The sequence below is a fragment of the Pseudomonas sp. B3(2017) genome (genome assembly GCF_002113595.1).
GTDB classification, from domain to species: domain Bacteria; phylum Pseudomonadota; class Gammaproteobacteria; order Pseudomonadales; family Pseudomonadaceae; genus Aquipseudomonas; species Aquipseudomonas ekonensis.
Genome location: NZ_NEIU01000017.1, coordinates 1 through 57,671, shown reverse-complemented (window position 1 = coordinate 57,671; position 57,671 = coordinate 1). Strand labels below are relative to the sequence as shown.

36 protein-coding genes (1 of these 36 running past the window's edge) are annotated in these 57,671 nt (G+C 66.8%); 17 read left to right on the top strand and 19 right to left on the bottom strand.

The annotated features are described in order from the left end of the window. A protein-coding gene (locus CAG33_RS22030) for an exonuclease SbcCD subunit D C-terminal domain-containing protein (RefSeq protein WP_085640530.1) crosses the window boundary here: on the bottom strand, positions 1-444 show its start. The gene continues 801 nt to the left of window position 1, outside the view; only the first 444 of its 1,245 coding nucleotides appear in the window; the start codon lies at positions 442-444; its stop codon lies beyond the left edge, outside the window. A gap of 430 nt (positions 445-874) precedes the next feature. On the opposite strand from CAG33_RS22030, the gene CAG33_RS22025 reads away from it, so the two are divergent. Together CAG33_RS22025 and CAG33_RS22020 are read left to right on the top strand one after the other, a co-directional pair. Then, positions 875-12,031 carry a filamentous hemagglutinin N-terminal domain-containing protein gene (locus CAG33_RS22025; protein WP_085640528.1) on the top strand — a complete coding sequence of 3,719 codons (11,157 nt, stop codon included), beginning with the start codon at positions 875-877 and terminating at the stop codon, positions 12,029-12,031. Then, positions 12,028-12,519: a hypothetical protein gene (locus CAG33_RS22020; RefSeq protein WP_170930056.1), complete on the top strand. Its 492-nt coding sequence runs from the start codon at positions 12,028-12,030 to the stop codon at positions 12,517-12,519. The genes CAG33_RS22025 and CAG33_RS22020 overlap by 4 nt, the downstream gene beginning before the upstream one ends. A gap of 25 nt (positions 12,520-12,544) precedes the next feature. Here CAG33_RS22020 and CAG33_RS22015 read toward each other — a convergent pair whose 3' ends face one another. The 10 genes from CAG33_RS22015 to CAG33_RS21970 all read right to left on the bottom strand — a co-directional run bounded on the left by CAG33_RS22015 (position 12,545) and on the right by CAG33_RS21970 (position 22,723). Further along, entirely contained in the window at positions 12,545-14,182 is a 1,638-nt protein-coding gene (locus CAG33_RS22015; RefSeq protein ID WP_085640526.1) for a BatD family protein, read from the bottom strand. Beyond that, entirely contained in the window at positions 14,179-15,918 is a 1,740-nt protein-coding gene (locus tag CAG33_RS22010; protein WP_085640524.1) for a VWA domain-containing protein, read from the bottom strand. The genes CAG33_RS22015 and CAG33_RS22010 overlap by 4 nt, the downstream gene beginning before the upstream one ends. Continuing rightward, positions 15,915-16,994, bottom strand: coding sequence for a VWA domain-containing protein (locus CAG33_RS22005; RefSeq protein ID WP_085640522.1), 1,080 nt, complete (start codon positions 16,992-16,994; stop codon positions 15,915-15,917). The genes CAG33_RS22010 and CAG33_RS22005 overlap by 4 nt, the downstream gene beginning before the upstream one ends. Further along, positions 16,987-17,484, bottom strand: coding sequence for a DUF4381 domain-containing protein (locus tag CAG33_RS22000; RefSeq protein ID WP_085586887.1), 498 nt, complete (start codon positions 17,482-17,484; stop codon positions 16,987-16,989). Before CAG33_RS22000 ends, CAG33_RS22005 begins: the two co-directional genes overlap by 8 nt. Continuing rightward, the gene (locus tag CAG33_RS21995) at positions 17,481-18,425 is read right to left on the bottom strand and encodes a DUF58 domain-containing protein (protein ID WP_085586888.1); all 945 of its coding nucleotides are present in this window, start codon (positions 18,423-18,425) and stop codon (positions 17,481-17,483) included. The genes CAG33_RS22000 and CAG33_RS21995 overlap by 4 nt, the downstream gene beginning before the upstream one ends. 5 nt (positions 18,426-18,430) lie before the next feature. Further along, a complete protein-coding gene (locus CAG33_RS21990) occupies positions 18,431-19,390 on the bottom strand; it encodes a MoxR family ATPase (RefSeq protein WP_085586889.1) in 960 nt (319 codons plus the stop codon). 353 nt (positions 19,391-19,743) lie between these two features. Next, entirely contained in the window at positions 19,744-20,097 is a 354-nt protein-coding gene (locus CAG33_RS21985; RefSeq protein WP_085586890.1) for a hypothetical protein, read from the bottom strand. Between the two features lie 206 nt (positions 20,098-20,303). Then, positions 20,304-20,855 (bottom strand): hypothetical protein, encoded by a 552-nt coding sequence (locus tag CAG33_RS21980; protein ID WP_085640520.1) that lies wholly within the window; start codon positions 20,853-20,855, stop codon positions 20,304-20,306. A gap of 49 nt (positions 20,856-20,904) precedes the next feature. After that, a complete protein-coding gene (locus tag CAG33_RS21975) occupies positions 20,905-21,462 on the bottom strand; it encodes a hypothetical protein (protein WP_085633373.1) in 558 nt (185 codons plus the stop codon). Between the two features lie 88 nt (positions 21,463-21,550). Next, positions 21,551-22,723 carry a colicin-like pore-forming protein gene (locus CAG33_RS21970; RefSeq protein ID WP_139833032.1) on the bottom strand — a complete coding sequence of 391 codons (1,173 nt, stop codon included), beginning with the start codon at positions 22,721-22,723 and terminating at the stop codon, positions 21,551-21,553. Positions 22,724-23,443: 720 nt separating this feature from the next. Between CAG33_RS21970 and CAG33_RS21965 the strand changes: the two genes are divergently transcribed. Next, positions 23,444-28,336: an NAD-glutamate dehydrogenase gene (locus tag CAG33_RS21965; RefSeq protein ID WP_085586893.1), complete on the top strand. Its 4,893-nt coding sequence runs from the start codon at positions 23,444-23,446 to the stop codon at positions 28,334-28,336. 104 nt (positions 28,337-28,440) lie between these two features. Here CAG33_RS21965 and CAG33_RS21960 read toward each other — a convergent pair whose 3' ends face one another. From CAG33_RS21960 to CAG33_RS21945, 4 genes are all read right to left on the bottom strand, one after another. Continuing rightward, positions 28,441-29,154: an ATPase gene (locus tag CAG33_RS21960; RefSeq protein ID WP_085633377.1), complete on the bottom strand. Its 714-nt coding sequence runs from the start codon at positions 29,152-29,154 to the stop codon at positions 28,441-28,443. A gap of 230 nt (positions 29,155-29,384) precedes the next feature. Then, positions 29,385-29,792, bottom strand: coding sequence for a cupin domain-containing protein (locus tag CAG33_RS21955; protein WP_085586895.1), 408 nt, complete (start codon positions 29,790-29,792; stop codon positions 29,385-29,387). A 192-nt stretch (positions 29,793-29,984) separates the two neighbouring features. Continuing rightward, on the bottom strand, positions 29,985-30,278 hold the full coding sequence (locus CAG33_RS21950; protein ID WP_085586896.1) for a putative quinol monooxygenase: 294 nt from the start codon (positions 30,276-30,278) through the stop codon (positions 29,985-29,987). Positions 30,279-30,400: 122 nt separating this feature from the next. Next, complete coding sequence (locus CAG33_RS21945) at positions 30,401-31,834, bottom strand: PLP-dependent aminotransferase family protein (protein ID WP_085586897.1); 1,434 nt, start codon at positions 31,832-31,834, stop codon at positions 30,401-30,403. A 318-nt stretch (positions 31,835-32,152) separates the two neighbouring features. On the opposite strand from CAG33_RS21945, the gene CAG33_RS21940 reads away from it, so the two are divergent. Further along, positions 32,153-32,593, top strand: a complete 441-nt coding sequence (locus tag CAG33_RS21940) for a carboxymuconolactone decarboxylase family protein (protein ID WP_085586898.1) — start codon at positions 32,153-32,155, stop codon at positions 32,591-32,593. A gap of 66 nt (positions 32,594-32,659) precedes the next feature. On the opposite strand, the gene CAG33_RS21935 is transcribed toward CAG33_RS21940, so the two are convergent. Next, entirely contained in the window at positions 32,660-32,980 is a 321-nt protein-coding gene (locus tag CAG33_RS21935; RefSeq protein WP_085586899.1) for a hypothetical protein, read from the bottom strand. Positions 32,981-33,129: 149 nt separating this feature from the next. Between CAG33_RS21935 and CAG33_RS21930 the strand changes: the two genes are divergently transcribed. Genes CAG33_RS21930 through CAG33_RS21920 form a run of 3 tightly spaced genes read left to right on the top strand, consistent with a single transcriptional unit; the run spans position 33,130 to position 35,385 of the window. Further along, a complete protein-coding gene (locus CAG33_RS21930) occupies positions 33,130-33,852 on the top strand; it encodes a secretin and TonB N-terminal domain-containing protein (protein ID WP_085586900.1) in 723 nt (240 codons plus the stop codon). Further along, entirely contained in the window at positions 33,849-34,394 is a 546-nt protein-coding gene (locus CAG33_RS21925) for an RNA polymerase sigma factor (RefSeq protein ID WP_085586901.1), read from the top strand. Before CAG33_RS21930 ends, CAG33_RS21925 begins: the two co-directional genes overlap by 4 nt. A 52-nt stretch (positions 34,395-34,446) precedes the next feature. Then, entirely contained in the window at positions 34,447-35,385 is a 939-nt protein-coding gene (locus CAG33_RS21920) for a DUF4880 domain-containing protein (protein WP_085640516.1), read from the top strand. Between the two features lie 313 nt (positions 35,386-35,698). On the opposite strand, the gene CAG33_RS21915 is transcribed toward CAG33_RS21920, so the two are convergent. Both CAG33_RS21915 and gspH read right to left on the bottom strand, forming a co-directional pair. Next, on the bottom strand, positions 35,699-36,307 hold the full coding sequence (locus CAG33_RS21915) for a prepilin-type N-terminal cleavage/methylation domain-containing protein (RefSeq protein WP_085582234.1): 609 nt from the start codon (positions 36,305-36,307) through the stop codon (positions 35,699-35,701). Next, positions 36,304-36,756, bottom strand: a complete 453-nt coding sequence (gspH, locus tag CAG33_RS21910) for a type II secretion system minor pseudopilin GspH (protein ID WP_085582236.1) — start codon at positions 36,754-36,756, stop codon at positions 36,304-36,306. Before gspH ends, CAG33_RS21915 begins: the two co-directional genes overlap by 4 nt. A 131-nt stretch (positions 36,757-36,887) precedes the next feature. On the opposite strand from gspH, the gene CAG33_RS21905 reads away from it, so the two are divergent. Further along, positions 36,888-37,319 (top strand): type II secretion system protein N, encoded by a 432-nt coding sequence (locus tag CAG33_RS21905; RefSeq protein ID WP_085582238.1) that lies wholly within the window; start codon positions 36,888-36,890, stop codon positions 37,317-37,319. 44 nt (positions 37,320-37,363) lie between these two features. Here the strand turns inward: CAG33_RS21905 and gspI are convergent, their stop codons facing one another. Further along, entirely contained in the window at positions 37,364-37,741 is a 378-nt protein-coding gene (gspI, locus tag CAG33_RS21900) for a type II secretion system minor pseudopilin GspI (RefSeq protein WP_085582240.1), read from the bottom strand. A 146-nt stretch (positions 37,742-37,887) separates the two neighbouring features. On the opposite strand from gspI, the gene gspG reads away from it, so the two are divergent. From gspG to CAG33_RS21855, 9 genes are all read left to right on the top strand, one after another. Beyond that, positions 37,888-38,346, top strand: coding sequence for a type II secretion system major pseudopilin GspG (gene gspG, locus CAG33_RS21895; RefSeq protein ID WP_085582242.1), 459 nt, complete (start codon positions 37,888-37,890; stop codon positions 38,344-38,346). Positions 38,347-38,354: 8 nt separating this feature from the next. Further along, entirely contained in the window at positions 38,355-39,308 is a 954-nt protein-coding gene (gene gspK / locus CAG33_RS21890) for a type II secretion system minor pseudopilin GspK (RefSeq protein WP_085640514.1), read from the top strand. Further along, entirely contained in the window at positions 39,305-40,462 is a 1,158-nt protein-coding gene (gene gspL, locus CAG33_RS21885) for a type II secretion system protein GspL (RefSeq protein WP_085640512.1), read from the top strand. Before gspK ends, gspL begins: the two co-directional genes overlap by 4 nt. Then, on the top strand, positions 40,455-41,003 hold the full coding sequence (gene gspM, locus CAG33_RS21880; protein WP_085633391.1) for a type II secretion system protein GspM: 549 nt from the start codon (positions 40,455-40,457) through the stop codon (positions 41,001-41,003). Before gspL ends, gspM begins: the two co-directional genes overlap by 8 nt. Continuing rightward, positions 41,000-43,378 carry a type II secretion system secretin GspD gene (gene gspD, locus CAG33_RS21875; protein ID WP_085640510.1) on the top strand — a complete coding sequence of 793 codons (2,379 nt, stop codon included), beginning with the start codon at positions 41,000-41,002 and terminating at the stop codon, positions 43,376-43,378. The genes gspM and gspD overlap by 4 nt, the downstream gene beginning before the upstream one ends. After that, entirely contained in the window at positions 43,375-44,781 is a 1,407-nt protein-coding gene (gene gspE, locus CAG33_RS21870; protein ID WP_085640508.1) for a type II secretion system ATPase GspE, read from the top strand. Before gspD ends, gspE begins: the two co-directional genes overlap by 4 nt. Further along, positions 44,781-45,992 carry a type II secretion system inner membrane protein GspF gene (gspF, locus tag CAG33_RS21865; protein WP_085640505.1) on the top strand — a complete coding sequence of 404 codons (1,212 nt, stop codon included), beginning with the start codon at positions 44,781-44,783 and terminating at the stop codon, positions 45,990-45,992. Before gspE ends, gspF begins: the two co-directional genes overlap by 1 nt. 505 nt (positions 45,993-46,497) lie before the next feature. After that, entirely contained in the window at positions 46,498-47,601 is a 1,104-nt protein-coding gene (locus tag CAG33_RS21860; protein WP_085582256.1) for a substrate-binding domain-containing protein, read from the top strand. Between the two features lie 204 nt (positions 47,602-47,805). After that, positions 47,806-57,671 (top strand): filamentous hemagglutinin N-terminal domain-containing protein (locus CAG33_RS21855; RefSeq protein WP_085640503.1); only part of this gene is annotated, 9,866 nt, incomplete at its 3' end.

Here is a 57,671-nt window from a genome sequence, read left to right as displayed (position 1 = left end):
CTCGGCGGGCCGCAGGAACGGCAGCGCCAGGCACCACGCGGCGACCTCGCCCGAGGCGTCCGGCACCGGCAGCAACAGGCGTTCGGTGTCGAGCTGCCCGTCATCGAGCCACAGCACCCGGCCTAGCGCATGGGTGCGCAACCGTCGCATCAGCGGCGCGGGCAGTTCGATCCGCGAGCCGGAATCGTGGTTGCCGGCGATCATCACGATGGTCAGCGCGGGCTGTTGTTCGTGGGCGCTGACGATGAAGTCGTAGAGGCGCTCCTGGGCTTTGACCGGCGGGTTGACCGTGTCGAAGATGTCGCCGGCGATCAGCAGCGCATCCGGCTGCGCCAGCTGCAGTTGCTTGAGCAGCCATTCGAGGAAGCAGGCGTGCTCGAAATCGCGCTCCTGGCCGTGCAGGTTCTGCCCAAGGTGCCAGTCGGAGGTGTGAAACAGACGCAAGGCGGACTCCGCATCAGGATTGAGGTGATGGCCGCTGCAAAGTCGGGAGGCCAAAGAGGGGAGAGTCTACTGGCAAATGCGTCGATTGTGGTCGAACTCGCGTGCGTCCTCGCTTCGGGGGATTTACAAGCATCGGGAGGACAATCTATTAATTGACGCCAGAATAGTGGCATTTTAGTATTTCGATATTGTTTTGATATCACTTTTTGCTTCGAGGGATCGGACATGCACTCACGCCTCTTTGCGGCGAGGCCGGGCGCAGGCTTGCCCTGTCTGCCCATGCCTGCCGTTGTCCTTGATGGAGCCGTTGCGCACTTCGATGCGCACTTCTTCTGACCTGTCTTCCTGGCGCCGTCTGCGCTGACCGGGCGCAAGGCGCCGCACTGCTGCATCTGCATTCTTCTAAAAACAATTATCCGAGATCATCGACATGGATGTTCGCCACCCGACCCTCCCGGCCGGCCAACCCGCTGCTGCCGTCAATCCGCGCGAGCGCTTCCTGGGCATGCCCAAGCGCGGGCTGGCGTTCCTGCTGGCGAACGTCATGTTCTGGCAGCCGTTGTGGGCGCAGGCGGACGGGATCGTGGTGGCCAACCCCGGCACCGGGCTGGACCGGGCCGGCAACGGCGTGCCGATCGTCAACATCGCCACGCCCAACGGCACGGGGCTGTCGCACAACCAGTTCAACGACTACAACGTCGGCGCCCAGGGGGTGATCCTCAACAACGCGGCCACCCAGACCGCCGCCACCCAACTGGGCGGCCACATCATCGGCAACCCGAACCTGAAGAACAGCGGCTCGGCCCAGACCATCCTCAACGAAGTGGTCGGCGGCAGCCCGAGCCAACTGCGCGGCTACACCGAGGTGGCGGGGCAGTCGGCGCGGGTGATCGTGGCCAACCCCTACGGCATCACCTGCAGCGGCTGCGGCTTCATCAACGCACCGCGGGTCACGCTGACCACCGGCAAGCCGGTGCTGGACAACGGGCGCCTCGACCGCTTCCAGGTCGACCAGGGCAGCGTCGCCATCGAAGGCGAGGGCCTGAACGCGGGCAACGTCGACCGCTTCGAGATCATCACCCGCAGCGCGAAGATCAACGCCCGGCTCCAGGCGCAGAACCTGGCCATCGTCGCCGGACGCAACGACGTCAACGCCGACAGCCTCAACGCCACGGCCCGCGCCGACGACGGCAGCGCCAAGCCGCAGCTGGCCATCGACAGCTCGGCGTTGGGCGGGATGTACGCCGGGGCGATCAAGCTGGTGGGCACCGAGGCCGGGGTGGGTGTGAAGCTCGACGGCAAACTGATCGCCGGCGGCGGCGACATCCAGCTCGACGCCAACGGTCAGCTGAGCCTGGCCGAGACTTCGGCCACCGGCGCCGTCAACGTCAAGGCCGCCGGCCTCGATGCGCGCGGCGCGGTCTACGCCGGCACCGCGCTGAACGTGCAGACCCAGGGCGACCTGACCAACCGCCAGACCCTCGCCGCCCGCGACAGCGTCGCCCTGACGGCGGGCGGTCAACTGAGCAACGCCGGCATCGTCGAGGCCGGGGTCAATGCCGACAACAGCCGCAACGCCAACGGCGATGTGAGCCTGAGCGCGCAGAGCCTCAGCAACAGCAAGAGCGTGGTCGCCAGCCGCAACCTGACCGTCACGGTGGCGCAGAACCTGAACAACCAGGGCGGCACGCTCAGCGGGCAGCGCACGGCGGTCACGGCCGGAACGCTCGACAACCGCGACGGCGCGCGGGTGCTGGGCGGCCAGTCCCTGAGCCTGAATGCCGGCCAGGTGCTGAACGGCAAGGGCGTCATCAACAGCGGCGGCAACTTCAGCGGCAACGTCGGGCAGTTCAGCAACTCCGGCGGCGAGTTCTCCAGCCAAACCGACAGCGTCCTGGTCGTCACCGCGCTCGACAACGTCGCCGGCATCATGACCGCCGGACGTTTGCTGGATCTCAGCGCATTGGGTGCGATCAACAACAGCGCCGGCAAGATCGGCGCAAAGCAAAATGTGATCGTGCGCGCGCAGCAACTCGACAACAGCCAGCAAGGCCAGTTGACCAGTGAAGGCACGCTGACCACCCGGATCGGCGGCCAGCTCGACAACCGCAAAGGCTTGATCCAGGCCAACGGCGCGATGGATGTGCAGGCCACCCGCCTGGACAACCGCGCCGGCAAGGTCTCCGGCCTCGACACCCTCACCGTCGACAGTGCCGAAGCCGACAACCGCGGCGGAACGATCCGCGCGGACAAGGCACTGACGCTGCGCACCGGCACCCTGGACAACCGCAGCCTGGGCCGCCTCGAAAGCAAGTCGGCACTGACCTTCGACGGGACACGGCTGGACAACAGCGACAAGGGCCTGATCACCGCGACGGGGCCGCTGAGCCTCAAGGCCAAGGAGGTGATCAACAACGGCGCCGGGCGCATCTCCGGCAAGGGCGACATCGAGGCGAACATCGACGCCCTGAGCCAGCAGGGCGGTGAACTGGTCGCCGAAGGCAACCTGACGCTGACCGGCAAGCAACTGGGCAACCGCGAGGACAGCCTGGTCGCTTCGCTCAAGGCCCTGACCGTCAACGTCGATCAGATCGACAACCGGGGCGGTTCGCTGTCCGGCGGGCAGGGCCTGCTGATCAGCGGTGCGCGCCTGGACAACAGCGACAACGGCAAGGTGCTGTCCGACACGACCCTGGGCCTGAAGGTCGCGCAGATCGTCAACGCCACCAACGGCCTGATCTTCGGCAAGGGCGCCGTGACACTGAGCGGCATCGGCCTGAGCAACGTGGGCGGACGGATCGTCACCCAGAAGGACCTGAAGCTGGCCTTCGACGAGGTCATCGACAACCAGAACGGCCTGATCAGCAGCGACGGCCGCTCGACCCTCGATGCCGGGCGCCTCGACAACCGCTTGGGCAAACTGTCGGGCCTTGAGGCGATCGCGCTGACCAGCGTCGGCGCCGCGCTGAACCAGGGCGGCCTGATCGTTTCGCAAAAAGGCCTGACCTTCGCCAGCGGCAGCCTCGACAACAGCGACGCCGGCCTGATCAGCGCCAAGGGTGACTCGACCCTGAGCACCGGCGAGTTCAAGAACCGCCGGGGCGGCAGCCTGGCCACCGACGGCACGCTGCTGCTGACGGCCGCGCACCTGGACAACGGCGGCGGCAAGATCGGCAGCCAGCAGCAGATGACGGTATCGCTCACGTCGCTGGAGCAGGACGGCGGCGAACTGTTCAGCAACGGCGACCTGACGCTCGACATGAACCGGGGCCTGCTGGACAACCGGCGCGGCAACCTCCGCACGCCCGGCCAGTTGCTGCTCAAGAACCTCGGCGAGGTGAACAACGGCGCCGGCGAGATCGCCGGCGCCAAGGCCTGGAGCCTGACTGCGCAGAGCCTGAGCAACGACGGCGGCAAACTGCTGAGCAACGAGAAGCTCACCCTGGTCGTCGACCGGGCGCTGAGCAACGTCAAGGGGCTGATCGCCGCCGCCGGCCTCGACAGCCGCAGCGCCAGCCTGGACAACACCGACGGCGAAATCCGCATCCGCGGGGAGGCGGGGCTCACCGTCAGCGACACCTTCGGCAACCAGGCCGGGGTGGTCATCGCCGACGCCGGCCTGACCGTCGATGCCGCCAGCCTGGACAACCGCCGCGAAGGCCTGGTGGGCGCCGCAAAAGCGCTGAAACTCACCGTCGGCCGCCTCGACAACCGCACCGGCGAGCTGTCGGGCAAGGCCGACGTGAGCCTCACCGGCGCCTGGCTCGACAACAGCGACAGCGGCTATATCCTGGCCGGCGGCAACCTGGCGCTGACCGTGGGCGAGGTGTTCAACCGCAACGGCGGCGTGCTGGCCGGCGATGCGGGGCTGACGCTGACCGGGGCGACCCTGGAGAACAGCGGCCGGCTGAGCACGTTGCGCGACCTGTCGATCAACCTGTCGTCGGCCCTGAACAACGATCAGGGCCGTCTCGTCAGCGAAGGGGCGCTGTCGGTCAATGCCCAGAGCCTGAGCAACGACAAGGGCGTGGTCTCCAGCGCCAAGGCCCTGAGCGTCGACACCCACGGGGCCGTGAGCAACAAGGGCGGCCAACTGCTGACCGACGCCGCGCTCACCCTCAACAGCCAGTCGCTGGACAACCAGGACAAGGGCGTCATCAGCAGCAAAGGCAACCTGAGCCTCACCACCGGCGCGCTGAACAACAGCCGCGGGAGCCTCTTCTCCGGCGGCCGGCTTGAGCTCGATGCGGGCCAGGTGACCAACACCGCCGGCAGCCTGGGCGCCGCCACCGAGTTGGCGGGCAAGGTCCACGGCCTGGATCAGCAGGGCGGCAAGCTCTTCAGCCAAGGCAGCTTGAGCCTGGACCTGCAAGGCGGCGCGCTGAACAACGAAGACGGGCTCATCAACGCACCCGGCGTGCTGTCGTTGACCCACCTCGTCGGGATCGACAACCGCAACGGCGAGATCTCCAGCGCACAGGCCTTCGACCTGATCGCCGAATCCCTGGACAACAGCGGCGGCCAGGTGCTGAGCAACCAGAAGCTGACCCTGACGCTCGACAAGGCCCTGACCTCGGTCAAGGGCAAGATCGCTGCAGCGGCGCTGCAGGTTCGTGCCGCGAGCCTGGACAACAGCGACGGCGGGGTGCTGCTCAGCGACAGCGACCTGAGCGTGACCGTCGACGGCCTGCTGGACAACGGCAACGGCACGGTCAAGGCCGCCAAGCAACTGACCCTCAGCAGCACCGGCCTGAACAACCGGGGCGGCACGTTGCTGGGCGGCACCGGCATCGGCATCGACCTGGGCACGACGGCGGCGGATCTCAATAACCAGAACGGCCTGATCAACACCAAGGGCGTGCTGACCATTGCGCACCTGCGCGACTTGGACAACCGCAAGGGCGAGATCTCCAGCGTCAACGGCTTCAGCCTGACCGGCAACCGCCTGGACAACCGTGGCGGCAACCTGATCAGCAACGACCGACTGCACCTGACGGCAGCCGAAACCCTGAACCAGGGCGGCCTGGTGTCCGGCTGGAACGGCGTGACCGTCGACGGCGGCAGCCTCGACAACAGCCAGGAAGGCACGGTCTCCAGCCAGTTCGGCGATCTGACCATCGACCTCAGCGGCGCGTTGGTCAACCACAGCAAGGGCGGTCTGGGCGGCAAGGGCGAGGTGACCATCAAGGCGGCCAGCCTCGACAACACCGCCGGCATCATCACCAGCGGCGCCAAGCAGACGCTGACCGTCACCGGCGGCACGCTGACCAACGCCTCGGGCGGCCTGATCGAAAGCAGCGGCACCCTCGACATCCGCGCCACTGGCCTGAACAACGCCGGCGGCCGCATCACCGCCGGCCAGGCGATGACCTTCACCGGCACGTGGCTGGACAACAGCGGCGGCAGCCTGGTCGGCGACGGCAGCGTTGCCCTCGACCTGCTCGGCGCCCTGACCAACATCAACGGCGCCCTCGGCAGCGCCGGCCCGTTGACGGTGCTGCGCGCCAGCGGCATCGACAACCGGGGCGGCCAGGTGATCAGCCAGGGCTCCTTGAGCCTGCTGACCGGCGGAGACCTGAACAACAGCGGGCGCGGCACGGTCTCGGCCAACGGCGAGTTGGCGGTCACCGCCGACGGCACCGTGCACAACGACACCGACGGGCTGATCTTCAGCCGCGACGCCGGCGTGAACATCAAGGCCAGCGCCTTCGGCAACGGCAAAGGCGCGGTGCAGAGCTACTCCGCATTGACGGTGGACGCGGGCACCGGGGCCATCGACAACCAGGGCGGCAAGCTCATCGCCCGGACCGGTGACCTGAACCTCACCGCCGCCAGCCTCGACAGCCGCGGCGGCGTGCTGTCCAGCCTCAAGGGCCTGCTGCAGACCCGCCTGACCGGCGTGCTGCGCAACGGCCAGGGCGGCAAGCTTGAAGGCGCACGCCTCGACCTGCGGGCCTTGGGCGGCATCTACAGCGACGGCGGACGCATCGCCGCCAACGCCGGCGACATCCTGCTCAACGCCGGCGGCAACGCCATCGACAACAGCGGCGGCGGGATCTACGCCAAAGGCGCGGTGAACATGGTCGCCGGCTCGCTGAACAACAATGCGGGCCAGGTCAGCGGCAACGGCATCGGTCTGGGGCTCGACGGCAACCTGAGCAACCGCGGCGGCCTGATCGAAAGCGCCGCTTTGCTGGCAATCCGCGCCGCCAACGTGGACAACCAGGGCGGCAAGCTGCGGGCGCTGGGCAGCGGCGGCAAGACCGATTTCCAGATCGGCAGCCTGTTCGACAACCGCAACGGCCTGGTGGAGACCGCCAACACGGACTTCATCCTGAACGCGCCGAGCCTGCTCAACGCAGGCGGCACCATGACGCACGTGGGGACGGGGGAATTCGGCCTCTCGACCGCCAACGTCATGAACGCCGGCGGCGCGCTGGTCACCCGTGGCGGCCTGACGCTCAACGCCGACAGCTGGACCAACAGCAGCGTGATCCAGGCCGGCCGCCTGACCGTCAACGTCAACCGCTTCACCCAGACCGCCAGTGGGCAACTGCTGGCCTCGGACAAACTGGTCGGGCGCGGCGCGAGCTGGACCAACGACGGGTTGATCGCCAGCGACGGCGAGCTGGATATCCAGTTGAGCGGCGGGTACGGCGGCAATGGCCGCCTGAGCAGCCTGGGCAATCTGACGTTTGCGGCGGCACAACTCGGCTTGACCAACGCCGCCAGCATCGGCGCAGGCGGGCAGGGCAAAGTCACCGTGGGCGGGTTGCTCAACAACGCCGGCGGACGCTTGACGGCCGGCGGTGACTTGACGATCGATGCCGGCGCCGTGACCAACAGCGGCACGCTGGGCGCGGCTCAGACGCTGACGGTGAGGACGGCCAGCCTGCTCAATGACCGTGGGCTGATCTTCAGCGGCGGCAACATGAACCTGCTGGTCAATGACTTCACCAACCAGACCGGCGATGTCTACAGCATCGGCAATCTCACGATCGGCGGAAAGGACGGGGGGCGCGCCAATGCCGTCAACAACCAGGCCGCGTCGATCAATGTCGATGGCGATTTTTCGCTGTCGGCCAACAGCTTCAACAACAAGACCGAAGGTGTGGTCGGCGAGGAGAAGTTCATCTCGGGTGACATCACCTTCGACGGCTCCGCGACGTTCTATGTCAACGAAAGCTTCGAATCGACCTCGACGATCTCAGGCCCCCAGGCGTCCCTCAATGTGGCGGGCAACCTGACCGGCAACGTCGGAGCGTTCACCAACACGGCCTCGCTGATATCGGCCGGCAAGAACATCAAGCTCGACGTCGACACCTTCGACAACTTCGGCCTGCAGTCGGGCACCTTCACCCGCTCGCGGATCTTCAAGCTCGGCGGGTTGCCCGGCAAGCAGACGAGCTGGATCAGCACCGACCTGCAAGCCTATGCAGACCGCAACTCCAAAAACCAGTACGACTACATCGAAACCTGGCATGAGCCGGACAAGGGCGGAACGCATTGGGACTACACCGCGATCGCCAAGCAGATGCTCGGCAAGACCAACGCGAAGTTCGGCACCGGCCCCGAGGTCGCCGTCCCCGGCCAGATTCTGGCGGGCGACCTGAAAAAGGACACCCGTGTCTTCACTGACGGCGGCGGCAGCGTTTCCTCCGTTGTCCAGGCGGGTCAGGCGGTTGAGATCAACGCCAAAACCACGATCCGCAACGGTAACCTCAATCCCTATACCCACTTCGACGGCACGGCCAAGGAGGGGACGGACACCGGTGTGAAGAGCGCCGTCAAGCCAACGGTCATCTTCTTGAATCCACAACTGCCGCCGGATCTGGCCCAGCAACAGGTCAACCCGTTGGCGCTGCCGGGCTTCACCCTGCCGACCGGGGAAAACGGCCTGTTCCGTTACAGCGGCAAAGGCGGCAGCGAGCCGGCGGTGACGCCCGGCAAGGACTGGACCATCGGCACCGTCGCCGCCGGCACCACCCAGCGCTCGGACGGCATGCCTTCCCGGCCGGCCACCGAGCTGACGTTCGACAAGAGCGGTCCGGTCTCGACGACCAAGCGCGACCTGACCCTGGCCGCCCGTCCGTCGCTGAACCTCAATGGCCAGACGGCGCCGATCAACGTCAACGCGGTCGCCGGCGACGGTCCGGTCGGCGTGCTGGCGCCCGACCGCACTCAGGCCTCGTTCGATGTGCCGCGGGTTCAGGGGCTGCCCGACACCAGCGTGCGCTCCAACCCGCACAAATACCTGATCGAGACCAACCCGGCGCTGACTGACCTCAAGTCGTTCATGAGCACGGACTACCTGCTGGGCAAGCTCGGCTACGACCCCGACACCAGCGCCAAGCGCCTCGGCGACGGCCTGTTCGAGCAGCGCCTGGTGCAGCAGGCCGTGGTCGCCCGCACGGGCCAGCGCTTCATCGACGGCCAGACCTCCGACGAAGCGATGTTCAAGTACCTGATGAACAACGCGGTGGCGAGCAAGAACGAGCTCAACCTGTCCGTCGGCGTGACGCTGACCGCCCAGCAAGTGGCGGCGCTGACCCACGACATCGTCTGGCTCGAAGAGCACGAAGTGAACGGCGAAAAGGTCTTGGTGCCGGTGCTGTACCTGGCCCAGGCCAACAACCGCCTGGCGCCGAACGGGGCGTTGATCCAGGGACACGATGTCGATCTGATCGCAGGCAAAGACCTGGTCAACGCAGGCACGTTGCGCGCCAGCAACAATCTGGCCGCGAGCGCCGGGCTGGACCTGACCAACAGCGGCCTGATCGAAGCGGGGAACCGCCTGGGCCTGCTGGCCGTGCATGACATCGTCAACAAGTCGGGCGGCATCATCGCCGGGCGAGACGTCAACCTTGTGACCTTGACGGGGGACATCGTCAACGAGCGTTCGGTGAGCACCGATGCCTTCGACGGCAAGGGCAAGTCGTTCCAGCGTGACGTCGTCGACAGTGCAGCGCGCATCGAGGCGGCGAATGACCTGACGATCTTCTCGGGCCGGGACATGCTCAGCGTGGGAGGTTCGATGTCCAGCGGGCGGGATGTCCGGATCGAGGCCAGTCGGGACATCGCCATCGCTTCGGCTCAACAGATCAACGTCGACGGCGGTGCCCGGCAGAGCAGCTCCGTCACTCAGTTCGGCTCAAGCCTGAGTGCCGGACGCGATATCTCGATGAGTGCGGGTCGTGACTTTGCCGCAGTCGCCAGTGACATGAACGCCAAACGCAATTTCACGCTCATTGCGGACGGCGATGTGACCATCGCTTCCGGGGCCGATGAAAGCCACTCCTATTACAAGACCAAGAAGGTGACCGCCCAGGAAGACCACGTCAAACAGATCGCCAGCACGATCACTGCCGGCGGCGATGTCGCCATTCGGGCAGGCGATGACCTGACGTTGATCTCCAGCCGGATCAAGGCCGGCGACGAAGCCTATCTGGTGGCCAGGGACGAGCTCGAAGTATTGGCCGCGCAAGACACGGACTACTCGCTGTACGACAAAAAGGACAAGGGCAGTTTCGGCAGGAAGAAACTGCGTCATGACGAAGTCACGCAGGTGACGCATGTCGGCAGTGAAATCACGACCGGAGGCAACATGGCGCTGGTCAGCGGCGGCGACCAGAGATTCCAGGTCGCGAAGCTCGACAGTGGTGGCGGCATCAGCCTGGACAGCGGCGGGAAGATCGTGTTCGAAGGGGTCAAGGACCTTCACGACGAGAGCCATACCAAGACCAACGACAGCGCTTTCTGGGTATCGTCCAAGGGCAAGGGCAACACGGACGAGACGTTCCGTCAGACACAGATGTCCGCCAAGGGCGAAATCGCCATCAAGGCGGTGGAAGGCCTCAAGATCGATGTGAAGCAGATCAATCAGCAGACGGTCAGCGAATCCATCGATGCCATGGTCAAGGCCGATCCGCAGATGGCGTGGCTCAAGCAGGCCGAAGCGCGCGGAGACGTGGACTGGCGGCAAGTGAAGGAAATCCACGAGTCGTTCAAATACTCGAACTCCGGGCTCGGGCCGGCCTCTCAACTGATCATCGCCATTGCGATGGCTGCCATCATCGGGCCGATGATGGCGGGCATGAACGCGATGCTGCAGGGCGTGGCCATCACCGCCGCGACGAAAGCGACGGTCAGCACGATCGATAACCGGGGCAACCTCGGGAAAATCCTGAAAGACATGACCTCCGAAGATGCCATCAAAAGCTATGTTGTCGCCGCAGCCACGGCGGGGGTCACCCAGGGGTTGAAGTTCGACGTGGGCAACATCAGCCTGACCCCGGAGGGATTCAAGGTCATAGCCACCAAGGTGACGGCCGACGCCCTGATCAAAACGGTCGTCTACGGCGGCAGCTTCAAGGACAACCTGGTCAGCTCGGCTACCGGAACGCTGACTGCCATCGGCGCGGCCATGGGGGCGGGCGCCATCGGAGACTTGAAGCTGCCTGAAGGCAGCATCGAGAAAATTCTGCTGCACGCTGGCCTGGGCGGGCTGCTGTCCAAGGCCATGGGAGGGGATTTCCGCACGGGGGCGATCGCCGGCGGTGCCAACGAGTTCCTGGTGGGCCTGCTCGGGGACAAACTGTTGCCGGCCAACTATGTGCCGGGCACGCCTGAATACATTCAGGCACAGGCCAACCTGCTGGCCATTTCCCAGATCGTAGGCGTGCTGGGGGCCACGGCGTCAGGGGGTGACCCGAGCACGGCGGCCTCGGTGGCGGCCAATGGGACGCTCTACAACTATCTGTCCCACCAGGCCTTCTCGGAGGTTGAAGACTGCCTGAACGGCAAGACGTGCTCCACCAAAGAGGAAAAGAACGCTGCCATCGCGAAGGCGGAGAAGCTCAGCGAGTTCCTCGATTCGGAGATGCGCAGCATGTGCGACAAGGCCCCCCAGAGCGACGGCTGCCGCACGGCAGTCAACGCGGCGCTGAAGTACATCGCCATGCAGGACGCCTGGAATGTCATGCACAACGACGTGGCGCGCACATCGCACACGACCTTCGACTACCTCTACAACACGCAAGGGGCCTCAGACCGCCTGGTGACGTACCTGAACACCATCGACAACCGGGCCAACTTCTTCGGGGCCAGCAACCTGTATGAACAGGAACTGGGGATCGGGGCCAACTGGTTCGGGGGCGCTGAGGCGGTATCCAGAGCGCCGTTGACTGGGTTGGGGGCGGACGGGAACGGATCCTTCCTGAGCTTTGGCCTGGGCTGGTTCCTGGCCCCGGTCTACGACTGGCGCAAGGCGGCGGGGGACGCGCTGATCACGGGCGGCTTCGATAATTTCAAAGACCTGTACAACAAATCGGCCACTGATCCGGTTGCCTGGGACATCAAACAGTTGAAAAACGAACAGTCGCTGCTGCAGACCATCCATGAGAAGTTCCTGGGTGACCATTCATGGTTCACGACCGTCGGCAAATACGCCACGGACACGTCGCTCAATCCGCTCATCGGCGACAAGCAAGGTGTCGACGGCGGTGTGGTCATCCTGGATTACCGCTCAAGGGTGAACTATGGCTGCAAGCTGTTGGGCCTGTCGAAAGCCCAGGGCTGCACCCCATGATCAAGGCTCGATACCCACGCGGGAAGGTCTTCCTGGCCTTTTTCCTGTGTCCGATGGTGGTCGGGGGGATCGCCGGAATCATCAAGACGGCCACAGTGTTTGCCCACTTGATCGATACGCCGAAACTGCTGGGGGAAGTCAGGGGGGGCGAACTGCTGCTGATGCCCTTCCTGGCGCCTTTCCTCGCGCAGTTGGTGTTCTTTCTGCCTTTTCTGTTTTTTGCGCTGGCGATCGCTTTGATGAAGGTCAGGAAGACGGCGCTGAACTGTTTGCTGGTCGCTCTGGCAGGCGCCGGAGTCGCCGCCGGATGGATGTTCTGGTTCGTATTGCTCGTTGTGCGGAACAACGACATCAACGGCGGCGAGATTTCGGATTACTGGCTGGAGCTATCGGTGTCGTTCCTGGCGTCGATGGCCAGCTGCTGGCTGGCCGCCCGGACATTTCTGCCGCAGCAGGACTCCGAAGACCGGGCACCTGACGGGCAATGACGCCGCAGGTGGCGACGTCGCGCGGTCATTTGGGGTAGAGCGGCGGCAACCCGCTGTCGCCCACCGGATCCTTCGCCCGCTCAGCCGCCGGAATGGTGCGGATCGCCCGCCACAGGTCTTCGCCTTGCCAGTGCTGGCCGGTTTCGCTGTAGAGCGCGCCGTTGAGGCCGTCCAGGGCATCGGACAGCGGCACGAAGCGGGCGGCCATGTCGGCCAGGGTTTCCGGTTGCTGGCGGGCCCAGGCGTCGAGGGCCTGGCGGGTGGCGTGGGGGTCGTTGGCTTGGCTGGCGCGCTTGATGTCGTCAAGCAGCGTGCGCGGGCTCGGGCCGGTCTGGGCGGCGCGCAGGATCGCCGGTTGCCAGCGGGCCCGCCACCACAGGCCGAAGCCGAGGGCGGTGGTGCACGCCAGGATCAGCGTGCTGAGTTTCCACCACCACAGCGCTTCGCTGTCGGCGCCGCCCGAGGCCTGGGTGCCGGCCGGGGTGTCCACCTGCAGGCTCGGGTTGCTCGCCACTTGCAGGGTGCGCGCCGGCAGGCTGCTGTGTTCCAGGTGATCTTCGAAGGTGTTCCACCAGACCACCTCCACCGTCGGCAGCTCGATGGCGCCGCTGCGGCTGGGCACCAGCGCCTCGCGCTCCTCGCGGCTGCCGGTCAGGCCCCGGTCGCCGCTCTGATTGTTGAGCACCGGTTGGTCCGGATAGCGGCGCAAGCCGTTGGCCTCGGTGGCCGGCAGCGCGGGCAACTGGGAACTGGCCAGGCCTTCGGCCTTGAGGGTCAGGCTGCGGGTCAGGGAATCGCCGACCTGCAGGTGATCCGGCTCCGGGTTCCAGCTCTCGCTCAGGGTCAGGCTGCGGGCCGGCAGCCACGGCGCGTCGGCCGGGTAGGTGATGGGTTTGGGCTTGACCGTCAGCGCCGTCGCGGCGGAGCTGATGCGCATCAGCTTGCCCGGCTTCGGCCCTTGGGTGGAGGTGTCCGCGGACGGTCGCGTATCGACCAGCGTCGCGCTGAACGTCTGCGGGGCGATGCTCAGCAGGCCGCTGTGCTGGGGGTAGATCGCGTAACGCATTTCGATCACGCCGTGGCGCACGCCGTTGATGTCTTTTTCGTAGGTGCGGGTGTCGCCCAGCTGTTCGATGCGCGCGTCGGCGATCTGCAGCGGCGTCAGGCTGCTGTCGTCGTACAGCGACACCGAATGGTAGATGCGCACGGTCAGCACCGCCTGGGCCTGCACGTAGACGCTGCTCTGGTCGAGGCTGGCCTCGATGAACACCGGATCCAGGCTGTCGGCGCTCTCGCGGTCGTCGCTCTCGACCACCTGCACGGTGATCGGCTGGCTCTGCGCGTCGCCCAGCTGCAGCGGCGGAATCACCACGCTGCCGTTGTTTTTCGGCAGCAGGGTGACGATCCAGCGCGTGGTGGCGCGGTTGTCGCCGTTGAGGGTGTTCAACTGGTTGACCTGACGGGTGCCGCGCACTTCGAACTGCGGCTCCAGCGGCGCCAGGTCCGGCTTGCCGAACTGCGTGACATCGTTGGATTCCAGGGTGAGCTCCACCGTCTCGCCGGAGTTCAGGCGCGTGCGGTCCACGCTGGCCGTCAGCCCGGCCGCCTGGGCGGTGGCCGTGCAGATCAGCAGGGGCAGCAAGAGTGCGGTGAAACGGCTCATCGAATGTTTTCCTGATCCTGATGTTGTTGCTGTTCGTACCAGAACTTGCGTCGCAGCAGTTCGCCCGGATCGTCCGGGATCTTGCCCAGCCATTGTTCCAGTGCCTGGCGCTGCTCGCCTTCGAGGTTGTCTTCGGCGGGGCGCAGCAGCGGCGGTGTGGCGTTCTGTTCGCCCTGCGGTTCGCTTTCGCTCAGCTCATCGGTGCCCGGCAGCGGCGGGGCGGTCGGCGGCGGTTCGCTGGCCGCAGGCGGCGGTGCGGTGTCGCTCGGGGATTCGCTGTTGGCCACAGGCGGCGTCGCGGCCGGTGGCGGCGGTTCGTCGCCCGGCAGGTTCTGCGGCGTCGACGGCTTCTGCGGTTCGGCGGGCGGCGGGGCGTTTTTCTGTTTCAGCAGGTTCTCCACCAAGGCCTTGTTGGTCAGTGCCGGGCGCAGGTCCGGTTGGCGCTCCAGGGCTTGATCGTAGGCGTCCAGCGCCGCTTCCAGCTCGCCGCTCCTGGCCAGGGCATTGCCTCGATTGTAGTGGGCGCGGGCGTCGTTGCCTTCGGCGAAGCGCTGGGCGGCGCCGCTGTAGTCGCCGGCCTCGTACAGCGCCACCCCTTGCCATTGCGGATCTTCGAAGTGCTTGGCCGCTTCGGCCGGGCGCTTCTGCTTGAGCAGGTGCAGGCCCTGTTGGTCGGGACGCAGCCACAGGTCTTCGAAATCGAACGCGTAGCCGGGCAGCGGCAGGCACCACAGCAGCGGCAGGCAAAACAGCCAGCCGCGGCGCCCGGCGCAGGCGGCGAGCAGCAACAGCGGCAGCAGCAGCCAATAGCCCTGGTCGGCCCAGGTGTCCAGGCGCAGGGTCTGGCCGTCGTCGCGCAGGCTGCGGGGGCCGTCGAGCAGGCCGAGGGCGCGCAGGTCGGACTCGTCCAGGCGGGCGCCGCGGTACTCGCCGCCCACCGAATTGAGAAACGCATTGAGGCCCGCGCCGTCCAGCTGCGGCACGCGGATCGCGCCTTGGGCGTCCTTGAGGAAACTGCCGTCCTCCTGGGCGATCGGCGCGCCTTCGGCGGTGCCGACCCCGAGCATCAGCAGTTGCGGGGACTGCCCGCCCAGCGCCCGGCGAATGCCCAGGCGTTCCTCTTCCGACAGCGACGAACCGATCAGCAGGATTCGCCCCTGGCCCAAGGCGCCCTGTTTGAGCAGGGTCAGGGCCTTGTTCACCGCCAGGTCGGCGCGATGACCGCTTTGCGGCATCAGCGACGGCTTGAGCGCGTCCAGCAGGTTGCGGCTGGTGGCCAGATCATCGGAGAGCGGCACCAGCGTGTGGGCGCTGCCGGCGTACACGACGATGGCGGTCTGCGCGTCGCTGCGCGCCTGCAACAGGTCGAACAGCTTGCGCCGCGCCTGTTCGAGCCGGGTCGGCGGCGAGTCGGTGGCCAGCATCTCCGGGGTCAGCTCCAGCAGCACCACCAGCGGGTCGGCGGGTTTCTGGGTGGTCTGCTCGACCCGCTCCCAGCTCGGCCCGAGCAGCGCGGCGAGGGCCAGCAGCCAGGCCACGCCCAGGGCGATCCACGGCAGCTTGCTGTCGCGCCCGCCGCCCCCGCGCAGCAGGGTGGCATGGAAGGCCGGCGGCAGGATCACCTGCCAGCGCCCGGCGCGCTTCTGCCGGTGCCAGAGCTGCCAGAGCAGCCAACCCAGCAACGGCAGGAGCAACAGGCACCAGGGGCGGAACCAGTGCGGCCAGAACGTGATCATCGACGCCTCCGCAGACGCAGGCGCTTGAGGCGGGCACGCCAGTCAGGCAATGGGCTCTGCAAATACAATTCCTTGCTGAAGAGGCGTTGCAGCGGGTTGTCCGGCCACAGTTCGCGGACCACCAGCAACAGGCTCAGCAGCAGCGCCAGCGCCAGCGGCCATTGATACAGCGCCTGGGCCGGGCGGGCCTGGGTCGGTTGCTGGGCCACCGGTTCGAGGCGGTCGAGGGTGTCCTTGACCGCTTGCAGCTCCTGGCCGTCGCGGGCACGGAAATAGCGGCCGCCCGTGGCCTCGGCGATGGCTTTGAGCGCCGGCTCGTCGAGGTCCAGGGTCGGGTTCGCGCCGAGCAGGGCGGTGCTGCCGCTCGACTCGGGGTCGGCGCCGATGCCGATCGGGTAGATTCTCACGCCTTCGCCGGCGGCCAGGCGGGCGGCGGTCAACGGGTCGATTTCGCCGCCGTTGTTGGCGCCGTCGGTGACCAGCACCAGCACGCGGCTCTGGGCCGGACGCATGCGCAGGCGCTTGAGGGCCAGGCCGATGGCGTCGCCGATGGCGGTGTTCTTGCCGGCAATGCCGATCCGCGCCTCGTCGAGCCAGACCCGCACCGTGTGGCGGTCGAAGGTCAAAGGCGCCTGCAGGTACGCCTGGCTGCCGAACAGGATCAGGCCGACCCGGTCGCCGTCGCGGCTTTCCAGGAAGTCACCGAGCAAGTGCTGCACCAGCGACAGGCGGCTGACGTCTTCGTCCTGCCATTGCATGTCGGGGAAGTCCATCGAGCCGGACACGTCCACCGCCACCAGCAGGTCGCGGCCGCTGGCAGCGATCGGCAACGGTTCGCCCAGCCATTGCGGGCGGGCGGCGGCGATCAGCAAAAATAGCCACAGCAACAGGAACGGCGCCTGCTGCCGCCAGGCCGGCAGGTTGGCCCGGGCCCGGCGGCGGGCGAGGCCTTCGAGGTCGGCGAGAAAGCTCACCTTCAGCGCCGGCTCGCCGCTGTCGGCCACCGGCAGCACCAGGCGCATCAGCCAGGGCAGCGGCAGCAGTGCGAAGACCCACGGCCAGGCGAACTCAAACATGCTTGCGGATCCAGGTGTCGACCGCTTGGGTCAGGCCGGCGATGGCCTTGTCGTCGAGCTTGCATTCGGGTTTGTAGGCGCCTTCGACCAGCACCATCCAGCGCGTCAGGCCGGCGGCCGGGCAGCGGTTGTCGAGGAACGCCAGCCATTTGCGGCCGTTGAGGGTGTGGCTTTGGCTGTTCGGGTAATGGTTGCGGCACAGGCGCTTGAGCAGGCCGTTGAGCTGCTGCAGCCAGGCACCGGCGGGCGCGCCGTCATAGGGCTTGGCCATTTGCGCCAGTTCGGCGAGGGCGGCCAGGCGCACCGGATCCAGCGGCAGTTCGGCCCGCACGATCGGGCGCTTCTTCACCGGAATGAGCCGGCGCAGGCGCCACAGGGCGAAACCCGCCAGGGGCAGCAGCAGAAGCAGCAGCCACCAGCCCGGCGCCGGCGGCCAGAAGGCGACCGGTGGCGGGGACATCAGCGGCTGCAGTTGTTCGAGGCCGTTCATCGTGCGCTGCCCGGACGCTGCGGGTTGAGGAACTCACGCATCTGCTCGACCATCTCGCTCTGGGTGCTCAGGGGCATCAGCAGTACGCGCAGCTTCTGCGCCAGCAGCTCCCAACGGGCGATCCGCGCTTCGGCCTGGGCGCGGTAGGTCTGGCGCAGGTCGAAGTTGAGGGTGTCCAGCTCCAGTTGTGCACCGCGCTCGGCGAACCGCAGCAGCCCGGCGGCGGGCAGGGCGTGATCCAGCGGGTCGGACAGCGGCAACAGCAACAGGTCGCAGTGGCGCGACAGCAGGCTCAGTTGCTGTTCGGCGCTGTCGGACAGCACCCGCTCGTCGCAGATCACGATCACCAGGCTGCCCGGCCGCAGCACCTCGCGGGCGCGGCGCAACGCCACGCCGAACGCATCGCGGTCCGGTTCGCGCTCGCTGTGCAGCGCCTGGTTGGCGCGCACCAGCCGGTTGAGCAGTTGCAGCAGGCTCTGCTTGCTGCGCCGCGGCTTGATCTCGTAATGCTCGTTGTCGCCGAACACCAGTCCGCCGACCCGGTCGTTGTGGCCCAGCGCCGCCCAGCCGATCAGAGCCGCCGCCTGCGCGGCGAGCACCGACTTGAACATCAGCCCGGAGCCGAAGAACAGCCGTCGGCTCTGCTCGACCATGATGAAGATCGGCCGCTCGCGCTCCTCGTGGAACAGCTTGGTGTGCGGCTCCTGGGTGCGGGCGGTCACGCGCCAGTCGATGGTGCGCACGTCGTCGCCGGCCTGGTAGACCCGCACCTGGTCGAAGTCCACGCCGCGGCCGCGGAACTTCGAATGGTGCAGGCCGATCAGCGGGCTGCGCTGGCTCGGCGTGGAAAACAGCTGCACCTCACGGACGCGGTGACGCATCTCGATCAGCTCGGCGAGGCTGACGCGGATGCCCGGTTCGGACGGCAGGGGGGCGTTCATGGCGGTCAAGCGACGGCAACGACGTCAAGGATGCGCTGCACCACCCGGTCTTGGTCGATGCCGGCGGCTTCCGCCTCGAACGACAGGATGATGCGGTGGCGCAGCACGTCGAACAGCACGGCCTGGATGTCTTCCGGGCTGACGAAATCGCGGCCGGCGAGCCAGGCGTGGGCCCGGGCGCAGCGGTCGAGGGCGATGGAACCGCGGGGGCTGGCGCCGTAGGCGATCCACTCGGCCATTTCCGGGTCGAACTTGGCCGGGTTGCGCGTGGCCATGACCAGTTGCACCAGGTATTCCTCCACGGCGTCGGCCATGTACAGCCCGAGGATTTCCTTGCGCGCCGCGAAGATCGCCTGCTGGCTGACCCGCCGCTCAGGCTTGGTCTCGCCGTTGAGGGCTTCGCCGCGGGCCTGCTGGAGGATGCGCCGTTCGACGGCCGCGTCCGGGAAACCGATCTTGACGTGCAGCAGGAAGCGGTCGAGCTGGGCTTCGGGCAGCGGGTAGGTGCCTTCCTGCTCGATCGGGTTCTGCGTGGCCATCACCAGGAACAGCGGCGACAGTTCATAGGTGCTGCGCCCGACGCTGACCTGGCGTTCGGCCATGGCTTCGAGCAATGCCGACTGCACCTTGGCCGGGGCACGGTTGATTTCGTCCGCCAGCACCAGGTTGTGGAAGATCGGGCCTTGCTGGAACACGAAGCTGCCGGTCTCCGGGCGGTAGATCTCGGTGCCGGTGACGTCCGCCGGCAGCAGGTCGGGGGTGAACTGGATGCGATGGAACTGGGCATCGATGCCTTCGGCCAGCTCTTTGATCGCCTTGGTCTTGGCCAGGCCCGGCGCGCCCTCGACCAGCATGTGGCCGTCGGCGAGCAGGGCGATGAGCAGGCGCTCGATGAGTTTTTCCTGGCCGAGGATCTGCGTTGAAAGAAAGGTGCGCAGCGCCAGCAGCGCTTCACGATGTTCCATCGGTGACTGTTCCTGGAAAGGGTGGCCGCAGACGTTCGGATAACGCCGGGGCTGGGGGCGTTACTTTAATCCATCGCGGGGGGTGGCGACTAACGGCATTTTGCGCAAAGTGCGGGAAATGACCGGGTAACGATCGCATTGGGGGGATGGCTGTCACCGCTCCAGTGCGGGCAACGCGGATCAAGCGGACTTCGGCCGTGCACAAAGTCCTGCGGGAGCCAGCCTGCTGGCGATGGCGCCTGCACGGATGCCATCGCCAGCAGGCTGGCTCCCATAGGGGATGTGCGCGATACAGATCCGGGGGGCAGGCTTGCTCCGGGTGGCGATCCGACGATGGGCCCGCCCTGGCGACTTCAGGCCTGGCGGATGTAAGTGCCGGTGCCGTCCAGAATGTTCTTCAGGGTCTCTTCGACCTCGTCGAGATCCACCATGTCCGGGTTGAAGGTGATCTCCAGCACGTCGTCACCGTTCAGCGCATCGGCATCCGCCGCCGCGATTTCGATCTTCAGCAGGGTTTTGGTCAGGGTGACCTTCACACCTTCCAGGGTCGAAGGGTCGCCATCCAGGGTGATCTCCAGTTCATCCTCGTCCGGGTAGCGGCTCATCAGGAACATTTCGCCCTTGTCGCTGTGGCAGCAGAGCATGGCCATGTTGTCTTCTTCGTCGTCGCACGGATTGACGATGAGCAGGGCGGTGGTCATTTGCATGGGGAGGATTCCTGAGGGGCCGGACGCGATGGGGCGGAGAAAAAGTGTGATTCTGCCAGTCCGAAGAGGAATCTGCTGCTACATCTTCAATTTTTTTGCCTCTTGCTCAGCCAACGTTCGATCTTGAATCGTGGGATGAGTACATAGAAGGAACAAACAAAAAAGGGGTGCCGAAGAGATCATCGCCAAGGCATGAGTAATACCCCTTACATCACCTTTTTTGCCAGCGGTTCAATGATTCGATAATAGAAACAGACCATGAGCAGGAATATGCACACCGGAGTGAATGCTATGTATAGCAGTATCGATGATGAAAATAGCGTGTAGAACAGAAAGTTTTGTCCTGCGATCCTGAGCTTCTCGTTTCGGATCGCCAGGTCGACGGAATTGAAATAAGCCTGGTGTGCGAAAAATAGGCAGAGGAGTAGGAATGCAAAGGCCGTGGCCATTATTTTTATGGCTGAATTGCGCTGCAGGTCTTTCTTTATTGTGTCAATCCTTTTGCAGTTTCTGAACAAAAGGATCGCGCCGGCTATTGGCCCCGTCAGTGCGATGTAATTCGTGGTGATTTTTGAGCTCAGTGGCAGCTTTGAAGACCAGAAGCCGATGTCGTCGACCAGGTAGGCATCGAGGAAATGCTCGAGGGCAGTATGTAGCGGCTCGCCTATGAGCGGGACTGTCAAGTTGACAAGCAGCATCGGCATCGTGATTGCCAAAAGGAAAGCCAATGATATTGTCGGCTTTTCTTTTTTTTGCATGGGGTTCTCATTGAGTGTCAAGTAAAGCAGGTTGATGGTTTTGTCAGGTTTATAAGTTTTTTAATGATTTTCTCAGGTTAAATAAAGGGGTGCGGAAGATGGATTTGAGTATGCAAAATGGAAGAAAGAAAAAATACAGAAATGAGATGAGCGATTGATGGAATGAATAGAGGAAGGTGTAAGAGCCGAATAGGTTTCCGTATTTCCCTTTGTGTGTTCCAAGATCATCTGGTCTGAAATAAAATATCCATGTAAGAAATATGAATAAAAGTATCATTCCCGCTGCTAGGGCGAGGTATTGTGCAGATGTCAAGGGTTTGCTGTCGTTTGGGTCGGCCTTTACGGTGATGGCCATGTATATCGAATATAGGAAGATGAGTGGGCCGGTTGTCGCCACATAGTTTGCAGCTGCCTTCGAACTGAAGGGAAAGAGAGATGACCAGAATCCAACCAGTCCGAAGAGCCGGTCGTCCAGGAACTCATTGAGAGCAATGTCATTATCGGTCTGCGGAAAAGCAGGCAGCGTGAAACCGATGATGAAAATCGGGGCGCAAAATGTACCGATGATCAACACCGGTAGGGGTATTCTCAACTCTATTGTTTTCATGCGTGATCTCCGTGCAGGCCTCAATTTATAAGTTGTGTGGCCGGAATGAATTGACGTTATGACTCATCCGGCCAACAGGTTTGCGTCGTTATACTTGTGGCGCAGCGTTGAACTGTTCGAGGATGAGGGTGTTGATTGTTTCTACGTTTTTCGCATCAAGAACTGACGCTATCAAGGCAATCAGCAAGCCGACCGCAACGATGCCGAGAACGCTGCTTGCAACAGCAGCCGAGAGTAACTTCGCGGCGCCGATGGCCACCAGCATCCCTGCCCCCATGCCGAGAGCGATGCTCTCAAACTCCAGCAACAACGGCTTCCAATCCCCATCCCGAAAACCAATGACCGTCTTCTCGATCACCGAATGTGCCTGCACGATTTTGCCGGTCACGCCAAGCCCTTTGGCCAACCGGTTGACGTTGTCCACGTAGGTCGCTTTGTCCAGCGCATTCAGGGCATCGACAACGGCGCGGGTGTCCTGCGGGCTGAGCCTGGCATGGGGGTTGTTGCGCACCTTTTCGAACGTCTGCATGGCCTCGCCATAGCTGCGGATCTTCTTGCCGGAGATGTCCTTCTGCAGGTCCAGCACCACCTGATGCAGCTTCTCGCCGTATTTTTCCAGGATGTAGGTGTTCGCTTCGGCGACGAAGGCCACGGCGCGCTTGTAGTCGTCGATCTGCCTGGCCTGTTCTTCGGCTGCGATCCGGGCCTGCTCCGCCGCGACCTGCCTCGCGTGTTCCTCTGCCTGGCGCTGGGCTTCCTCCGCGCGGCGTGCGGCCTCTGCCGCCTGTTGCTGCGCCAGGGCTTCGGCCTGGCGGCGGGCGATTTCCGCGTACAGGGACGACTGGCGGTTCTGCAGGCTGGTGATCTGGTCGTTGAGGATCATCGCGTTGTAGGTGGCCTGCAGCTTGCCGAGCTGCTTGGCCGTCTGCGTGGCCTTCAACTGCTGTTGGTATTCGGTGTTCTTGCGAAAGAGCAGTTCGTTGACGATGTTGACGGTCCGCGCCAGCCACTCGTCCGGTGTGTGGTGGCGCAAGGGCGGATGGTTGCCGTCGACGGCGTTCAGTTCGTTTTGCAGGTGGGGCTCAAGGTTGTGCTTGCGCGCCAGATAGTCGTTCTGGATGGCCAGGGTGAACCCGTGCATCGGATTGCCCAGCGGGTAGTTCTTGCGGATGTCGCCACGGATCTTGTCCGGGTTCAAGTTGATGAGTTCCCACGTCCCGTCGGCGTAAGTGATGATTCCGGGTATTTCCAGTTGTGGCATGTGCCTGTTCCTTGTGCGGTGAACGCCCGATCCTTCGGGCAAGCGAAGTGCGTCGCGAAAACGTGCTTCGTGTTTGTTTACAAATGGGTTGCCGGTTTTCCATTGATAACATTGCCCTTTGTTTCCAACAAACCGGCTTGTAGGAAAGTGTTCTGTTAATGACGTAGGGCAATTCTTTGAGATTTGTGCGACCGAATAATCTGCAACTAACAAGTTGTTTCTTATCGGTTTTTCAGGTGCCGGCCGGGCAGGGAAGGGCATGGGAAATCAGGCCGAAACCGGACGAAGCACCCAGAGGGAACGAATCGCGCCGGCGCAGTCATTTTTGGCACGGGCGTGCGGCAAAAAATGACGCCGGACAGGCCGGGCCGCGCATCCCCTGCTAGTGTTGTCCGGTGCGCAGGCCGCCGTTTACGTGCCGATGACCGAATATGTCGCAGCGCTGCAAGCAGGCACATTGTCGCAGCCATTAAGCTGCGCAACGGATGGGCACCCGTAAAGGCATTGCCGACGGCCCGCGCCCGGCGCCCGGCAGTCGTTTTTGCAGATGCCCATCCAATGGAAGGTGAATGTGACCTGAGTGTCTCGTCCAGCTTCACCCACCTGTCACCCTGTTTCCTCTGCCCGAGAATCAGGAACAGGGAGACGGAACGGCCCGATAGGGGGCCATGCAGCATGTGACGCTTTCCATCAATAACAAGCCCAAGCGGAGTACCACAGATGGCGTTCTTCACCGCAGCCAGCAAAGCCGACTTCCAGCACCAACTGCAAGCGGCACTGGCGCAGCACATCAGTGAACAGGCACTGCCACAAGTGGCGCTGTTCTCTGAACAATTCTTCGGCATCATTTCCCTGGACGAGCTGACCCAGCGTCGCCTCTCCGACCTCGCTGGCTGTACGCTTTCCGCATGGCGCCTGCTTGAGCGCTTCGACCACGCGCAACCGCAGGTTCGCGTCTACAACCCCGATTACGAACGTCACGGCTGGCAGTCGACCCACACCGCGGTCGAAGTGCTGCACCACGACCTGCCGTTCCTGGTGGACTCGGTGCGCACCGAGCTGAACCGCCGCGGCTACAGCATCCACACCCTGCAGACCACCGTGCTGAGCGTGCGTCGCGGCGACAAGGGCGAGCTGCTGGAGATCCTTCCCAAGGGCACCACCGGCGAAGGCGTGCAGCACGAGTCGCTGATGTACCTGGAAATCGACCGCTGCGCCAACGCGGCCGAGCTGAATGTGCTGACCAAGGAACTGGAACAGGTCCTGGGCGAGGTCCGCGTCGCGGTCGCCGATTTCGAGCCGATGAAGGCCAAGGTGCAGGAGATCCTCACCAAGCTCGACACCAGCGCATTTGCCGTCGACGGCGACGAGAAGACCGAGATCAAGAGTTTCCTGGAATGGCTGGTGGGCAACCACTTCACCTTCCTCGGCTACGAAGAGTTCGTGGTCACCGACCAGGCCGACGGCGGCCACATCGAGTACGACCCGGCCTCGTTCCTGGGCCTGACCAAGCTGCTGCGCACCGGCATGACCTATGACGACCTGCGCATCGAAGACTACGCCGTCAACTACCTGCGCGAACCCAAGCTGCTGACCTTCGCCAAGGCCGCGCACCCAAGCCGCGTGCACCGTCCGGCCTACCCGGATTACGTGTCGATCCGCGAGATCGACGCCGACGGCAACGTCATCAAGGAATGCCGCTTCATGGGCCTGTACACCTCCTCGGTGTACGGCGAAAGCGTGCGCACCATCCCGTACATACGCCGCAAGGTCGAGGAGATCGAGCGCCGCTCCGGCTTCCAGTCCAAGGCCCACCTGGGCAAGGAACTGGCGCAGGTGCTGGAAGTGCTGCCGCGCGACGACCTGTTCCAGACCCCGGTCGACGAGCTGTTCAGCACCGTGATGTCGATCGTGCAGATCCAGGAGCGCAACAAGATCCGCGTGTTCCTGCGCAAGGATCCGTACGGCCGCTTCTGCTACTGCCTGGCTTACGTGCCGCGTGACATCTATTCCACCGAAGTGCGCCAGAAGATCCAGCACGTGCTGATGGAGCGCCTGAAGGCCACCGACTGCGAGTTCTGGACGTTCTTCTCCGAGTCCGTGCTGGCCCGTGTGCAGCTGATCCTGCGCGTCGACCCGAAAAACCGCATCGACATCGACCCGCTGCAACTGGAGAACGAAGTCATCCAGGCCTGCCGCAGCTGGCAGGACGACTACGCCGCGCTGACGGTCGAGACCTTCGGCGAAGCCAACGGCACCAACGTGCTGGCGGACTTCCCGAAAGGCTTCCCGGCCGGCTACCGCGAGCGTTTCGCGGCGCATTCGGCCGTGGTCGACATGCAGCACCTGCTCAACCTGAGCGAGAAGAAGCCGCTGGCCATGAGCTTCTACCAGCCGCTGGCCTCGGGCCCGCGCGAGCTGCACTGCAAGCTGTATCACGCCGATACCCCGCTGGCGCTGTCCGACGTCCTGCCGATCCTGGAAAACCTCGGTCTGCGCGTGCTGGGCGAGTTCCCATACCGCCTGCGCCACAACAACGGCCGCGAGTTCTGGATCCACGACTTCGCGTTCACCGCGGCCGAAGGCATGGACCTGGACATCCAGCAGCTCAATGACACCCTGCAGGACGCGTTCGTCCACATCGTGCGCGGCGACGCCGAAAACGATGCGTTCAACCGCCTGGTGCTGACCGCCGGCCTGCCGTGGCGCGACGTCGCGCTGCTGCGTGCCTACGCCCGCTACCTGAAGCAGATCCGTCTGGGCTTCGACCTGGGCTACATCGCCAGCACCCTGAACAACCACACCGACATCGCCCGCGAACTGACCCGGTTGTTCAAGACCCGCTTCTACCTGGCGCGCAAACTGGGCAGCGATGATCTGGACGACAAGCAACTGCGTCTGGAGCAAGCGATCCTGACCGCGCTGGACGACGTTCAAGTCCTCAACGAAGACCGCATCCTGCGTCGTTACCTGGACCTGATCAAAGCGACCCTGCGCACCAACTTCTACCAGACCGACGCCAACGGCCAGAACAAGTCGTACTTCAGCTTCAAGTTCAACCCGCACTTGATCCCTGAACTGCCCAAGCCGGTGCCGAAGTTCGAAATCTTCGTCTACTCGCCGCGCGTCGAAGGCGTGCACCTGCGCTTCGGCAACGTCGCGCGTGGCGGCCTGCGCTGGTCCGACCGTGAAGAAGACTTCCGCACCGAAGTCCTGGGCCTTGTGAAAGCCCAGCAAGTGAAGAACTCGGTCATCGTGCCGGTGGGCGCCAAGGGCGGCTTCCTGCCGCGTCGCCTGCCGCTGGGCGGCAGCCGTGACGAGATCGCGGCCGAGGGCATCGCCTGCTACCGCATCTTCATCTCGGGCCTGTTGGACATCACCGACAACCTGAAGGACGGCAAACTGGTGCCGCCGGCCAACGTCGTGCGCCATGACGACGATGACCCGTACCTGGTGGTGGCGGCGGACAAAGGCACCGCGACCTTCTCCGACATCGCCAACGGCATCGCCATCGACTACGGCTTCTGGCTGGGCGACGCGTTCGCCTCCGGCGGTTCGGCCGGTTACGACCACAAGAAGATGGGCATCACCGCCAAGGGCGCGTGGGTCGGCGTGCAGCGCCACTTCCGCGAGCGCGGCATCAATGTCCAGGAAGACAGCGTCACCGTGGTCGGCATCGGCGACATGGCCGGCGACGTGTTCGGCAACGGCCTGTTGATGTCCGACAAGCTGCAGCTGGTTGCCGCGTTCAACCACATGCACATCTTCATCGATCCGAACCCGAACCCTGCCACCAGCTTCGTCGAGCGTCAGCGCATGTTCGACCTGCCGCGTTCGGCCTGGTCCGACTACGACACCAGCATCATGTCCGAAGGCGGCGGCATCTTCTCGCGCAGCGCGAAGAGCATCGCCATCTCGCCGCAGATGAAAGAGCGCTTCGACATCCAGGCCGACAAGCTGACCCCGACCGAACTGCTGAACGCCTTGCTCAAGGCGCCGGTGGATCTGCTGTGGAACGGCGGCATCGGCACCTACGTCAAGGCCAGCACCGAAAGCCACGCCGACGTCGGCGACAAGGCCAACGATGCGCTGCGCGTGAACGGCAACGAACTGCGCTGCAAAGTGGTGGGCGAGGGCGGCAACCTGGGCATGACCCAACTGGGCCGTGTCGAGTTCGGCCTCAACGGCGGCGGCTCCAACACCGACTTCATCGACAACGCCGGTGGTGTGGACTGCTCCGACCACGAAGTGAATATCAAGATCCTGCTGAACGAAGTGGTTCAGGCCGGCGACATGACCGACAAGCAACGCAACCAGTTGCTGGCGAGCATGACCGACGAAGTCGGCGGCCTGGTGCTGGGCAACAACTACAAGCAGACCCAGGCCCTGTCCCTGGCGGCCCGCCGTGCCTACGCGCGGATCGCCGAGTACAAGCGCCTGATGGGCGACCTGGAAGGCCGCGGCAAGCTGGACCGCGCCATCGAGTTCCTGCCGACCGAAGAGCAACTGGCCGAGCGCGTGGCCGAAGGCCATGGCCTGACCCGTCCGGAACTGTCGGTGCTGATCTCCTACAGCAAGATCGACCTCAAGGAGCAGCTGCTCAACTCGCTGGTTCCGGATGACGACTACCTGACCCGCGACATGGAAACGGCGTTCCCGCCGACCCTGGTCAGCAAGTTCTCCGAAGCCATGCGCCGTCACCGCCTGAAGCGCGAGATCGTCAGCACCCAGATCGCCAACGACCTGGTCAACCACATGGGCATCACCTTCGTTCAGCGGCTCAAGGAGTCCACCGGCATGAGCCCGGCGAACGTGGCCGGCGCCTACGTGATCGTGCGTGACATCTTCCACCTCCCGCACTGGTTCCGTCAGATCGAAGCGCTGGACTACCAGGTGCCTGCCGAAGTGCAGCTGGAGCTGATGGACGAGCTGATGCGTCTGGGCCGCCGTGCCACCCGCTGGTTCCTGCGTGCCCGCCGCAACGAGCAGAACGCTGCCCGTGACGTCGCGCATTTCGGTCCGCACCTGAAGGAGTTGGGCCTCAAGCTCGACGAACTGCTCAGCGGCGAGATCCGCGAGACCTGGCAGGCCCGTTACCAGGCCTACGTCGAGGCCGGTGTGCCGGAGCTGCTGGCGCGCATGGTGGCGGGAACCTCGCACCTGTACACCCTGCTGCCGATCATCGAGGCTTCCGACGTGACCGGCCAGAACCCGGCGGACGTGGCCAAGGCCTACTTCGCCGTGGGCAGCGCGCTGGACATCACCTGGTACATGCAGCAGATCAGCGCCTTGCCGGTCGAGAACAACTGGCAGGCCCTGGCCCGCGAAGCGTTCCGCGACGACGTCGACTGGCAGCAGCGTGCGATCACCATCTCCGTCCTGCAACAGGGCGACGGCTCCCAGGAGGTGGAAACCCGCCTGGCGCTGTGGATGGAACAGCACGACGCGATGATCGAGCGCTGGCGCGCCATGCTGGTGGAAATCCGTGCCGCCAGCGGCACCGACTACGCCATGTACGCGGTGGCCAACCGCGAACTGCTGGACGTGGCGCTGAGCGGCCAGACGGTCGCACCGGCCGCCTCGGCCCGCAACGCCGAGCTGGAACCGGCCTGAGCCGTAGCTGAATGAGAAAGCCCCGCTCTCGCAAGAGGCGGGGCTTTTTCATGCCTGCGGTTTGTGTCGCCTGATCGGGCCACATCGCCAGCAGGCCACCGAAATCAATACAACTTTTGAGCCTGCCGGGTATCCAGCATCGACACACTGTCCGCCGCACCGCCCAACAAGTTGCTGAGCGACCGGTCGAACTTCTGCAACGCCCGCACTTGAACGTCCTGCTGTTCATGGATATCCGCCACGATATCGTCGGTGCGCTTGTAGTCGGCCCACAACGGACTCAAGGCCTTGGCATCGGTGCCTTTGGCCGTGCCGATGTAGTTGAACTGCGCATCGTAGAAGTCCGCGCTGGCGTCGGTACGGATGTCGGAGCTGCGCGAGGTGATCAGTTGGCTGCGGGTCTCGATGATCGCCGTCACGTCGGGCTTGGCCGCCCGCAGGCTCTGCATGTCCGGGTAGACGGTCACCGAGCCGAAGCGGCGTTTGAGCGAAGCGGTCATCCAGTCCACGGCCATGTCCGGTTTCGAAGTGGCGACGTAGGCGTCGTGGATCGGCTGCACCAGCAGGCTCTGGCCGAAGCCGGTGCCGGCGTTGGCCTGGTAGTCGCGCAGGTATTGGCGGTTGGTCTGGGTGCCCGGGCTGTAGACGATGCCGAGGGACACGTCGGCGCCGCTGGGCACCCGGGTGGCGCCGCTGCGGCCCACGGGGTGGGTGAACAGCGTGTCGAGCGAGGATGCCGAGGGCGGCGCGGTGGGCACCGAGCAGGCGGAGAGGGCCAGTACCGAGATCGACAACGTTGCGGCAAACGCAAGTTTCATGGTGGTTCTCCCGTGAAACAACTTCGGTTCGAAGAGTTTAAAGTTGCCGCGCTGAACGGCAGTTGAACCAGACTAAACCCGCACCGGAAAGTTGAAACGACCAATCGGCGAAGTTACCGGGTGACCAATAGTCTTGTTCGCTTTAAACGCCCATGATTAATTGCCCCGGGAAATAAAAAGGCTCAAATCGACGATTTGAGCCTTTTTATTTATGGCTGGCGCAACAGCGATCAGTTTTCCAGGGGGATCAGCACTTTCTCGTCCGGGGCCAATACCATGAACACCAGCAACTTCGCCGGCTTGGACTTGCTGGCGTTTTTCGACACCAGGTGTTCGGAGCCGGCCGGTTCGTACCAGTACTGGCCCTTCTTGTAGGTGACCGGTTGTTCGCCCTTGACCTGGGACACGATCTCGCCTTCCAGCACGTAGGCCATCGCGGTGCCCTCGTGCCGGTGGGCGATGGACGACTGACCGGGTTTGTAGTCGACTTCGATCATCAGGGCTTTCTTGCCGGGGGCGTTCTTGAGCATCTGATCCTGCAGGACGGTGACCTTCTCGGAAGGTTCGTCCGTGCCATGGGCAAAGGCCGGGCCGGCGGCGAGCAGGGCGAGGGCGGTAAACACGTGCAGGGCTTTCATGGGCATCACCTGTGGAATGTGGGTGTCGGTGATCACAGTAGTTCGCGCGGCGGTTCGATCAAACGGCCAATGTTCGGGAAGATCGGGAGACCAATCGCCGCCCCTGAAACCTGTCGGGCACGTGCCCCTGTGGCGAGGGCGTTTCGCCGAATCGATCCCGCAGAGAGACAGACCCGTGGCGACCCTGCAGGACTAGACGATGGGAAAGGAATTGAAGTCCACGCTGTTGGCCAGCCGGCTGTCGATCAGGTCGATGAAGCCCTGTGCCTCGGGGCGGTTGAAGTGCGCCTGCATGGCCGCTTCCGATTGCCAGTGGGCACTGACCGTCCAGCGCTGGCTGTCCTCGGGGCAGCGGTCGACCATGTAGGAGTCGCAGCCGGGCGTTTCACGCAGGGTCTCGACGATCTTCTGCAACTGCCTGCCCAGCTCTTCCGAGCGGCCGGCGGCGGCCTGCACCTGGACGGTATTGATCACGGGGTTGGACATGGCTCGCTCTCCTGTACCGGTTCGGACGCATCCGCCCATTGAGGGATAAGGCCTGTGCAGGATAGGCCTGCCTCCCGGGATCACCAATAACCAATCGGCGGTTAATCGGTTAGACCAATCCCTCAGGCCACTTGCTGCAAGAGATCGCGCAGGCGGTCCAGGGCGATGTCGATGTCCAGGGTCTCGATGGCGCCGAAGCCGAAGTACAGGCCGTCGCGGGGCGCTTGCTGATAGTAGAAGCCGTTGATCGCGTACAGCCCGACCTCGACCTTTTTCGCCAGCTCGATGATCAGCGGCAGGTCCAGCGGCACCTTGCAGAACACCGCCATGTGGAACCCGGCGCTGGGCGGCACCGCCTCCAGCCACGGCGACAGGTCGGTGGCCATGCGCGTCAGGATCCGTTCCCGGCGCTGGGCGTAGACGGTGTGGCAGCGGCGGATGTGCTTGAGCAGGCAGCCCTCGGCGATGAACTTGGCCAGGGCCCATTGCGGCAGGGTGGAGGCGTGCAGGTCGGTGAGCTGCTTGGCGCGGATCACCGCCTCAAGAATCGCCGGCGGCAGGATCGCATAGCCGATCCGCAGCTCCGGCAGCAGGGTCTTGGAGAAGGTGCCGACATAGGCGACGAGGCCGCGCCGGTCGAGGTTGTGCAGCGAATCCGTGGGCCGGCCTTCGTAGCGGAATTCGCTGTCGTAGTCGTCCTCGATGACGATGGCGCCCAGCGCGTGGGCGCGTTCCAGCAGCGCCTCGCGGCGGGCCTGGCTCATGGGCATGCCCAGCGGGAACTGGTGCGACGGCGTCACGTAGATCAGCCGGGTGCCGTCGGGAATGTGCTCGACCTGAATGCCCTCGGCATCCACCGGCACCCCGACCACCGTGGCGCCGTGGGTGCCGAACAGCAGACGGGCGGGTGGATAGCCGGGGTCTTCCATCGCCACGACGCTGCCGGGCTGCAGCAGCACCCGGGCGATGAGGTCGAGCGCCTGCTGGGCGCCGTTGCACACCACCACGTCTTCGTCCTGGCAATTCACCCCACGGGAAAACGCAATGTGCCGGGCAATCGCGTTGCGCAGCGCCGGCAAGCCTTCGGGCAGGCTGTAGAAGCCCTTGGAGGTCGCCATCTGCCGCATGGCGTGGGCGACGCAACGGCGCCAGTCGTCCTGGGGAAACTGGCCCTTGCCGGTGGCGCCGCCGATGAAGTCGTAGCGCAGCGAGCCTTCCAGCGTCGGGTGGCGCAGGAACACCGGCAGATTGCGCCATCGCTCGACGACCTCGGCGCCGGCCAGTTCCGCAGCGCTTTGCTTGCGCTGCACGGCGGCGGGACGGGCGTTGACGTAGGTGCCTTTGCCGATCACGCCGGTGAGGAAGTTTTCGTAGGTCAGCTGCGCATAGGTGTCGGAGATGGTCTTGCGCGAAATCCCCAACTGCTCGGCCAGCAGGCGGCTGGGGGGCAACTGGGTGCCGGCGGCCAGCCGCCCGGACTCGATGGCGCCGCGCAGTTGCTGGTACAACTGGCCGGCCAGATCCTTGCGGCCGTTGATCACGACATGAAGTTCCATACCGACGGGGCTCCTGGGGCGAATGAGGCGGATTGTGCGCCCGCCAGATTACTTCCGAATGCACGCGGGGCAGAAGTTGCGTATCGCAAATCCCCGAAATTGGTGCAGAACCCTGTGGGAGCTGGCTTGCCAGCGATGGGGCCTTCGGATCCAGCATCAGTGTCAGCAGGTATACCGCCATCGCTGGCAAGCCAGCTCCCACAGAGTCAGTGTGTGCCCGGGTTCAGTGGTCTGCCAGTTTTCCGTGGAATTGGGGCTGTAACCCTGGCGCACCAGCGCTTACCGTGAAATCACTCTTCTGCTGCCCGAGACCCGCCCATGTCCCCGCGCCTGGATTACTACAGCGCCTCGCCCAAGGCGATGAAAGCGATGATCGCCCTGGAGGCGCTGACCGGCAGCCTGAGCATCGAGCCGCCGCTGCTGCACCTGATCAAGATCCGCGCCTCGCAGCTCAACGGCTGTGCGTTCTGCACCGACCTGCACTCGGTGGAGGCCCGACGGGCCGGGGAGAGCGAGCGGCGCCTGTACGCGGTAGCGGTGTGGCGCGACAGCGGCTTTTTCAGCCTGCGCGAGCGGGCGGCGCTGGCCTGGACCGAAGCGGTGACGCTGCTGTCCGAAGGCAAGGTCACGGATGCTGTCTTCCAGGAAGCGCGGGAGCAGTTCGCGGAAGGCGAGCTGGTGGATCTGACCATGGCCATCAGCACCATCAGCAGTTGGAACCGGCTGGCGGTGAGTTTCCGCCAGGAGCCCAGCGAGTGATCCGAGCGCGCGCAGGGCTGCTGCGCACGCACGCGCGAGCCAGCGCCCTCGCCTCGGGCTCTGGGCTCATTGACCGGCCGGCGGCCGCTGCGGCTTGACCGAGTGGCCGAAGGCGTTGCCCATCCGCGTGGCGGTGGCGGCCGGCGTCGCCAGGCCCACCTGGTTCGGCGGTCGCTTGTCGACGGGCACGTTCATCGCCTCGCGGTTCTTTTGCGCCGCCTTGGCGCCTTCGGGGTTGTTGCCCATCTGCTGGCTCAGGCAATCGTAGTTCGGCGCCTTGTAGCCGCCGACCGTTACGTCGATGCACCCCGTCGGCTGTTCGGCGTGCGCCATGGCGCAGGCGATCAGCACCGCGCCGCCCAGAACGATGTTGCTCAGTGATTTCATGCAGGCCTCCTGGCCGGCCCGACGGGCCGCTCTGGTGCTTGAGTCTACTGCAAGGCCGTCGGCGATCCCGTGATGGTTTTTTTGCACCGTCCGTCACACCAGATTCATAAACAGCCCTCAGGATGACGGTTTTCAGGGGTGCGTCAGCCGTGCAGCGAGGCCATGCCAAGGGCGGTTTTGTGCGTTCAGCGCCTTTGCGCCAGGCCTGTCTGGGCCTGTTGCTGGGCCTCTTGGCGCTGGGGGCGAAGGCCGAACCGTTGCGCATGACGCTGCACATCCCGGCCCAGGATCTGGCGTCGGCCCTGGACCGGTTCAGTCGGGCCACGGGCATGGCGGTGCTGGTCGACAGCCAGTTGAGCCGGGGCCGGCGTTCGTCGGCGGTGGACGGTGAGTTCACCGCGGCCGACGCCTTGCGCCGCATGCTCGGCGGCAGCGGCCTGATGGCCAAGTACGCCCGCGCTGATGCGTTCACCTTGCAGGTGGCGCAGGTCGAAGAGACGCAAGGGCCGGCCCAGCACGCAACGGCGGCGCCCAGCGCGGTCAACCGCAGCTATGCGACGGCGGTGCAGGCGGCCATCGAACGCACGCTGTGCCGTTCGCCGCTCACCCGTCCGGGCAGTTACCGCGCGGTGCTGCAGTTGTGGATCGGCCGCGACGGGGTGGTGCAGCACCATCGGCTGCTGACCTCCACCGGCGATGGCCGGCGGGACGCGGCGCTGGTGGACAGTTTTCAACGCTTGAGCATCGAGCGCCCGACGCCCGGGGCTTTGCGTCAGCCGGTGACACTGCTGCTGTTGCCGGAAACCATGGACAAGAAAAACACAGGGAAACGCATGGACTGCACCAGATGGGAAGGAGTTTCCGGGGGATGAAAGACGCCGGACAAGGTTCGATGCTCCAGCTGTTCCTGACGTCCTACGACGACTTTCGGGTGCGCCTGCGCCGTCGTCTCGGCTCCGAGGACCTGGCCAACGACGTGCTGCACGAGACCTACCTGCGGGTGGATCGCATGGAGCCTCCGCCGGATCTCCTGCGGCCCAACGCCTACCTCTACCGCATGGCGCTGAACATCGCCGCCGACCGCCGCCAGGCCGACGCCCGGCTGCTCACCGGCAGCGAGGTCGAGGAACTGCTGCAGATCAGCGACGAAGCCCTCGACCCGGCGCGGGTGGTGGGTGGGCAGAAGGAGATCCAGTCGCTGCTCAGCGCCCTGTATGAGCTGCCGGCGCGGCGCCGGCGGATCTTCATCGCCGCCCGTCTGGAAGAGGCGCCGCACCTGGAGATTTCCCAGCGCTTCGGCATCTCCACGCGCATGGTCGAGAAGGAAATCAAGGCTGCGCTGGGGCACTGCGCGGCGAAACTGGAAAGAAAAGTGTTTCAGCGGTTCGGTCGCGGGGCCGGAAAACCGTCTTGAAAGTAGAGCGCCGATCCGGGCGTCCCGATCAACCCGTCGAGTAACTGTGCGTTTGAACATCCTCCGTCTGACACCTGCCGCGCCCAAGGCCTGTGAACGTCTGCAGAGCGAAGCCCGCGACTGGCTGATCCTGCTGACCTCGGGCCGGGCCACGGTCGCCGATGCCCGGGCCCTGCGCCAGTGGTGCGCGCAAAGCCCCGAACACGCCCGCGCCTTCGAGGACTGCAAGGCCCTGTGGCACCTGCTGCAACCGGCGGCCGAGGGCCTGCGGGCTCCCCGGCGCTTCGGCCGACGGGCGTTCCTGGGCGGCGCCATTGCGGCGTCGGCGGCGTTCCTGCTGGTGCGCGGCACGGTGCCCGGCGGTTTCTCGGGCCTTGGGGCCGACTACATCACCGAGGTCGGCGAGCAGCGCCGCTTCGAACCGGCCGACGGCCTGAGCCTGGAGCTCAACACTCAGACCCGCATCAACCAGCGCGCCGTGGAAGGCGGCGCGCAAGGCTTCGAACTGCTCAGCGGCGAAGTCGAGGTGCAGACCGCGCGCCGGCCGTTGGCGGTGCAGGCCGGCAGCGGCTGGCTGCGGACCAGTCAGGCACGGTTCAACCTGCGCAACCTCGACCGGCAGGTGTGCGTGACGTGTCTCGACGGTGCGCTGGAGGTGGACCTGCAAGGCCGCAGCGTGCGCCTGGAGCCGGGCCAGCAACTGACCTGGGACGCGCAGCAGGTGGGCAGCGTGCAGAGCGTCGACACCGCCGCGGTGATGAACTGGCGGCACCAGGTGCTGGTGTTCAACGGCGCGACCCTGAGCCAGATGATCGACGAGATCAACCGCTACCGCCCCGGCATGCTGGTGCTGCTCAACCGCGAACTGGGCCAGCGCCGGGTGCAGGCCCGCTTCAGCCTTGACCAACTGGCCGGCGTCGCCTTGCTGATCCGCGACGCCTATGGCGTCAAATGCACCGAACTGCCGGGCGGGGTCGTCGTTTTCAGCTGACGGCAGGGCTGGCGGTTTAGATGCCAGCAGTGCCGGCCTCATCGCTGGCAAGTCGAGTCGTCGCACCGCAGCTCCCACAGGTTTTTGTGGTGTACCTGGATCCTGCAAACACTCGGGCTACCTGTGGGAGCTGGCTTGCCAGCGATGGCGGTGGGTCAGGCACCGGAGATGCCGGCTGTGATGGCCTCATCGCTGGCAAGCCAGCTCCCACAAGTTTTTGTGGTGTGCAGGGATCCTGCGGACAGCCGGGATCCCCTGTGGGAGCCAGCCTGCTGGCGATGGCGGTGGCTCAGGCACCGCAGAGTCAGGGCGATCACAGCAGCGGGCCGATGACCTGGCGGTAGCGTTCGGGGCCTTGCGGGGTCTGGCGGGTCAGGCGCAGTTCCAGGCCCGGCGGATCTTCCTTGCGGTTGCCGCTCAGTGGGCGCCAGCCCTTGTCCGGATCCCAGACCCGCACCTGCGCTTCGCTGACATCCGTGAGCACCGCCACCCCAGAGGTCGGCGCCGGCAGCGGATAGCGGCTGCGGGCCGGGGCGGCGGCGCGGTACAGGGTGTCGCCCTTGAGCCACCAGCGCACCCGTTGCAGGGCGCCGGGCCGGTCGGCGGCGGTGCGGATGATGTCCAGCCGAAAGCCTTGGCTGTCGCTGCCGCGCACGGTGAGGGCGGGCGGGGCGGTGTCGGGTTCGTCGTCTTCGCCGGCACGTTTCGGTTCGCTGAGCTCGATTCCGGCACGCAGCTCAACGTCGCGCTGCAACTGGTTCAACGCCCGCAGCAGGCTGTCGTTCTGCTCACCACTGGCCTGCAAATGGCTGTCTGCGCGCGTGACACTGTCCAGCCCCTTCCAGGCAATCAGACTGACCACCGCCATCAGCAGGATCGCCACCATCACTTCGATCAGGGTGAAACCCTGTTGGCGCTTCATTGCACGCTGATCCGGCCGGCGGCATCGCGCATCACGCTCAGGCGGTTGAGCCCGTCGGACAGGGTCAATTGCAGCGGCGGGTTGATCCATTCGGCGTTGAGCACCACTTTCTGCTTCGGTTCCACCCGCACATCGAGCTTCGGGCTCTGCCAAGGGCGCGGGCGCAGTTGCGCATCCCGCTCGAAATGGTCGAACCCCTGGCCGCTGTCGCTGCGCCGGCTGAAGCGGAAGCCCTTGGCGTCGCTCAGCCAGGCGATCGGCCGGCCGTCGGCGCGGGCCTCGGCTTGGGCCACCTGGAGCAACTGCGCCACGCGCTCGGCGTCCTTGCGCAGCAGTTGCAGCGGGTCGGGGCGGATGCTCAGGCTGATCGCCGCGCTGGCGATGCCGATGATCACCAGCACCACCATCAACTCGATCAGGGTGAAGCCCTGTTGCGTGAACCGGTTCATGCCCTGCGCACTCCTTCGCGTCGACCTGTTCTGAAAAGCCATCGTGCCCGGCCAACATGTAAGGCGTGTGAAATAAAACCGTGAGAATTGCCGGGTAGTCTGACGGTCGGGATTGAAAGGAGATTGAACCCATGAACTTTACCGCACGCGTTTCCCCGCCGCAGATGGCACAGGCCCTGGCGCTGCTGGCGGCGCTGGTGGGCGTGGCGACATGGTCGTCGCTGCTGCTGACACCCGCCGAATCACACACCCCGGCCGCCGCCCCGCAACTGCTCGCCGCCCGCAGCGACAGCCCGGCGCTGCAATGGTTTGCCGACCGCACGGCGCCGGTGCAGATCAAGGTCAGCGGCGTGATGGCCGGCAGCCGCGGTGCGGTGGCGATCCTCAGCCTCAACGACGGACCGCCGCAGAGCTTCCTGCAAGGCGAGCGCATCAGTGCCGGGGTGAAACTGCTGGCGGTGGAAGGCGATGCGGTGGTGATCGAGCAGGGCGGCGAGCCGCAGCGGCTGGCCGTGGACAAACTGCCGCAAGGCCCGGACCTGCCTCGGCTGACCCGTCCCTGAAAAACAACCCTGTGGTGAGGGCGACTCGTCTTCACAAGGCAGGATCAGGGCTGCGGACGGCTCAACAGCGTCTCGACCCGCGCCAGCGGCGGCGCATCTTGGCTGCGGTCGAACACCTGCACGCCGACCTTCAGCAGTCGTCCGTTCTCGGCGCTGCCGATCATTTGCTCGCAGCGCAACGGCAGGCGCCCCTGGTCGCACTCCACGGCTTTCATCCCCATCGGCAACCGACTCTCCAACTGCAGCTCGGCCATGCGCCCCTGCGCCGCAATCATCGCAATCGAGCGGTCGCGCAGCAGGCCGCTGCTCTGCGTCATCAGCCCCGCCACGCGCACGGCGGCGGACATGGCCACGGCGATGATCGCCAGGGCCACCAGCACTTCGATCAGGGTGAATCCGGCTTCTTTGGACGGGGCGCGCATCGGGTTCTCGGGCGGTCGGGCAGCCCTTGACGCTAACCCCCGCGCTTGACCGCTTGAAGACTGAAACTCCCGAGGATTCACAACATCTCTGACATATCTTCTTGCAACACTGCGCGTCGAATCGAATCTAGCCAGGGAATGACGAGATGGATATCGCGCAGCGCAAACAGCCTCAACAACCGCCACGGATGCCTCGCCGGCAGCAGGGCTTCACCCTGATCGAGATCATGGTCGTGGTGGTGATCCTCGGGATTCTGGCGGCGATGGTGGTGCCCAAGGTGTTGGACCGGCCGGATCAGGCCCGGGCCACGGCGGCCAAGCAGGATATCGGCGGGCTGATGCAGGCCCTCAAGCTGTACCGGCTCGACCATGGCAGCTACCCGACCATGAACCAGGGCCTGAAGGTGCTGGTGGAGCGTCCCGCCGACGCCAAGAACAGCAACTGGCGCTCGTACCTGGAGCGTTTGCCCAACGACCCGTGGGGCCGCCCGTACCAGTACCTCAACCCCGGCGCCAACGGCGAGATCGACATCTTCTCCCTCGGCGCCGACGGCCAGCCGGACGGCGAGGGCGTGAACGCCGACATCGGCTCCTGGCAACTGTAGGGCCGGCCATGGAAAGCCCATCGAACCAGCGGGGCATGGCGATCATCAGCGCGCTGCTGATCGCGGCGGTGGTGGCGGTGATCGCCGCCGGCATGCTCACCCGCCAGAGCGTCTCGACCCGTGCGCTGGAAGCCGAGCAACTGCGGGTGCAGGGACGCTGGCTGCTGAACGGCGGCCTGGAACTGAGCCGCCAATTGCTCTGGGACGCCCGTCAGCGCGACCCGCTGACCCGGCTCGATCAGCCCTGGGCACAGGTGCTCAACGCCCACGGTTTCGAAGGGCGGCTGGAGGACGAGCAGGGCAAGTTCAACCTGCGCACGCTGGTGGCCAACGAACGGATCGATGACGGCCAGGTCGAGGCGTTCCAGCGCCTGTGCGCACTGATCGGCGTCAGCGACGCACTGGCCCGGCGCATCACTTTGCGGGTCATCGATTCCTACCCACGGCTGTTGAACCCGGCCCTGGCGGACAAGGCCTTGGCGAAGAATGGCTTCGACAGCGGCCGCGGCACTTCGCCCGGCGCCGCACGCAAGCCGCAGCCACCGACCCTGCCGATGCTGCGCACGCTTGAAGACCTGCGCAGCGTCGAGGGCGTCGACGACGCCGTCCTGCGCAAGCTGGCGCCTTACCTCACGGTGATCCCGGCCAACACCTGGGTCAACGGCAACACCGCCACCGCGCCGGTGCTGGCGGCGTATGTGCCGGGGCTGTCGCTGGAGCGGGCGCAGGCGCTGATCAATGAGCGCGACGCCGGCCGCTGGTTCATCAACCGCGGCGACTTCGTCAACCGCCTGCGCCTGCCGCAACTGGAGATGACCAGCGTCAAGGTCGGCATCACCAGTGACTGGTTCCGCCTGCGCGGCCAGGCCCGCCGCGAGCAGCGTCGGGTCAGCGTCGAAGCGCTGCTGCACCGAAGCCAAGACCGTCTGCCGCAGGTGATCTGGTCGAGGGTGGGGGTATGACGCCGGTGCGCGTGGGCCTGCCGCCGCTGGCGCAGCTGAGCCTGGACAGCGAGCTTGCCTGCGTGTGGCTCGACCGTCAGGGGCAGGTGGTCCGCCAACAGGTGCAGCGTCTGGGGCAACTGCCGGCCAAGACTCCGCTGGTGTGCTTCCTGCACCCGGCGGACAGCCTCCTGGCCAGCCTCGATTTGCCGCCGTTGCCGACCGCCAAGATGGCCGCCGCCGTCCAGTGCGCGGCCCAGACCCTGATGCTCGGCGACGTCGCCGCCATGCACGTGGCCCACGGTCCGCGGGATGACGCCGGGCAGGTGGCGGTGGCGTGGTTGGCGCGGCAGGAACTGCAACAGCTCGGGCGGTTGCTGCGCCAGACCGGGCTGCACCTCAAGGGCCTGTACCCAGCGGCCTACGGTTTACCGGTCATGGCCGGCGGGGTCGGTGGCGTGTTCGAGGGGCATCTGTTGCTGCGCGACAGCCTGCACACGGCGCGGATCCAGCCGCTGCTCGACGACGGGGAGCAGGCGGAACCCGGCGTGGCGCTGCACTGGATCGGCGACGACGCCCCGCAAGGCGCACAGTCGTTGCCGTCCGACCAGCGCTGGAGCGGACCGCTGCCGGCCTGGGGGCTGCATGCCGGCCTCCAGCAGCCGGTGGACCGGCGCGGCTGGGGACGGGCGCTGGGCTTTGGCGCACTCGCGCTGACGGTGTGGGTGACTGGCCTGAACCTGTACGCCGCCCGCGAAGCCGCGCAGGGCCAACAGCTCAAGGCGCAGATGATGCAACGGGTGAAACAGGCCTTTCCCGAATTGCCGGTGATCCTCAATCCGCTGCAACAGGCCCGTCAGCAACTGGCGGCGCGTCAGCAGGGGGCGGCGGACGATCCGGGGCAGGCCTTCAGCCGGCTGGTGCTGCAAGCGGGCAACGGCATGCCGTTCATGGCCGGCAGCGTGCAGCGCCTCACGTTCGTCGACGGCGCCCTGCAATTGAGCCTGCTGGACGACGCCCGGGCCGGCAGCGACAAGGGGTGGCAAGACACGCTGGCCCAGGCCGGGATCAGCGTCAGCCATGACGCGGACGGCTGGACGTTGCGTCCGGCCGGCGAGGCCCTCTCTACGGCAGGCGACGACGACGGCGACAACAGCGGAGCGGAAGATGAATAAGGTGACATTGGCCAATGGCCGCGCCGCCTGGCAGCGCGTCGCCCGGCAGGTGCAGGCCCGCTGGCAGCCGCTGGCCCAGCGGGAGAAACGCATGGTGATCGGCATGGCCGTCGCGGTGACGTCCCTGCTGGTGTGGGTCGCGCTGATCCAGCCGCCGTTGAAGAAGATCGCCGACTGGCAGGCCGAAACGCCGAAGCTGCGGGCCCAGGCCGAAGCCCTGGAGGTGCTGTTGCGCGACGTCAGCGCGCCGGCCGCCGGACAAGACCTCGAATCTTCGCTGCAGCACGGGTTGCAGGCCGCCGGGCTGGCGGGTCATTTCCGCTTGCAGGCGGTGCCGTCCGGCGGCTGGCAACTGACCTTCGACGCGGCCCCGGCGGACGCCGTGCTCGACTGGCTGCTGAGCCGCCCGCAACAGTTTTCGCTGCACGTGGTCGAGGCCCGTCTGCAACGCGCAGAGGCAGCCGCGACCGATGACACCGCCGGCACTCTGTCAGGCACCGTACGCATGGATCAGGCGCTGGGCGCTAAGGAAGCTTCATGAAGGGGTCAGGTTTCAACCCGGCGCGCAAGGCGCTGCCGATGCTGTTGGTGGCGTTGGGCGCGTGCAGCAACACCGCCCCGCAGAATCAGCCGCCGTTGCTGGTGGACAGCGAACTCGGCCGGCCCTTGGCCAACACCCAGCGCAGCGGCGACGCGGTGCTGGACCGTGAGCGGATGCAGGCCCAGGTCAGGCCTGCGCCCAAGCAACTGCACAACATCACCGCACGCGCCCGCAGCGGCGGGGCGGTGCAGGGGCCCGTCGCGGCGGCCAATCCATTGGGCGACCAACCGGTGACCCTGAACTTCGTCGAGGCCGACATCCAGGCCGTGGTGCGGGCGCTGTCCCGTTCCACCGGTCAGCAATTCCTGGTCGATCCGCGGGTCAAGGGCAACCTCACGCTGGTCTCCGAAGGCCAGGTGCCGGCCCGCCAGGCCTATGAGATGCTGCTGGCGGCGCTGCGCATGCAGGGCTTCAGCGTGGTGGACGTCGGCGGCGTCGCCCAGGTGGTGCCGGAGGCCGACGCCAAACTGCTCGGCGGGCCGATCTACAGCGCCGACAAACCGGCCGGCAACGGCATGCTCACCCGCACCTTCCGCCTGCAGTACGAGAACGCGGTGAACCTGATTCCGGTGCTGCGCCCGATCGTGTCGCCGAACAACCCGATCAATGCCTATCCGGGCAACAACACGGTGGTGGTCACCGACTACGCCGAGAACCTCAACCGCGTGGCGCAGCTGATCGCCGGCATCGACACCCCGAGCGCCATCGACACCGACGTGGTGCAGATCCAGAACGGCATCGCCGCCGACATCGCGCCGATGGTCGCCGACCTGCTGGACGCGCCGGGCAACGACCCCACGCAGAAGATCGCGGTGATCGGCGACCCGCGCTCCAACACCATCATCATCCGCGCCGGCAGCCCCGAGCGCACGGAGCTGGCGCGCAACCTGATCTACAAGCTCGACAACGCTCAGAGCAACCCGAGCAACCTGCACGTGGTGTACCTGCGCAACGCCCAGGCCGGCAAGCTCGCCCAGGCCCTGCGCGGCCTGCTCACCGGCGAGAGCGACAGCCGCACCGGCGACGGCGCCCGTTCGGTGCTCAGCGCCATGGGCAGCACGGCCAATGGCGGCGGGCAGGCCAACCAGAACGGCACGCAGACCACCACCGGCAGCACCACCACCGGCAGCGGTTCCGGCAACGGGGGCAGCTATGCCCAGGGCAGCAGCGCCGGCAGCGGCACCGCCGGCGGTCAGGCCAGCGAACAGAACGTCGCCTTCAGCGCCGGCGGCGTGACCATCCAGGCCGACGCCACCACCAACACCTTGCTGATCTCCGCGCCGGAGCCGCTGTACCGCAACCTGCGCGAAGTCATCGACCTGCTCGACCAGCGACGCGCCCAAGTGGTGATCGAAAGCCTGATCGTCGAGGTCGGCGAGGACGACGCCAGCGAATTCGGCGTGCAGTGGCAGAGCGGCAACCTCGGCGGCAAGGGCGTGATCGGCGGCGCCAACCTCGGCGGTTCCGGGCTCAAGCTCAACGGCAAGACCAGCCTCGACGTGCTGCCCCAGGGGCTGAACGTGGGCTACGTCAACGGCACCGTCGACATTCCCGGCATCGGCAAGGTCCTCGACCTCAAGGTGCTGGCCCGGGCGCTGAAGAGCAAGGGCGGCACCAACGTGCTGTCCACGCCGAACCTGCTGACCCTGGACAACGAGGCAGCGAGCATCTTCGTCGGCCAGACCATCCCCTTCGTCAGCGGCAGCTACGTCACCGGCGGCGGGGGCACCAGCAACAACCCGTTCCAGACCGTGACCCGCGAAGAGGTGGGCCTGAAGCTCAACGTGCGGCCGCAGATCTCCGAGGGCGGCACGGTCAAGCTCGACATCTACCAGGAGGTCAGCAGCATCGACGAACGTGCTTCGGCGGCGGCCACCTCGGCGGGGATCGTCACCAGCAAGCGCGCCATCGACACCAGCATCCTGCTCGACGACGGCCAGATCATGGTGCTCGGCGGCCTGCTCCAGGACGGCTACAGCCAGAGCAACGAAGCGGTGCCGTGGCTGGGCAGCCTGCCGGGGATCGGCGCGCTGTTTCGCAACGAACGCCGCTCGATCAACAAGACCAACCTGATGGTGTTCCTGCGCCCGTACATCATCCGCGACAGCGCGGCGGGGCGCAGCATCACCCTCAACCGCTACGACTTCATGCGCCGCGCCCAGGGCGGCCTGCAACCGGAGCGCAGCTGGGCGATGCCGGACATGCAGGCGCCGCAGTTGCCCAACGCCGCCCAGGGCGTGCCGGCGGTGGCGCCGTCCTCCGGGCCGCGGGCGACCATCAAGGCCGTTCCGCTGGAAGCGAGTCCGCGGTCATGAGCGCATTGCCCTACGCCTGGGCCAAGGCCCAGCGTATCTTGCTGCGCGACGGCGTGCTGACGGTGTGCCCGTCGACGCCGGGCTGGTCGATCAGCGAGGTGCGCCGCCAGTTCGGCGCGGCGCGGCTGGAGCGGGTGCGCGACGACGAGTTCGACGGCCTGCTCGCCAGCGCCTACGCCGACACCGGCAGTGCGGCGGCGGTGGTCGGCGCGGCGGAGAGCGAGGTCGACCTCGACCGCCTGATGCAGGACATCCCCGAGATCACCGACCTGCTCGACACCCAGGACGGCGCGCCGGTGATCCGCATGATCAACGCCTTGCTCACCCAGGCGGCCCGGGACGAGGCCAGCGACATCCACATCGAGCCGTTCGAGACCCATTCGGTGGTGCGCTACCGGGTCGACGGCACCCTGCGCGACGTGGTCTCGCCGCGCAAGGCCCTGCACGGCGCGCTGGTGTCGCGGATCAAGATCATGGCCCAGCTCGACATCGCCGAAAAACGCCTGCCCCAGGACGGCCGCATCACGTTGCGCGTGGCCGGGCGGCCCATCGACATTCGGGTGTCCACCGTGCCCACCGGCCACGGCGAGCGGGTGGTGATGCGCCTGCTCGACAAGCAGGCCGGTCGCCTGCACCTGGAGACCCTGGGCATGGACGCCCAAGTGCTGGCCCGCCTCGACGGCCTGATCCGCCAGCCCCACGGCATCGTGCTGGTCACCGGACCCACCGGCAGCGGCAAGACCACCAGCCTGTACGCCGCGCTGGCGCGGCTGGACGCCAGCACCAGCAACATCCTCACCGTGGAGGATCCGGTGGAGTACGACTTGCCGGGCATCAGCCAGATCCAAGTCAACGCCAAGATCGACATGACCTTCGCCCTGGCGCTGCGGGCGATCCTGCGGCAAGACCCGGACATCATCATGATCGGCGAGATTCGCGACCTGGAGACCGCGCAGATCGCCGTGCAGGCCTCGCTGACCGGCCACCTGGTGCTGGCGACCCTGCACACCAACGACGCGGTGTCGGCGGTCAACCGCCTGATCGACATGGGCGTGGAGCCGTTCCTGCTGGCGTCGTCGATGCTCGGCGTGCTCGCGCAGCGCCTGGTGCGGCGCCTGTGCGGCCACTGCAAGCAGCCGGATCCGGCCGCACCGGGCACCTGGCGCCCGGTGGGCTGCGCGGCGTGCAACCACACCGGCTACAGCGGCCGCACTGGTATCCATGAACTGTTCTGCATCGATGACGACATCCGCACCTTGATCCACCAAGGGGCAGGGGAGCAGGCCTTGCGCGCCTCGGCGCAGAAGGCCGGGATGCTCAGCCTGCGCGAGGACGGCGAGCGCTGGATCCGCAGCGGCGCCACCGCGCCCGAGGAAATCCTGCGCGTGACACGGGACGCCTGATGAACCGCTACCGCTTTGAGGCCGCCGACGCCGGCGGCAAGATCGAAACCGGGCACCTGGAGGCCGACAGCCAGAGCGCCGCGTTCGGCCTGCTGCGCAGCCGGGGCCTGACCGCGCTGTCGGTGCAGAAGGAAAACACCGCCGCCGGCCAGGGCGCCGGCGGCCTGTTCAGCCCGAAGCTGTCGGACAACGACCTGGCCTGGGCCACCCGGCAACTCGCGAGCCTGCTCGGCGCCAGCCTGCCGCTGGAAGCCGCCCTGAGCGCCACGGTGGAGCAGGCCGAGAAAAAGCACATCGCCCACACCCTCGGCGCCGTGCGCGCCGACGTGCGCAGCGGCATGCGCCTGGCCGAAGCGCTGGCGGCCCGGCCCCGGGACTTTCCGGAGATCTACCGGGCGCTGATCGCGGCGGGGGAGGAGTCCGGCGACCTGGCCCAGGTCATGGAGCGCCTGGCCGACTACATCGAGGAGCGCAACAACCTGCGCGGCAAGATCCTCACCGCGTTCATCTACCCGGGCGTGGTCGGGCTGGTGTCGATCGGCATCGTGATCTTCCTGCTCAGCTACGTGGTGCCGCAGGTGGTCAGCGCGTTTTCCCAGGCCCGCCAGGATCTGCCGGGGCTGACGTTGGCAATGCTCACCGCCAGCGATTTCATCCGCGCCTGGGGCTGGCTGTGCGCGGGGCTGCTGGGCGGTGCCTTCTGGAGCTGGCGCCTGTACTTGCGCAACCCGGCGGCGCGGCTGAGCTGGCACCACCGGGTGTTGCGGCTGCCGTTGTTCGGGCGGTTCGTGCTGGGGCTGAACACGGCGCGGTTCGCCTCGACCCTGGCGATCCTGGGCGGGGCCGGGGTGCCGTTGCTGCGGGCGCTGGACGCGGCGCGCCAGACCCTGTCCAACGAGCGCCTGAGCCTGAGCGTCAACGAGGCCACCGCCAAGGTGCGCGAAGGCGCCAACCTGGCGGCGGCGCTGAAGGCGGAGAACGTGTTCCCGCCGGTGCTGATCCACCTGATCGCCAGCGGCGAGAAGACCGGCGCGCTGCCGCCGATGCTGGAGCGGGCGGCGCAGACCCTGTCCCGGGACATCGAACGCCGGGCCATGGGCATGACCGCGCTGCTGGAGCCGCTGATGATCGTGGTGATGGGCGGGGTGGTGCTGGTGATCGTCATGGCGGTGCTGTTGCCGATCATCGAGATCAATCAGTTGGTGCAATAAGGCTGTGCCTTTGAGGTTGCCTGAACCGGCCTCTTCGCGGGCAAGCCCGCTCCCACAGTGATTGAGGTTGTCCGCAGCATCTGTGCTCACCGCAGAAACCTGTGGGAGCAGGCTCGCCCCGGACGACGATCCGACGAAGAGGTCCGCCCGATCAGTTAAGTTCTAAAATTTTTTCACCGCCTGATTCGTCACCCGAGTCCCGCGCCGGCCATCCTCGGGTTCTCCTTTCTGTCATCTGCAACGGCCGTTCAACGGCTCTGGCCGATCTTGCGCAAAACCCCGTCCCAGACAGCCGAAACGGCCGCGCAAACACCCGAGGAAAAACCGCCGGAAAGCGTCTTCGGCTCCCGAGGTTTTTTCCTTTATCTGTCACCGGAACCTGCGAATTTCTCCCTGCGACTTAACCACGGGCCACGTCAGCGACGGTCAGCGGTGAGTCCGACCCGCGTCATGCAAGTCACCTGAAAACCTGTGTACCCAACCTACGTTGAAAAGGAGATTCTTCATGTTCAAGCGCACTCTGATCGCCGCCTCACTGACTGTCGCCGCCCTGGCTTCCGCCCAGGCCATGGCCGTAACCGGTGGTGGCGCCTCACTGCCTGCCGCTCTGTACAAAGGCTCTGCCAACAGCATCCTGCCTGCCAACTTCAGCTATGCCGTGACCGGCAGCGGCGTGGGCAAAAGCGCTTTCCTGACCAACACCGCCTCGCAGTTCGGCACCACCGGCACCGTGCACTTCGCCGGCAGCGACTCGATCCTCAGCGCCACTGAAATCAGCACCTACAACACCAACTTCGGCGCTTCGTACGGCCCGCTGATCCAACTGCCTTCCGTGGCCACCTCGGTTGCCATCCCCTACAAGAAGGCCGGCCAGACCGCCCTCAACCTGACCAGCGCCCAACTGTGCGACGCACTGTCCGGCACCGCCACCACCTGGGGCACCCTGCTGGGCACCGCCGACACCACCCCGATCCGCGTCGTTTACCGCAACGTCTCCAGCGGCACCACCGAGATCCTCAGCCGTCACCTGAACTCGATCTGCCCGACCAAGTTCGCGGTCAACTCGACCTTCACCAGCGCCCGTCTGCCAGCCGGTTCGACCCTGCCTTCGAACTGGGTGGGCGTAGCCAACACCGCTGACGTCGCCACCGCCGTCAACGCTGTGGATGGCTCCATCGGCTACGTCGGCCCGGACGGCGTGAACGCCGCCAGCAACGCCGTGGTCGCCCGCGTCAACGGCGTACAGCCGACCACCGCCAACGTCTCGCTGGCCCTGGGTTCGGCCGCACTGCCGACCACGCCTTCGAACCCTGCCCAGTGGGTGCCGGTCGTGCCTAACCCATCGAGCGGCTACCCGATCGTGGCCTACACCAACTTCGTCTTCGGCCAGTGCTACAAGGACGCTTCCGTGGCCAACGATGTGCGCAGCTTCCTGACCACCCACTACAGCAACCCAGGCAACAACGCCGCCACCGTGGCCCACAGCTTCACGCCGGTTCCGACCAACTGGAAAGCCGCTGTGACCGCCAACTTCATCACCAACACCTCCGGCAACAACCTGGACATCAACAACGCCAGCGTCTGCAACGGCGTAGGCCGTCCTCTGTAAGCGCAGCACCCGGTGCAAGAAATGGCGGCAGCCCTCGGGCTGCCGCCGTTTTTTTTGGCCGGCCTACTCCTCGTTCATGAAGTTTGTGTGACATCCGTTCGGTCGCGGCGTCCGCCAACCGCCTAGGTGGTAACGGCAGGGGCGTGTGACCTGCGGTCTCTTGTGCCAGACAAATGCGCCAGACAAAAAAAGGATTTCGCAGTGATGCCCGCTCGCCCGTCCCGTCGCCGTAACGTTGCCCCGTCCCTCCCGCACGCCGCTGCGCAGCCGACCCTGTGGCTGCTCAAGCCGTTGGCGCACGCCGTCGCGCTGTGCCTGGTGGCGGGCAGCGCCGAAGCGGCGACCGCGTTCAGCTCCGGCTGGTTCGCGGCCAAGGGCGCCGCGCAGCAGAACGCCGCCGTACGGGGCAGCGTCGGCGGGTTGCCGGGCATGACGCCGCCGCTGGCCCAGCAGCAGCGGGCCAACCAGCAGTTGCAGCGCTCGCTGCAGACCCTCAACAACACCGTCGCCGCCATCGCCGCGCAGCAGGCCGTCCAGGCCGCCGGCCGCGCGGCGGCGCTGGGGTCGGTGCAATGGGTGCCGGACGGGCTCGGCGAAGGCGGGCTGAAGGTCGACAACAGCCTGGCCCAAGGTTGGCAGAACGCCAAAGGCCCGCAGCAGTCCCAGGCCGACGGCAAGACCACGGTGAAGATCGAGCAGACCGCCGACAAGGCGATCCTCAATTGGGAAACCTTCAACGTCGGCCGCAACACCACGGTGGAGTTCGCCCAGCAGGCGGACTGGGCGGTGCTCAACCGCATCAACGACCCGGCGGCGCGGCCGAGCCAGATCCAGGGCGCGATCAAGGGCGACGGCACGGTGATGCTGATCAACCGCAACGGCGTGGTGTTCAGCGGCTCAAGTCAGGTCAACGTGCGCAACCTGGTGGCCGCCGCCGCAACGATCAGCGACAGCCAGTTCCGCGACCGTGGCCTGTACGTCGACAGCAGCGGCAGTCAGGCGACCTTCACCGACGCCGCCGGCAAGGTGCTGGTGGAGCGGGGCGCGTCCCTGGAGACCCACGCGCCGGCCACGTCCACCGCTGCCGGCGGCTACGTGCTGCTGCTCGGCAACGAAGTGCAGAACGACGGCCGCATCGCCACCGCCAAGGGCCAGACCGTGCTCGGCGCCGGCGACCGCTTCTACATCCGCAAGGGCGCAGGCACCGAAGGCAACGTGTTCTCCACCACGTTCGGCAACGAAGTCACCCCGGGCTTCAAGGCCGGCGCCAGCGCGGGCAAGGTCAGCAACAACGGCCTGATCCAGGCGGCCACCGGCGACATCACCCTGACCGGCCACGAGGTGGTCCAGAACGGCGTGGCGGTGGCCAGTACCTCGGTGGCCACCCGGGGCACGATCCACTTGCTCAACCCGGCGGCCGACGCCGCCGGCAGCGTCACCCTCGGCCAGGGCAGCGCCACGGCGATCCTGCTCGACGGTAGCGACCTCACCGCCCTGGACAGCCAGCACCAGGCCGCGCTGACCGGGGTCAACGCCAACAACCGGATCCGCAGCGACCAGTCGCGCATCGACATCCAGAGCGGCGGCAGCGTCGAGTTCCAGAACGGTTCGGTCACCCTCGCCACCGGTGGGCAGGTCGCGGTGACGGCCCAGGGCCGCAGCGTGGTGCGCGACGGTGCGCTGATCGACGTGTCCGGGGCCGTCGGCGTGAAGGTGGCGATGGCGTCCAACAGCATCAAGATCAACGTCCAGGGCAACGAGCAGCGCGATGCCTCGGTCAACCGCGAAAAAGGCGCGCTCAACAGCAACGACGTCTGGGTCGACGTGCGTGAGCTGGTGTACGTGCCGGCCGGCACCAACGGCTACGCCACCGACCGCTGGTACACCGCCGGCGGCTTGCTGGAGGTCGGCGGCTACCTCGGCACCCGCGGCCACGGCATCGGCGAATGGATGGCCCAGGGCGGCACCGTGAGCTTCGCCGGCAACGACGTGGTCACCGAGCGGGGCTCGCTGATCAACCTGTCCGGCGGCACCCTCGACGTGCAGAGCGGCGAGATCCGCCAGAGCTGGCTGCGCGGCGCGGACGGGCGCCTGTACGAGGTCTCGCGGGCGCCGGGAGACCTGCTCTACACCGGGCTGTACAAGGGCTACGAAGACCGCAGCGAGCGCTGGGGCCAGACCAGCGTCTACTACAACCCGCTGATCGCACCGACCCAGCGTTTCGAGTCGGGCTACACCGTCGGCCGCGACGCCGGACAACTGGTGATCGGCACCCGCAGCGCGGTGCTGGGCGGCCGACTGCTGGGCGAAACCTTCCAGGGCGAGCGCCAGACCCAGGCCCCGCGCGCGGCGCTGGACGGCTACGAGCAGAGCCAGACCGCACTGGCCCGGCGCGCGCAACTGATCGTCGGCAGCTACGACCCGGCCTACGTGGCGGCGGCCGGCGGCCTGCTGTACGGCCTCAATCCATTGATGGACCGGGTGACGGTCGGCAAGGCCGACGGCACCGATGCCCCGGCGGATCTCGCCGGCAGCGTGCCGGCCGCACGCAGCGGTTCGCTGACGCTGGACGCCGACACCCTCAACGGCTGGCGGCTGGGTGCGCTGAAGGTCGCGGCCAAGGAGCGGATCGACATCAACCGTGCGCTGAGCGTCGACGCCGGCGGCGACATCACCCTGTACGGGCCGCAGGTGCACGTCGGCGCCGACCTCACCGCCCGGGGCGGCAGCCTGCACTTGGGCAATGTGCTCAACCAGCTCAACACCGACAAGCGTGCGGACACCCGGATCAATGCCCCGGCCGGCCAGCCGACCGTGGTGGACATCGCCCAGAATGTGCGCCTGGACACCCGTGGGTTGTGGAGCAACCTGCGCAGCGACCCCGACGACTCCGCCAGCCTGGCGTACCTCAACGGCGGTTCGGTGTCGATCCGCAGCAGCGGCGACATCCGGGTCGCCGCCGGCAGCCTGCTGGACGTGTCGTCTGGCGGCGCGGTGCTGGCCAACGGCAAGACCCGGGGCGGCAAGGGCGGCGACGTGACGCTGGAGTCCAGCGCCATTTCCGCCCCCGGCGATTCCCGGCTGATTTTCGACGGCGACGTGCGCGGCTACGGCGTCACCGGCGGCGGCAGCCTGACGGTGCAGGCCGGCAGGATCACGGTCGGTCAGAGCGCTGAAACGCCGGCAGCCGACACCCTGCACCTGACCCCGGCGCTGTTCGGCAAAGGTTTCTCCGCCTACAGCCTGATCGGCCTGAACGGGTTGACCGTGGCCGACGGCACGACCCTCGACGTGACGATGCCGGTGTACCGGTTCGCCGATGCGGCGGCCGACCGCCCCAGCGGCGTCGACCCGGACACGGCGATGCAGGTGTGGACGCCGACCCTGTTCCAAGAAAGCCCGACCCAGGGCCGCCTGACCCAGCGCGCCGGGGCCAGCCTGTCGTTGCAGGCCGGGGCCAGCCTGCGCAACCTGATCGATCCGGCCAACAGCCCGTTGCTGCTGGGGCAGGGGTCACGGATCAGCGTCGACCCGGGCCAGCGCATCAGCCTGCGCGGGCCGGGGCAGATCACCGTCGACGGCGAGCTCAACGCCTGGGGCGGCACCCTCGATATTCGTCAGCAGCAGTTTGCGGCCATCGACCCTGCGACCTCCGACCAGACCGCCGACCCGAAAGCGCACCAGCGTTCGATCCTCATCGGCGAACACGCTGTGCTCGACGTGGCGGGCCGGGCCGATACGGCGGTGGACGCCCTCGGCCGGGTGTACGGGCAGGTCGGGCGCGGCGGCAGCATCATCGTCGGCGGCGAGATCGACGCGAAGAAGGCCACGGCCACCTCCGCCGACGCCTTTGTGATCGTGCGCGAGGGCGCGCGGCTGGAGGCGTCCGGCACCGAAGCGACGCTGGACATCGCCGGGCAGGGGCCGACCCGGGTCGCCAGCGACGGCGGGCGCATCGCGTTCAGTTCTTACAACGGCCTGTCCCTGGAGGGGCGCCTGCACGCGGCGGCCGGCGGCGTCGGGGCGGCGGGCGGTCAGTTGGAGGTGGTGCTGGACTCGCCGCTGTACCAGGACAGCGCCGGCAACGAAGTGCGCAAGCCCCGGGAAATGGTCATCGGCCAGACCGCACAGCCGACGGACGCTTCGGCGCCGTTGAGCTACGGCCAGGCGCGGCTGAGCGCCGACCGTCTGATGGCGGGCGGCTTCGACAGCCTGAGCCTGATGAGCAACGGCTTTCTGTCCTTCGACGGCGATGTCGACCTGCGCATGGGCCAGCGCCTGAGCCTGTATGCCGGTGTGCTGTCGTTGAGCGAGCAAGGCAAGGACACCGCGCGGGTCAACCTGGCGGCGCCGTACCTGCGCCTGTCCGGCATCGGCCAGTACTTCACTAACGTCGGCGTCATCCGGCCGCTGATCCAGAACACCGCGTCCTCGCAATTGCCGGTGTCGCTGTCGGCGGCGCAGCTGCGGGCCAGCGCGGACCTGCTGGACGTGGCCAACAGCCTGTCGTTCGGTGCCAGCGGTTCGATCCTGCAGCACGGCGCCCCGGCGGTGTCCTCCGAGCGCCGGGGCTTCGACCGGGTCTCGCTGGAGAGCCGCGGCGACCTGCGTTTCCTCGCGCCGACCGACAGCAAGGCCAAGACCCAACTGTGGACGCCGGGGGATCTGGATCTCCGCGCGGCGCAGATCTACCCGGCCAGTGGCGTCACCGCCGACGTGCGTGTCGGCTTCACGCGTGCCGGCGCAGACGCAGGCCCCGGCCGCACGCTGAGCATTGGCGCAGCAGGCGCCGCGCCCCAGGCCTTGCCTTACTCGGTGTTCGGCCAACTGAACCTGTTCGCCGGGTACATCGAGCAGGGCGGTGTCTTGCGGGCGCCGTTGGGGATGATCACCCTGGGCGACGACCTGCTGACCCAGACCCGCGAAGTGCGCCTGTTGCCCGGCAGCGTGACGTCGGTCAGCGGCGCCGGGCTGGTGATGCCGTACGGCGGCACCACCGACGGGATCGACTACCGCTACAACGGCAAACCGGTGGTGCTCAACGGCATCAGCGGCGACACGGCCGGGGTGACGCTGCGCTCGCAGTACGTCGATGTGCAGAACGGCGCGCAGATCGACCTGTCCGGCGGCGGCGACCTGCGCGGCGCCGGTTTCGTGTCCGGGCGCGGCGGCTCCACCGATGCGCGGTTCAACCCGCTGGTGCGCAACGCCGCCGACGGCACGTTCAGCCTGCCGGGGCTGGCGGCCAACCCGGTGTACGCGATCGTGCCGGGCAACCAGAGCACCTACGCGCCGATGCTCGCGGAGGCGGGCGCGTCGGATCCGCGGATCGGCCAGCAGATAACGATCGGCGCCGGCGTGCCGGGCCTGGCGGCGGGCACGTACACCTTGCTGCCCTCGACCTTCGCCCTGTTGCCCGGCGCGTTCCGGGTCGAGGTCAACGGCCAGGCCACGACGGCGGCCGGCGGTGCGCTGGCGATGCGCAACGGGTCGTGGACGGCGTCGGGCCTGCTGTCGGTGGCCAACACCGGGCTGCGCGACAGCGTGGCCAGCCAGGTGATCCTGACCTCGGCGGAGGTGGTGCGCCGCTATTCGCAGTACAACGAAACCGGGCTCGCCGCGTTCATCCGCAGCGACGCCGGCCGGCGCGGCGTGCCACGGGCGCTGACCCCGGCGGACGCCAAGTCGCTCAACCTGTTCCTCACCAACGGCGGGCGCCACGACATCGCCCTGGACTTCAACGGCCAGGTGCTGTCCGGCGCGGCGGCGGGCGGCATGGCCGGTTCGGCGGTGGTGCGCGGCAGCAGCCTGGCGGACATCGAGATCCTCGGCGCCGGGCACTCGCGCAGCGAGGGCTTCACCGGGGTCTCGCTGTACGCCGACACCCTCAACCGGCTCGGCGCCGGTCGCCTGGCCATCGGCGCGACGCCCACGGTGGACTACGTCACGGCGGGCAACATCGTCGATTTCAAGGGCAACACCCGCAGCGTCACCCTGCGCGAAGGCGCGATGCTGTCGGCGCCGGAAGTCATGCTGTGGAGCAACGCGGGCAGCGGCGCCATCACCGTGGAAGCGGGGGCCGGCATCAACACCCTCAGCCGGGGCGGCGTGCCCTACGACTCCGCCAGCGGTTACGTCTACCAGCCGGGGGCCGCGAGCCTGCTGGTGGTGTCCAACGGCTGGAACAACGTGCTGGCGCCGGCAGCGGGCAACGGCATCACGTCCTCCGGCAGCATCCGCATCGGCACCTGCGCCACGGCGGCTTGTGCCGAACCGGCGCTGCTGTATTCCCAGGGCAGCATCACCGCCGCCACCGACAAGCAGTTCGAGCTGGGCGATTCGGTGCGCTTCGGCACCCGCCAACTGTCGCTGGCGGTGGGCGCGGTGAACGCCGGCAGCGCCGAGGCGCTCGCGCAGGCCGGCGCCAAGGTGCCCACCGGCCTGACCCTTAACCAGCAGGTGCTCGACCGCCTGCTGCGCGGCGACACGCAATTCGGCGCGCCGGCCCTGGAAACCCTGAACCTGACCACCCGCGAGGCGTTCAACTTCTACGGCAGCGTCACCCTCGACACGCTCGACCCCGTGACCGGCCAGAGCAAACTCAAGAACTTCATGCTGTCCACCCCGGCGGTCTACGGCCTGGGCGAGGCGGGCGATGTCGCGACCCTGCGCACCGCCAACCTGATCTGGAACGGCGCGACCCAGGCCCCCGGCGCGGTGGTCGCCGGCGGCGCGGGCACCGGCCGCGGCACCCTGGACATCCAGGCGCAGCGCATCGAGTTCGGCTACGGCGCCTATGCCCAGCCCAACGGCCTGGCGCAGAACGACCGCTTGGCGCTGGGGTTCGCCAACGTCAACCTGAGCGCCAGCGAGCGCATCACCGCCAACCACAAGGGCAGCCTGTCGGTGTACCAGACCCAGGGCGCCTACGACCCGGTCAAGGGCTACGCCTACAGCGGCGGCAACCTGAACCTGCGCACGCCGTTGCTGACCGGCGAGGCGGCGTCGGTCAACCGGCTCAAGGCCGGCGAACGCCTCACCCTCAGCGGCGGCGGTGGCTCGGCGCGCGCCGATGCGCTGGGCGCGGAGCTGACCCTGGACGCCCGCGACGTGGTGCTCGACAGCCGCATCGCCCTGGCCAGCGGCAAGCTGACGGTCAAGGCCGAACGGGATCTGACCCTGGCGGCCGGCGCATTGCTGGACGTGGCCGGGCGCACGCTGCCGTTCAACGACGTGAACAAATACAGCTGGGGCGGCGACGTGGTGCTGCACAGCGCCAACGGTTCGATCCTCCAGGCGACCGGCTCGCGCATCGACCTGTCGGCGCAGAACAACCAGGCCGGCACCCTCAGCGCGGTGGCCCTGGGGTCGGACGCAGGCATGGTCGATCTGCAGGGGCAGATCCTCGGCGCCGCCAGCGGGCGCTACGATGCCGGCGGCACGTGGGTGCCGTACAAGGCGGGCGGGGTGGACATCCGCGCCCAGCGCCTGGGCGGTGACCTCAGCGAGCAGTTCGCCGCGCTCAACGGGCGCCTGAACGCCGGGCAGGTGTTCGGCAGCCGCAGCTTCCAGCTCAAGCAGGGCAACCTTTTGATCGGCGACGGGCTCAAGGCCGGCGAGGTGAGCGTGTCGGTGGACAACGGCAGCCTGACAGTCGCCGGGCTGATCGACGCCAGCGGCGAGCGGGTCGGCAGCATCCGCCTGGCCGCCAAGCAGGGCCTGACCCTGGCCGGCAACGGGGTGCTCGATGCCCATGGCCGGGTGCTGCGGGTCGACAGCTACGGGCAGATCATCGACGCGCCGAACCGGGCGACGGTCGAACTCAACGCCGGCGACGGTCTGCTGACCCTGGCCCCGGGGGCGCGGATCGACCTGCGCCACGGCACCGACGCCGTGGCCGGCACCTTGCCGGGCCAGCATGACGGCCGGTTGCGCGGCACCCTGGAGCTGTACGCGCCGCGCCTGGGCGCCGACGACATCGCCATCGACGCCAGCGGGGCGCTGGACATCCAGGGCGCGCGCTCCATCGGGCTCAACGCCGTGCGGCGCTACACCGATGCCGCCGACGGCAGCGATCCGGCGGCCAGCGGCCGTCCTTACCAGGTGATCGATCAGGCCTACCTGAACCGGATCCACGTCGACAGCAGCGCGTTCATCGATGCTGCGCTGGACAACGGCGACCTGCTGCAACGCAAGCTCGCGGGCCTGCGCAGCAGCGCCTACAGCGACGCGTTGCACCTGCGCCCAGGCGTCGAGATCGCCAGCAAGACCGCCGACGGCGATCTGGTGGTGCAGGGCGACATCGACCTGTCGGGCTACCGCTACGCCAGCCTCAATCCGCACACGCAGAAGACCTCGGTGTACGGCTCCGGCGAGGCGGGCAGCCTGGCGATCCGCGCCGGCGGCAACCTCGACGTGTACGGCAGCCTCAACGACGGCTTTGCGCCGCCGCCGGAAACCGTGGACGACGCCGGCTGGAAACTGCTGCCGGGCATCCAGCCGTTCGGCGGCGACCTGATCGTGCCCGGCAGCGGCGTGACCCTGGCCGAAGGCACGCTGTTCCCGGCGGGCGCCACCCTCAACTACGACGTGCCGCTGCAGGCCGCGACCCTGGCCGCCGGCACGCTGCTGCCGACCCAGGGCACCCTGGCGGCGCCGTACACTTTCGCCGCCGGCACGGTGCTGGCCGGCGCCGTGCACGACGGCTCGGGCAATCTGCTGTACGCCGCCGGCACCTTGCTGGGCGACAGCGTGACCGTGCCGGCCGGCACCCGTCTGGGCGCCGGCATCCGCCTCAACGGCAACACGGCGCTGCTGGGCCTGACCTGGCCCAAGGGCGTGCCGCTGCCGGGCAGCGTCGAAGGCGATGCGCAGACCGTGAAGGGCGTGCGCCTGAGCGGCTCGCTGGCATTGCTGCGCGGCTCGCTGATCCCGTCCATGACCGACGTGGCGCTGGCCGAAGGCACGACGTTCATCGAACTGCGGCCGTTGAGCGGCAGCGCCCAGGGCCGCAATTGGGCGGTGGCCAGCCTGCTGCCGTCGGGCAGCGCGTCGTGGTCGATGCGGGTGGTGGCCGGCGCCGACCTGGACGCCGCCGACACCCGCGCGGTCAAGCCGGTGGCCAGCGACGGCCACCTGCGCCTGGCCGACACCCATTACGGGATGAAAATCACCGAGAAGCCGCCGACGCTGGTATGGGGCGAGGGCAACCTGGGCGGTTTCACGCCGGGGGATCCGGTGCCGGACGACCTCAAGGACTGGTGCGACTGGGCACCCAACTCCTGCGTGCCGGCGCCGCGCTGGCGCTGGGCGCCGGGCAACTGGATGGGCATGCCGGACAACGCGCCGATGACCGACGACGACGTGCTGGCCTGGTGCGGTTCGTTCCCGGAACTGTGCGTGGAAAACAAGCCGGGCGTCACCGTGAAGACCCGCACCCAGATGTTCAGCGTGCTGCGCACCGGCACCGGCGATCTGGACGTGCTGGCGGCCGGCGACCTGAGCATGGCGTCGCCGTTCGGCGTGTACACCGCCGGCACCCAGTCGGCCGACGTCGATCCGCGCTTCAACCAGCCGCGCGGGCGCCTGTCGGACAACGGCTCGGTGCTGGGCAGCGCCGATGCCGACAACGAGAAGTGGGTCGACGGCGGCCGCGACAGCCTGTACCAGGCCTGGTATCCGCAGCTGGGCGGCAACCTGACGGTCAATGCCGGCGGCTCGGTGTCCGGTGATGTGCTCGGCCGTCGCGGCTATTCGCAGAACATGGACACCCGCGAGCAGGTGCCGAGCGTAGCCGTCGGCAACTGGCTGTGGCGCCAGGGCACCGGCAACGCGGACGTGCCGACCGCGTGGTGGATCAACTTCGGCAGCTATGCGACCCAGCCGCTGCCGGACCAGAGCGTCGATACCGGCGCCTATCTGGTCGGCTTCACCGGTTTCGGCACCCTGGGCGGCGGCAACATCAGCCTGCGCGCCGGCGCCGACGGCGGCCAGCTCAAGGCGTTGGGCGGCAGCGGCAACACCAACCTGTACCCGCGCGGGCAAGGGCTGGTGGTGGCGGTGGGCAGCAC

Bases quoted from the DNA above. Each gene is read 5' to 3' on its own strand.
- CAG33_RS22025 (WP_085640528.1), top strand. From the start codon at position 875: ATGGATGTTCGCCACCCGACCCTCCCGGCCGGCCAACCCGCTGCTGCC.
- CAG33_RS22020 (WP_170930056.1), top strand. From the start codon at position 12,028: ATGATCAAGGCTCGATACCCACGCGGGAAGGTCTTCCTGGCCTTTTTC.
- CAG33_RS22015 (WP_085640526.1), bottom strand. From the start codon at position 14,182: ATGAGCCGTTTCACCGCACTCTTGCTGCCCCTGCTGATCTGCACGGCC.
- CAG33_RS22010 (WP_085640524.1), bottom strand. From the start codon at position 15,918: ATGATCACGTTCTGGCCGCACTGGTTCCGCCCCTGGTGCCTGTTGCTC.
- CAG33_RS22005 (WP_085640522.1), bottom strand. From the start codon at position 16,994: ATGTTTGAGTTCGCCTGGCCGTGGGTCTTCGCACTGCTGCCGCTGCCC.
- CAG33_RS22000 (WP_085586887.1), bottom strand. From the start codon at position 17,484: ATGAACGGCCTCGAACAACTGCAGCCGCTGATGTCCCCGCCACCGGTC.
- CAG33_RS21995 (WP_085586888.1), bottom strand. From the start codon at position 18,425: ATGAACGCCCCCCTGCCGTCCGAACCGGGCATCCGCGTCAGCCTCGCC.
- CAG33_RS21990 (WP_085586889.1), bottom strand. From the start codon at position 19,390: ATGGAACATCGTGAAGCGCTGCTGGCGCTGCGCACCTTTCTTTCAACG.
- CAG33_RS21985 (WP_085586890.1), bottom strand. From the start codon at position 20,097: ATGCAAATGACCACCGCCCTGCTCATCGTCAATCCGTGCGACGACGAA.
- CAG33_RS21980 (WP_085640520.1), bottom strand. From the start codon at position 20,855: ATGCAAAAAAAAGAAAAGCCGACAATATCATTGGCTTTCCTTTTGGCA.
- CAG33_RS21975 (WP_085633373.1), bottom strand. From the start codon at position 21,462: ATGAAAACAATAGAGTTGAGAATACCCCTACCGGTGTTGATCATCGGT.
- CAG33_RS21970 (WP_139833032.1), bottom strand. From the start codon at position 22,723: ATGCCACAACTGGAAATACCCGGAATCATCACTTACGCCGACGGGACG.
- CAG33_RS21965 (WP_085586893.1), top strand. From the start codon at position 23,444: ATGGCGTTCTTCACCGCAGCCAGCAAAGCCGACTTCCAGCACCAACTG.
- CAG33_RS21960 (WP_085633377.1), bottom strand. From the start codon at position 29,154: ATGAAACTTGCGTTTGCCGCAACGTTGTCGATCTCGGTACTGGCCCTC.
- CAG33_RS21955 (WP_085586895.1), bottom strand. From the start codon at position 29,792: ATGAAAGCCCTGCACGTGTTTACCGCCCTCGCCCTGCTCGCCGCCGGC.
- CAG33_RS21950 (WP_085586896.1), bottom strand. From the start codon at position 30,278: ATGTCCAACCCCGTGATCAATACCGTCCAGGTGCAGGCCGCCGCCGGC.
- CAG33_RS21945 (WP_085586897.1), bottom strand. From the start codon at position 31,834: ATGGAACTTCATGTCGTGATCAACGGCCGCAAGGATCTGGCCGGCCAG.
- CAG33_RS21940 (WP_085586898.1), top strand. From the start codon at position 32,153: ATGTCCCCGCGCCTGGATTACTACAGCGCCTCGCCCAAGGCGATGAAA.
- CAG33_RS21935 (WP_085586899.1), bottom strand. From the start codon at position 32,980: ATGAAATCACTGAGCAACATCGTTCTGGGCGGCGCGGTGCTGATCGCC.
- CAG33_RS21925 (WP_085586901.1), top strand. From the start codon at position 33,849: ATGAAAGACGCCGGACAAGGTTCGATGCTCCAGCTGTTCCTGACGTCC.
- CAG33_RS21915 (WP_085582234.1), bottom strand. From the start codon at position 36,307: ATGAAGCGCCAACAGGGTTTCACCCTGATCGAAGTGATGGTGGCGATC.
- gspH (WP_085582236.1), bottom strand. From the start codon at position 36,756: ATGAACCGGTTCACGCAACAGGGCTTCACCCTGATCGAGTTGATGGTG.
- CAG33_RS21905 (WP_085582238.1), top strand. From the start codon at position 36,888: ATGAACTTTACCGCACGCGTTTCCCCGCCGCAGATGGCACAGGCCCTG.
- gspI (WP_085582240.1), bottom strand. From the start codon at position 37,741: ATGCGCGCCCCGTCCAAAGAAGCCGGATTCACCCTGATCGAAGTGCTG.
- gspG (WP_085582242.1), top strand. From the start codon at position 37,888: ATGGATATCGCGCAGCGCAAACAGCCTCAACAACCGCCACGGATGCCT.
- gspK (WP_085640514.1), top strand. From the start codon at position 38,355: ATGGAAAGCCCATCGAACCAGCGGGGCATGGCGATCATCAGCGCGCTG.
- gspL (WP_085640512.1), top strand. From the start codon at position 39,305: ATGACGCCGGTGCGCGTGGGCCTGCCGCCGCTGGCGCAGCTGAGCCTG.
- gspM (WP_085633391.1), top strand. From the start codon at position 40,455: ATGAATAAGGTGACATTGGCCAATGGCCGCGCCGCCTGGCAGCGCGTC.
- gspD (WP_085640510.1), top strand. From the start codon at position 41,000: ATGAAGGGGTCAGGTTTCAACCCGGCGCGCAAGGCGCTGCCGATGCTG.
- gspE (WP_085640508.1), top strand. From the start codon at position 43,375: ATGAGCGCATTGCCCTACGCCTGGGCCAAGGCCCAGCGTATCTTGCTG.
- gspF (WP_085640505.1), top strand. From the start codon at position 44,781: ATGAACCGCTACCGCTTTGAGGCCGCCGACGCCGGCGGCAAGATCGAA.
- CAG33_RS21860 (WP_085582256.1), top strand. From the start codon at position 46,498: ATGTTCAAGCGCACTCTGATCGCCGCCTCACTGACTGTCGCCGCCCTG.